Consider the following 57,671-nt stretch of genomic DNA (forward strand, 5'->3'; position numbering starts at 1 on the left):
GTCGGCAGCGGCAGCCAGCGCATCGTCGAGTCGACCCCGCCGAGCCGGATCGTCAACGCGCTGGACTTCGGCGGCACCGAGGCGACGGCGCGCTTCGACCTGCAGGAAGAAGGCGCCGGCACCCGCGTGATCTGGTCGCTGGACAGCCAGCACGGCTACAACCTGGTCTCGCGCTGGTTCGGCCTGGCGATGGATTCGATGGTCGGCAAGGACTACGAGAAGGGCCTGCTGAAGCTCAAGCAGACTCTGGAAGGCGCCCCGCACTGAGCCGCACAGCCTTCGCCGGCGGCGCAAACGCAACGGGCCGCGGTATCCCGCGGCCCGTTGCGTCGTCTGGATGCCGCTGCGCTTACTGCGGCGCGGCGGTCGACTTCTGCGCGTTGCTGCCGCTGGGGTTCTGCGGCGCGCCTTCGGAGGCGTAGAGCAGGGTCTCGTCGAAGCCGTCCACATCGAGCCAGCGTTGCGCCGGCATGCCGATGGCGCGGTCGAGCATGGTCGGCAGCAGGCCGGTCGGCAGCGCGCTTTCGCTGTTCCACAGCACCGCGAAGCCGAGGTCGCGTTCGGGCAGCAGGGCGACCATGCCGCGATAGCCCTGCACCGCGCCGGCATGGAACACCACCCGGTGGCCGGCGTAGTCGAACACGCGCCAGCCCAGCGCGTATCCGGCCGAGCTCAGACGCTGGCGGCGCCAACTGGAGCCGCGGATCTCGCCGGGGGTGTCGACCAGCGGCTGGTGCAGGGTCGCCAACAGCGGCAGGGGCAGCACGTCCGGACGATGCCCGGTCTGGGCGATCAGCCACTGCGCCATGTCGCTGGCGCTGGCGTTGACGCCGGCGGCCGGCGGCAACTGGTAGTAAGTCGGCTTGGGCGTCAGCGAGGCCCAGCCGCCGCGGCCGCGCACGTGCGGCTTGGCCCAGCGCGCGCTGGCGGTGATGCCTTCCAGGCCGAGGCTGGCGTCGTTCATGCCCAGCGGCTTGAACAGGCGGCGCTGCACTTCCTGGCTGTAGAAGTCGCCGGTGGCGGCGAAGACCACATCGCCGATCAGGCTGAAGGCGATGTTCTGGTAGCCGTAGCAGGTGCCCGGCTGGCAGGTCATCGGCGCATAGGCCAGCTTCTGGGTCAGGCTGCGGTAGTCGGCGTAGTTCTCGAGGTCGCGGTCGTAAGTGTTGTGGCTCAGGCCGACCCGGTGGCTGAGCACGTCGGCGACGGTGATGGTGCGCGCGGCGTTGGGATCGACCAACTGGAAGCTGGGCATGTAGTCGACCAGCTTGCTGTCCCAGCGCAGGGTGCCGTCGTTGACCAGCAGGCCGGTCAGGGTGCCGGCGAAGCTCTTCGACAGCGAGGCCAGGCGGAACACGGTGTGGCTGTCGATCGGCTCGGCGTTGCGCACGTCGGTGATGCCGTAGCCGCGGGCGCTGAGGACCTGGCCGTTGTGCACGATCGCCATCGCCATGCCGGGGATGCGCTGGTCGGCGACCATCGCCTGGGCCATCGACTCGAACTGCTGCACGTCGAAGCCGGCGGCCAGCGGCAGGGCGCGGGTATTGCCGACGCTGCGCGCGGCGGCGAACTGGCCAGCACGCGCGGTGCCGTCGATGCCCTGGCTGCGCGCGACGGCGGTGGCCGGATCCTGGCCGCTGCCCCAGCGCAGCGAGGTCTGCGCGCTCGAACCCAGGGTCAGGGTGAGCAGGGCGGCGAGGGTGCCGAGGCGCCAGGGGGTGAATGAGCGTCGTGAGGAGTCGTGTTTCATCGCTCGGCGCCTGCATGGATCGGATGGGCCGATTCTAGCTCCGATCTCAGGGAATTGAACAACAAGCGTGTTCAGGTTTCTGTTTTTTCAGGGATTAATGGCCGGGGCCCGAACCGGCCTACCGGCGTGCGAAAAACGCCGACGAAGGGTCGCGCCGGCGCCGCCGCGAACGCCGCCGGCGCCGGCATGCGGCGCTGCGTCATGGCCGATGCGCGAAACCGCCGCGCAGCGGCCGGCGCGGGGGCCGGGAAGCGGGGCGCCGATCTTTCCGGGCCGGCCGCCGCGGCTCAGAGCCGGCCGCGGATCAGGTCGCTGGCGCGCTCGGCGATCATCATCGTCGGCGCATTGGTATTGCCGCCGATCAGGCTGGGCATGACCGAGGCGTCGATCACCCGCAGGCCCTCGACGCCGCGCACGCGCAGCTGCGGGTCGACCACCGCGGCCTCGTCGTTGCCCATCCGGCAAGTACCGACCGGGTGGTAGACGGTCTCGGCCTTGGCGCGCACGAACTCGACCAGTTCGGCGTCGCTGAGGTCGTTGCGCTTGGGGAAGATCGGCGCGCCGCGATAGGGATCGAAGGCCTTCTGCGCGAACAGCTCGCGCGAGAGCTTGGCGCACTCGACCATCATCTTCAGGTCGAAGCCTTCCGGATCGCTGAGGTAGTTGGCCTGGATCCGCGGCTTGTCGCCGGCGCTGGCGCTGGCCAGCGAGATCGCGCCGCGGCTGCGCGGGCGCAGGAAGCAGGCGTGGGCGGTGTAGCCGTCGCCGGCGAGGCGGCGGCGGCCGTGGTCGTCGAGCATCGCCGGGACGAAATGGAACTGCACGTCGGCGCGCGCGTCCGGGGCCAGCGCCGAGCGGACGAAGCCGCCGGCCTCGGCGATGTTGCTGCTGCCCGGGCCGCGGTGGCCGCGCAGGTAGTAGTCGAAGGCGATGCGCACATCGCTGACCCGGTCGTAGGTGATGCGCTGGGTCGAGTGCTGCAGGGTGCAGACGTCGAGGTGGTCCTGCAGGTTCTGCCCGACCTGCGGCGCGTCGTGCACGACCTCGATGCCGTGCCGGCGCAGCTCGGCGGCCGGGCCGACGCCGGACAGCATCAGCAACTGCGGCGAATTGATCGCCCCGCCGCTGAGCAGCACTTCGCGCGCGGCGCGCTGGTGGTAGGCGCGGCCGCCGGCGCTGTAGACCACGCCGGTGGCGCGGCCGCGCTCGAAGGTGATCCGGCCGACCAGGGCGCCGGTGACGATGTGCAGGTTGCGCCGTTCGCGCGCCGGGTCGAGATAGGCGACCGCGCTGGAGCAGCGCGCGCCGTTCTTCTGGGTGACCTGGTAGAAGCCGAAGCCCTGTTGCTCGGGGCCGTTGAAGTCCTGGTTGCGGGCGTAGCCGGCCTGGACCCCGGCCTCGATGAATACCGACGACAGCGGGTTGGTGTAGCGCAGGTCGGACACGTACAGCGGGCCCAGGCTGCCGTGCAGGGCGTCGTCGCCGCGGCTGTTGCGCTCGCTGCGGCGGAAGAACGGCAGCACGCCGTTCCAGTCCCAGCCGTCGGCGCCGGCCGCGGCCCAGTCGTCGTAATCGCCGGGCACGCCGCGGATGTAGCACATGGCGTTGATCGAACTGGAGCCGCCGAGCACCTTGCCGCGCGGCCACCACAGGCTGCGGCCGTTCAACTGCGGCTCCGGCGCAGTGTCGTAGCTCCAGTTCACGCCCTTCTTGTCGACCAGCTTGGCCAGGCCGGCGGGCATGTGCAGGAACGGGTGGCGATCGCGCGGACCGGCCTCGATCAGCAACACGCGCGCGTCGGGATCTTCGCTGAGGCGGTTGGCGAGCACGCAGCCGGCGGAACCGGCGCCGATGACGATGTAGTCGAACTCTTGGGACACGGTATCCGAAGCCGTTGTGCGCCGAGTGCGGCGCCGTGCGGGGACCGTAAGCGGCAAAACTAGAGCAAATGCTCCCAATGCGCGCTAGGCGCCGCCGCCGCGCTTGCCGCCCGGCGCAGTGGTGGCGGTCCTCGACCCGTTCGGCTACCGTGCCGGCCAATGGAGGACCGGCGGCGACCGGTCCGCCGACGGCGATGCGGTCGGGCCCGGTTTGCGCCGCGCCGACCCGCGCCGAACATCCCCGAAGCGCCGGCTGCGTGCCGGCGCCCTCACGGAGCGACGGAATGTCGGCAGTCCAAGACGCCAGCCTGCGGCCGGGGCGCGTCCACACCGGAGAATGGACCGCGGTCGCGTTCTCGCTGGGGTATTTCTTCTGCGTGCTGACCGCGTACTACGTGATCCGGCCGCTGCGCGATCAGCTCAGCGGCGCGGTCGGCTCGACCCAACTGCCCTGGTTCTACGCCGCGACCCTGGTCGCCACCCTGGCCCTGACCCCGGTGTTCTCCGGCCTGGTCTCGCGCTACCCGCGCCGGGTCGTGGTGCCGCTGGTGTACGGCTTCTTCATCGCCTGCCTGCTCGGCTTCGTGCCGCTGTTCGCCGAGCATGGCCCGCTCAGCCCGCGCGCTCTGGGCACCTTGTTCTTCGTTTGGATCAGCGTGTTCAACCTGTTCGTGGTGTCGGTGTTCTGGAGCTTCATGACCGACATCTGGAACGAGGGCCAGGCGCGGCGGCTGTTCCCGCTGATCGCGGTGGCCGGCACGGTCGGCTCGCTGGCCGGCCCGGCGCTGACCCGGGTGCTGGTGGAACGCATCGGCGTGGCGCCCTTGCTGTTGGTCTCGGCCGGACTGCTGGCCTCGTCGCTGCTGTTCGTCGGCCTGCTCGGGCGCTGGGCGCGCGTGCACGGCGCGCGCCGGCACGAGGCCGCGCACGACGCGGCGATCGGCGGCGGCATGTTCGACGGCCTCAAGCAAGTGTTCGCCAATCCGTTCATGCGCTCGATGGCGATCCTGCTGCTGCTCGGCGACTGGATCGGCACGGTCAACTACGGCCTGGTCGTGGATTACTCCAAGGCCACCTTCGTCGACGCGGTCGCGCGGACCCGCTTCGCCGCCGACCTGGACCTGATGACCAACCTGCTGGCGCTGGCGACCCAGTTGCTGATCACCCCGTGGCTGCTGGCGCGGCGCGGCGCGGCGACGGTGATCGGCGCCTGGTCGCTGGTCACGGTCGCGGCATTGCTGACCGTGGCCCTGGTCGCCGATCCGCACGCGCCGCTGGCGCGCGCGTTGCCGTTGTTCGGCGCCGGCCTGGCCTGGCTGCCGGACGGGGTGGCGGCGACGATCGGCGCGATGCCGGCGGTGGCGCTGGCCCTGATCGTCAGCCGCGGCCTGGCCTACGGCATGGCCAACCCGGCGCGCGAAAGCCTGTTCGCCAGCGCCGCGCGCAGCCTGCGCTACAAGGGCAAGAACGCGGTCGACACCGCCGCCTGGCGCTTCGGCGACGTCGCCGTGGCGACGGCGATGGTGGCCCTGCGCAGCGCCGGGGTCGGCGTCGCCGGCCTGGCCGGCATCAGCGCCACGGTCGCAGCCGGCGCCGGCCTGATCGGCTGGAACCTGGCGCGCTGGGTGCAGCGCGGCGCCGCCGCCGAACCCGAGCCGCGCGCATGAACCGCGCTTGGCGGCCCTGGCCGCGCCAGCCGTGGCTGCAACGTCTGTTCGTCGGCACGGTGCTGATCGCGGTCGGCTGCCTGAGCTGGGGTTTCTTCTGGGAACCGCGGCAGTTGGTCGAACGCGGCTACGAATTGCGCCTGCCGCACTGGAGCCCGCAATGCGAAGGGCTGCGCGTCGACGTGGTCGCCGACATCCATACCGGTTCGCCGCACAACGGCCTGGACCGGCTCGACCGTTTGGTGAACCGGCTGATCGCCAGCGATGCGCGTGCGGTGCTGATGGCCGGCGATTACGTGATCCTCAGCGTGCTCGGCGGCACCTACATCTCCGCCGAGCGGATGGCGCCGCATCTCAAACCGCTGACCGCGCGCAAGCCGGTGTATGCGGTGCTCGGCAACCACGACTGGTGGAAGGACGGGCACAAGGTGCGCGCGGCGCTGGAATCGGCCGGGGTGATCGTGCTCGAGGACGAGGCGCGCGCGACCGAGCTCGGCGGCTGCCGCTTGTGGGTGGTCGGCATCGGCGACAAGTGGGAGACCCGCCACGACGTGGTCCGGGCCTTTTCCGCAGTGAACGACGCCGCGCCGGCGCTGGCCCTGACCCACAACCCGGACATCTTCCCCGACATCCCGCCGCGCGCTTCGCTGACCCTGGCCGGCCACACCCACGGCGGCCAGGTGAAGCTGCCCTGGATCGGCACGCCGGTGCTGCCGGCCGACCAGCGCTACGCCGGCGGCTATCTGATCGAGCGCGGCAAGCACCTGTTCGTCAACACCGGCATCGGCACCAGCATCCTGCCGGTGCGCTTCGGCGTGCCGCCGGAGATTTCCCAGCTGACCTTGCGCGCGGCGGCGCGCGAGCCGGCCGGCGCTGCGAACCGCGCCGACGCCGCTCCCGCCGCGCGCTGACCGCCGCGCGGTCGCCTGCGCCGGCAAAACGAGGTCGCGGTCGCAGCCCCTGCCGAAGGTTGGGATGACCATCCGCAGATGGCCGCGCCCGGGGCCGGCGTTAGCGTGGGCGGCGGCCAACGGGAGAACGGGGAATGCGCGAGGACGCCACGGTGCCGGCATGCGCGGTCGCGCTCGCCGCCGGCCGCGATTCGCCCGGGGCCTGCGCGTGCGCATGAGCGCGTTGGCGCGGCTGCGCGCCGCCGCGACCGCGAGCCCGCCGTTGTGGTGGTCGCTGCTGTACTTCTTTTGCCTGCTGTGCGGCTACTACGTGCTGCGGCCGGTGCGCGACGCGATGGGCGCCGCGGCCGATGCGGCGACGGTGTTCCCGGCGGCGTGGATCGACTGGGCGCAGGCGCATGGATGGGCGCTGAAGGACTTCGTCCTGCAGTTGCTGTTCACCTGCACCTTCGCCGTCATGCTGCTGTTGCAGCCCCTCTACGGCGCCCTGGTGGCGCGCTTTCCGCGCCGGGTGCTGCTGCCGTTGGTGTACCTGTTCTTCATCGTCTGCCTGCTCGGGTTCCACTGGGCCTTCCAGGCCCGGTTGTCCGGGCGCGGCATGCTGTTCTTCGTCTGGATCGCGGTGTTCAACCTGTTTGCGGTGACCGTGTTCTGGAGCTACATGGGCGACGTGTTCGACGAGGCCCAGGCGCGCCGCGTGTACGGCTACATCGGCGCCGGCGGCACCGCGGGGGCGGTGCTCGGTCCGCTGCTGACCCAGGCCCTGGTCGGCCGGATCGGCGTGGCCCAGCTGTTGCTGGTGTCGGCGGCGCTGCTGTCGGTGTGCGTGCTGTGCATCGTGCGCTTGCGCGGCTGGGCGATCCGGCGCGAGCGCCGGCAAGGCCTGGTCAGCGGCGAGGCGGCGATGGGCGGATCGGTCTGGGCCGGCCTGCGCCTGGTCTGGCAGCGGCCGCTGCTGCGGGCGATGGCCATCGCCCTGTTCTTCGCCGTCGGCGCGGCGACCCTGCTGTACAACCAGCAGGCCGCGATCGCGCGCGAGTTCTATCCCGACCCGGCCGCGGCGACCGCGTACTTCGCCCGCATCGACAGCGCGGTCAACCTGCTGGCGATCCTGACCCAACTGCTGCTGACCCGTTGGCTGCTCGGCCGTTTCGGAGTGGCGCCGGCCTTGCTGCTGCCGGCGCTGGTGCTGCTGCTCGGCTTCGGCCTGCTGCTGGCCTCGCCGCTGCCGGCGATGGTTGCGATCGTGCAGGTAGCGCAGCGCGCCGGCGAGTTCGCCCTGGCCAAGCCGGCGCGCGAAACCCTGTACACCCGGGTCGATCGGCCTTCGCGCTATCAGGGCAAGGCGGTGATCGACACCGCGGTGTTCCGCGGCACCGACCTGGCCTTCGTCTGGATCCACAAGGCGGTGGCCGCGGCCGGCACGGCGACGGTATTCGCCGCAGGCGCGGTGGCCGCGGCCGGCATGCTCGGCGGGGTCTGCGCGATCCTGCGCGCGCGCCGCGGCCTCGGCGAAGCGGCGCCTGCGTCCGGTCCGGGCCTGCCTGCTTCGACCCTATCCGCTTCGGTCTTATCAACTCCTGCCCAACCCCTGCGAGGTGAGACATGACTACCAGCCGCCGCGACTTTCTCGCCGCCGGCGCGGCCGGCGCCGGCCTGCTGGCGTTGCCGGCCTTGGCCCAGGCCACGGCCAGGCTCAAGCCCAAGCTCAAGCCGATGACCCTGCTGGTGCTTGGCGGCACCGGTTTTCTCGGCCCGCATTTCGTCGAAGCCGCGCGTCGCCGCGGCCACAAGCTGAGCTTGTTCAACCGCGGCAAGACCGCGCCGGAAAAGTTCGCCGGCGAGGAGTTCAGCGACATCGAGCAATTGCACGGCGACCGCAAGACCGACCTGAAGGCCTTGGAAGGCGAGCGCCGCTGGGATGCGGTGCTGGACACCTCGGCCTACCTGCCGGCCGACGTGACCCGTTCGGCCGGCTTGCTGGCGCCGCGCATCGGCCAGTACCTGCTGGTGTCGACGATCTCGGTCTACGCCCGCAACGACGTGCCGGCCGACGAGAACTCGCCGCTGGCCCAGCTCGCCGATCCGAACGTAACCGAGGTGACCGGCGAAACCTATGGCGGGCTGAAGGCGCTGTGCGAGGCCGCGGCCGAGCGCGAGGCGCCGGGCCGCACCACCATCGTCCGGCCCGGCCTGATCGTCGGCCCGGGCGACCGCACCGACCGCTTCACCTATTGGCCGGCGCGCGCCGACCGCGGCGGCGAGATCCTCGCCCCGGGCAGCGCGCAGGACCCGACCCAGTTCATCGACGTGCGCGACCTGGCCGAGTTCCTGCTGACCGCGATCGAGCGCCGCCACTTCGGCATCTACAACGCCGACGCCGCGCCGGGCGCGCTGAGTATGGGCGCGGTGCTGCGCGAGTCGCAGCGCGCGGCCGGGGCCGAGTCGAGCCTGACCTGGGTACCGGCGGAGTTCCTGGAAGCGCAGAAGGTCTCGCCGTGGCAGGACATGCCGGCGTGGATACCGGCGCGCGGCGAGTACGCCGGCTTCGGCCGCACCTCGGTGGCCAAGGCCCAGGCCGCGGGCCTGCGCCACCGCCCGCTGGGCGAAACCGTGCGCGATACCCTGGCTTATTGGCGGCAACTGCCGGCCGACCGGCGCGCCAAGCCCAAGGCCGGCATCGCGCCCGAGCGCGAGGCGCAGGTGCTGAAGGCCTGGCATGCGCGGGCCCGGTAGGAGATACCGCCAGGCGTCGGGAGCTGGCGGCTAGGAGATAGCGAAGAGCGCAGCGGCGTCGGCGTCCGCCGCTCGGCGGCTTTCGAACCGCCACCTTCTATCTCCCGATCCGCTATCTTCTGTTCCATCGAACACCCGCCCCGGACCGCCGCGCCATGCCCTGGATCGCCATCGCCCTGATCGCCCTGGTCGCGCTGCTGCACCTGTACTTCCTGGTGCTGGAGATGTTCCTGTGGACCAAGCCGCTGGGCATGAAGGTGTTCCGCAACAGCCCTGAAAAAGCCGAGCTGACCCGGGTGCTGGCGGCCAACCAGGGCTTGTACAACGGCTTCCTGGTCGCGGGCCTGGTCTGGGGCCTGGCCGGCGCGCGCACCGACGTGGCGACCTTCTTCCTGGTCTGCGTGACGGTCGCCGGCGCGTACGGCGCGGCGACGGTGAGCCGGCGCATCTTCTACGTGCAGGCGGTGCCGGCGCTGGCCGCGCTGGCGGCGCTGTGGCTGTTGTAGGCGCGTTCGGATCGCCGTCAGCAAGCGATACGACACAGGCGCGTTGCGCCGCCCGGCGGGCGATGGCTCGCGCCGATCGCGTCGGCATAACGGCGCAAGCCTGAGCCAGTCGCCGCGCCGCGACTAGAGCGCATCGCGGGATAAACCTTCCCGGATCGCCGCGATCGCGCTAAGTGCGCGATTCGCAAAGCGCGGCGGCGCTGTTCGCGTCGCGGAACGATGCGGCCGCACGCGGCCGGTTTATCGCCGTGCGCGCGTCGCCTAGATTGGCCGCATGCGCCGCAGCGCGGCGCGGTCTTCCGCGAATCCTCCCCTTTGCTCTCGCCGCGACGGCTGCGCGCCGTCGTCCGGCGTCCCTGCGCCTTTCGGAGCCTCCCGTGCTATTGCCTCTGTTGCTGCTGTCGGCCGCCGGATTCACCGTGCTGACCACCGAATTCATCCTGGTCGGCCTGCTGCCGCCGCTGGCCCGCGACCTCGGCGTCAGCGTGTCCCAGGCCGGCCTGCTGGTGACCCTGTTCGCCTTCGCGGTCGCCGCCAGCGGCCCGTTCCTGACCGCCTACTTCTCGCGTTTCGAACGCAAGCGCTTGTTCATCGTGGTGCTGCTGCTGTTCGCCGGGTCCAACGCGATCGCGGCGATGGCGCCCAATCTCGGGGTGATGGCGCTGGCGCGATTGATTCCGGCGCTGGGCGTGCCGGTGTTCTGGGCCCTGGCCAGCGAGACCGCGGTCGACCTGGCCGGGCAGGAGCGGGCCGGCCGGGCGATCTCGGTGATCTCGTTCGGGGTGATCTGCGCCACCGTGATCGGCGTGCCCACCGGCACCCTGATCGCCGACGCATTCGGCTGGCGCGCGGCCTTCGTCGCCCTGGCGATCGCCTCGCTGGCCAAGGCGGCGATGCTGTTCGCGTTCCTGCCCGACCACCGCAACGACCAGCCGCAGCCGCGCCTGCGCGAACAGTTCCGGGTGCTGCGCGACCCGCGCGTCGGCGGCCACGTGCTGCTGTCGGTGATCCTGTTCACCGGCATGTTCACCGCCTACACCTACCTGGCCGACCTGTTCGAGCGCTTGGCCGGCTTCGACGGCCAGGTGGTGGGCTGGGCGCTGATGGCCTTCGGCGCGGTCGGCCTGATCGGCAACAGCCTCGGCGGCCGCTACGTCGACCGCCACCCGCTGGCGGTGTCGCTGATCTTCAGCGCGCCGATGGCCCTGGGCCTGGTGCTGGTGGTGCCCTCGATCCAGTCTTGGCCGCTGTTCGCCGCGACCCTGGCGCTGTGGGGCGTGACCCAGGCCGCGCTGTTCCCGGTCAGCCATGTGCGGGTGATGAAGTCGGCGCCGCAGGCCCCGGCCTTCGCCGCCTCGCTCAACATCTCCGGCGCCAACCTCGGGATCGGCGTCGGCGCCATCGTCGGCGGCCGGGTCATCGACGCGATCGGGGTCGGCGCGCTGGGCTATGCCGCGGCGGCGATCGTGGGGCTGTCGCTGCTGGTGGGGGTGGGGCTGCTGGCGGCCGGGCCGTCGCCCCAGGCCGAGCCCGTTTGAATAGGCGATGAAACACATTAATTGAATCGCATCACGGACCCTAAACAATTTCGTCACACCCTGGATTAAGACCTGGAGGCCGTTCTCAGCCGGACGGCCCGCAATCCAGGAGTGGCGACGATGGCGGCAGTGATTTCGGGAAATGGTCTGGGCTTGTTCAACAGCTCGGCCGGCCAAGTGGGCTTGGGACTGGGCGGGAACTCCCGCCTCGGCCAGGGCCAGGACCACCAATACGTCAACGTCGCCACCGGCAACCTGCTGCTGCAGACCCAGGACGACCAGGTCCTGTTCCGCGGCATGCAGGTCGGCTTCAACCGCACCTACAACAGCCGCGGCCAAGTCGCCCAGGTCGGCGCCGACGCCTGGACCACCGGCTTCGAGCGCTGGGTCGAACTGGCTTCGGGCAGCCTCAACGTCGCCGGCAGCGTCATGCGCCGGCATACCGGCGACGGCGCATACCAGGACTTCCAGTTCGTCGCCCCGGGCCAGTACGCCTCGGTCGCCGGCGACGGCGCCCACGACAGCCTGAGCTGGGACGCGGGCACGGCGACCTGGCTGTACGTCGAGGGCAGCACCCGCCAGGAGGAGCAGTACGCCGACCACGCCAACGCGACCCTCAAGGGCCGGCTGACCCGGCTGCGCGACCTGCGCACCGATCCGGTCGCGCCGTTGAGCTGGGACGTGACTTACGACGCGAACGGGCGGGTGGCCAAGGTCGCGTCGGTCAGTACGGGCAGCAATTCCAGCCTCGCTTTCGACTATGACGTGGGCGGCCGGCTGAGCCGGGTCACCAGCAGCGTCGGGGCGACGGTGATCGGCCGTACCTGGTATGCCTACGACAGCGCGGGCCGGCTGAGCTCGGTCACCGTCGATCTGACCCCGGGCGCCGTGGCGCCCGGCACCACCAACCCCGACCACGACGAGTGGACCGCCACCGAGGGTTCGAACGACGGCTACCTGTTCAAAACCACCTATACCTACACCGATGCCACCGGCACTTTGATCGCCAAAATCGAACAGAGCGACGGCAGTATCGTCAGCTACACCTATGACGCGCAGAACCGGGTCAAGACGGTCACCCGCGGCGACAGCGATGCCGACGACAGCGACGGCCTGGGCCAGACCCTCAGCTTCAGCTACGACAGCGCCACCGCGACCACCCTGACCGACAGCGCCGGCCGCAGCTGGACCTATCTGTTCGACGCCAACGGCCAGTTGCTCGAAGTGCGCGATCCGGCGGTCGATGGCCTGCGCGACAGTACCTTCTACAGCTACGACAGCGCCGGCAACGTCACCCAGATGCGCCAACAGCGCGGCGGCACGGTACTGGAGCAGGCCGACTATGCCTACGACAGCGCCGGCAACGTGGTCTGGCAATGGCAGCGCACCGGCAGCGACGCGACCTCGCGCGCCGTGCAACGCACCTATACCGGCAACAACCAGCTCGCCAGCGAGACCGTGTTCACCGGGTTGGACGCCGACGGCGCCGCCGGCGGGGCGGCGCCCAGCGGCGGCCTGACCACGCGCTACCTCTACGATGCCCAGGACCGGTTGCGCTATAGCGTCGGCGCCGATGGTGTGGTGCGGGAGCTGGAGTACCACGCGTCCGGCTTGGGGGTGGGGCAGTTGTCCCGCTCCAGGTTGTATCTGGGCGAAGCCTATGCAGGCGAATTCTCCGTGGCTGCCCTGGGAACATGGGCTACGCCTGCGCGGAAGGCCGGCAGCATCCTGACCGACTACAAGTACTACAGCTTCCCTGGTCATGGTGAGCGTACATATGCAAGCGTGGATGCGAATGGCGAAGGTGTTCTGAGCGACGCGGACGTCCTGCAAACCTACCGCTACGATGAGCGCGGGCGAATCATCTTGAAGGGGCACACCAGTGCCGAAAATAGCTTCCAGACGATATACGGATACGATGGCTTGGGGCGCGCGACATGGGAAGTGGTCCGCGCCAATATGGTCGGATCCCAGAAGCGGACGTGGGTTTATACGGATTCCCAGCGCGGAGTTTTTTACGTTACGGAAGGAGGAAAGCTCGGCGATGGAAATCAGGGCAACGATCTCGTTCGTTTCGAGTATCGCAATGCGGCGGGTCAGGTCGTTTATATAAGCAATAATTCGGGGGGAAACAATGTCGCTGCCCTACGCGAGTCGCGCAACTATTACGACAGCACCGGCCGCCTGCGCGCATCCGAAGACAGCAGCGGAGCCCGCAGCTACCTGTTCTACGACGGAGAAGGCCATCTGTCGGCCGAGGTCGACGAGACCGGCGCGGTGGTCGAATACGTCCGCGACGAACTCGGGCGGGTGCGGCAAACCAAGGCCTATGCGACCCGGGTCGATACCAGCGCCTGGCTGGTCGACGCCCGAGTCGTGGCGACCTCGCTGGCCGCGATCCGCCCGGCCGCCACGGCTCAAGATCGCGTCAGCACCGATGTCTACGACGCCGCAGGCCTGCTGCTGACCCACACCGACGGCGAAGGTGCGATCACCCGCTACAACTACGACGGCGCCGGCCGCCTGCTGCAGACCCGCATCACCGACGCCGCCGGTACCGCCGCGACCGCGCGCACCACGCGTTACTTCTACGACGCGCAGGGCCGCGAGCTCGGCCGCCTGGACGCCGAAGGCTACCTGGTCGAGCACAACTACGACCTGGCCGGGCGCCGGGTCCGCACGGTCGCCTATGCCAATGCCACTGCGGCCGCGCAACGGGAGGGAGGCGGCTTGGCCGACCTGCGCCCGGCCGGCCACGGCGACGACCAGGTCAGCCGCTGGTTCTACGATGGCCGCGGCAATATCGTGGCTACGTTGGACGCCGAAGGCTATCTGACCGAATTCGTCCACGACGCCCACCGCCTGCAGGTCGCGACCAAGGCCTACGCGCTCAAGCTCGGCGGGCTGACGGGCAACGAGTCGCTCGCCAGCCTGCGCGGCCAGGCCGCCGCCGGCGCGGTGCGCGAGACCCGCCGCAGCTACGACCAGCTCGGCCGGCTGCTGACCGAGCAGAACGCCGAAGGCACGGTGACGCGCTATAGCTACGACGCCCAGGGCAATCTGATCCGCACCGAGACGGCGGCCGACACCAGCGAAGTGCGCGAAGGCCTGCGCCGTTACAACGTATTCGGCGAACTGATCGGCGAGCTCGACGGCGAGGGCGCCGCGCTGGCTACGCCGGGCATGAGTGAGTCCCAGCTCGACGCGCTGTACGCCCAGCACGGCGTGCGCCATAGCTACAACTCGCTCGGCCAGCGCATCGAAAGCATCGATGCGGCCGGCAACAAGACCTGGTACTTCTACGACGCCGGCGGCCGCCAGACCTTCCTGGTCCGCGGCGTCGCCGATGCCGCCGGCGTACCCAACGCCCAGGGCGAAGTGGTCGAAACCCGCTACAACGCCTTCGGCGAAGCCAGCGACAGCATCGCCTATTCCGGCCGCATCACCGTGGCCACTGCGGGCAGCCGCGACAGTGTCGCCGGCGCGATCGCCACCCTGTCCTATGTCGCCTCGGTCGACAGCAAGCGCAGCTATACCTATACCCGGCGCGGGCAATTGGCGCTGTTCTCCGACGCTCAGTACAAGCATGTCCAGTACAGCTACAACGCGTTCGGGGATCGAACGCAAGAGGAAGTCCTGAGCACTGGCGCGATGTCGACGACGCAAATCGACTACGACCGCCGCGGCTTGGCCACCCAACGCCGCGAGGGCGTCGGCGAGCCAGTCGCGCGGAGCCGAGGCTGGACTTACGACGCCTTCGGCCGCGTGATTCGCGCCACCGACGCGCACGGTGTACCCGTCACCTACACCTACGACCGCCTGGGCCGCCAGCTCAGTGTCGGCCAGACCGTGCTCGGGCGCGTCCAGACCACGGCCACGGCCTATGACGCCTATGGCCGCGTCCTGAGCCTGACCGATGCGCTAGGGCGCGCGACCACCACGGTTTACGACGACCTCAACCGCAAGATCACCACGACCACGCCGGAAGGCGTGACGGTCGCGACCAGCTTCAACCGCCACGGCCAGCAGGTCAACGTGGCCACGCCGCTGCCCGGCGGCGGCATCGCCAACACGGTTTATGTCTACGATCGCGACGGCTTGCTCACGAGCACCACCGACGCGTTGGGCCGGGCCGAAACCAGCGAATACGACGCGCGCGGCCTGCTGACGGCCACGGTCGACCGCAGCGGGCGCCGGGTCGAGTTGCGCTACGACGCCGCCGGCCGGATGCTGCAGCGGATCGAGGATCCGGCCGGGCTGGCGTTGACCACCCGCTTCCGCTACGACGGCCAGGGCCGCAAGATCGAGGTCACCGATGCCAGCGGCCGCCGCAGCGCCTATGCCTACGACGGCGAAGGTCGGCTGATCGAGCTCGTACTGGATCCGGCCGGCCTCAACTTGCGCACGACCTACAGCTACGACCCCCTCGGCCGCCAGGTCCGCGTGGTCGAAGGCGCCGGCACGTCGGCCGCGCGCACGGTCCAGTACGTTTACGATGCGCTCGGCCGCCGCATCGCCGAACGGCTCGATCCGAATGGTCTGAACCTGCAGACCAGCTACGTCTACGACGGCAACGACAATCTGATCCGGCGCACCGACGCCACCGGACAGGTCACGCGCTATCTGTACGACGAAGCCGGCCAGCTGATCTACACCATCGACCCGCTCGGCGTCATGGTGCGCCTGTGGCACGACGTCGCCGGCCGGGTCGTGGCCACGCGCACGTTCATCGACGGCACCGATACGGCCCAGCTGAGCGACACCACGACCGTCGCCCAACTGGACGCAAGGTTGAGCTGGAACCAGTACGACCCGAACGAATTCAGGATCCTGGACAAGGACGGCCGGTTGCGGCTGACGGTGTCGGTCCTGGGCGAGGTCCAGGAGTACGGTTACGACGCCGGCGGCCGGGTGGCCAGCATTCGCCGCTACGCCAAGGCCGTTTCGACCGAAAATTGGCTGGCCAGCGGCTTGCTCGGCAGGATGTACGACGGCTCGGCCGAGGTCGCCGAGTTGGGCCTGGACGCCGTGCGCAACGACGCCGCCGACCAGATCACTTACCAGGTCTACACTGTCCTGGGCGAACTGCGCACCACGGTCGACAACGCCGGCACGGTGGTCTCCTACGTCTACGACGCCGCTGGTCGCCAGGTGGTGCACAAGCGCTACTCGAACAAGGCCCAGCTCAATCCGACCATTCGGGGCAAGCTCGCCGCCGGTACCGCGTCGCCGCAGGACGTCATCGACGTCACCCCGGTGGACAACGCCACCGACCTGGTGACTTACACCAGCTACGACGGCGCCGGCCGGGCCCGCTACGCGCTCAACGGCGCGGGCGGGGTAACGGAAACCCTGTACGACGCGGCCGGCCGGGTCGTGGGCACGCGCGCCTACGCCACGGCGATCACGATCGACGCCACCCTCAAGGCGCAATTGATCGCCGGCGACCCCGCCGCGACCGGCGTGGTCCGCGATCGCCTCGCGGCAGTCGCCAGCGACGCCAGGGACCTGCGCTCCTACCAGGTCTACGACGCCGCCGGCCGCATCGCCGCGACCGTCGACGGCGCAGGCTACGTTTCCACTCGCAGCTACGACGCGGCCGGCCGGCCGGTGCTGGAACGCCGCCAGGCCCAGGCGGCCGCCATCGATGCCGCGCTGTGGGCCAAGCTCGCCGCCGGCACCGCCAGCGCGGGCGAACTGGCCGCGGTCGCGCCGCAAAGCGCCAGCGCCGACGCGATCGTGCGCCACATCTACGACGCCGCCGGCCGTGAGCGCTACACCCTGGTCCAGAACAGCGCCAGCACCTACCTGGTCAGCGAGCGCCGTTATGACGGTGCGGGACGGGTAATCGCCCAGTATCAATACTCCGTGCCGGTCGCGATCGGCCCGGTTGCGACACCGGCGCAGGTCGGCGCCGCGTTGAACGCTGCAGGCGCCTACGCCACCGCTGATCGTTATCGTTCCACCCAATACGTTTTCGATGCCGCCGGTCGCGTGCGTTTCACCGTCGACGATATGGGGGCGGTCAACGAACAGCGTTACGACGGTGCCGGTCGGATCGTGGAAAGCCGCCGCTACGGCGGGTATATCTCCATCGCCACGCCGATGAACGAGGCCGCGGTGTCCGCCGCCGTCGCCGGCATCGCCGATGTGCGCAAGACTACCACTGCCTACGACGCGATGGGGCGGGCGCGCACCGTCACCGATGCACTGAACCAGCAGGAGCAGTACACCTACGACGCCATCGGCCAGGTCACGGCCTACCGCAACAAGAACGGCCACACCTGGACCTACGGCTACGACCTCGCCGGTCGCCGCACCTCCGAAACCAGCCCCGAAGTCGGGTACGCAGCCGTCGACAGCTGGGGCAACCAAAGCTACGCCAACCGCCGGCTGGTGACCCGCACCGAATACGACGCGCTCGGCAACGTGATCAAGCGGTTGGAGGACGCCGACGGCCCGCGGCCGCGCGTCACCCGCTACGAGTACGACAACCGCGGCCACCAGATCCGCACCGTCTTTCCCGACGCGGGCAAGATCGATCCGGCTACCGGCCAACTGGTCGCCAGCGGCAACCAGCCGACCCTGGAGGTCAGCTACGACGCGCTGGGCCGCGCGGTCATGCAGAAGGACGTGCGCGGCTATTACAGCCACAAGGTCTACGACGGCCTGGGCCGGCTGGCCTTTGAGATCGACCAGGAAGGCCATGTCACCAGTTACGGCTACGACGGCTTCGGCCAACAGACCCAACTGCGCCGCCATGCCCAGCGTCTGAATGCCGCCGCGTTGCCCGGCTGGAGCGAAAGCCAGCCGCTGTCGTTGGCCCAGGCCCAGGCCGGCGCCGTGGCCTCGGCCGACGACCGAACCATCACCACCCGCTACGACCAGCGCGGTCTCGCAGTCCAGGTCGAGCAGTCGCAGGTGACCTACTACACCGCGGCCGGCAGCGCCGCGACCGGCACCCCGACCGTGCAGGTCGTCTATAACGCCTACGGCCAGAAGATCAAGGAGTCGGTGTTGCTGGAGGGCACGGCCGGCCAGCCCGACGCGCGCTGGGCCGACAGCTATACCTACTACGACCTCGTCGGCCGCGCCGCTCTGAGCGTCGACGCCGAAGGCTACGTCACCCGCACTCGCTATAACGCCACCGGCGAAGCGCTGGAGCGGATCGAGTACGCCAAGGCTGTGTGGAACGGCGGTTTGAGCGTCGACTCGCCGCCGACCTTGCCGCCCTCGGGCGATGCCCTCAGCGGCTATGACCGCGTCGCTCGCTGGAGCTACGACGCCCTCGGCCGCAAAATCAGCGAAACCCAGGTCCGCCATTTCCAGCGCAGCGACGGCAGCGCCGGCCTGCGCGACGTGACCAGCCAGTTCCGCTACGACGGCGAGGATCGCCTCACCCAGCTGATCGACGACAGCGGCACGACCACGACCGAATACGACTCGCTGGGCCGGGTGTCCGCAATCACCGAACCCGCGCGCCGGGTGGTCAGCGACCAGACCGTGGAATGGATCGCCGGCGGCGCCGACCGCGAACTCGGCACCGACTGGATCTACGCCACCGCCTCGCCGCATACGCGGATGGGTTATGACGCCTTCGGCAACGTGGTGTATACCCGGCGCTACGTCAACGGCCGCGCCGCCGACGGCAGTTTCACCGACCATGCCAAGGATCAAATCGAATACATCCGCTACGACTGGCAAGGGCGAAGCGTCGCGGTCACCGTCGGCAACGGCGACACGCGCTACAGCGAATACGACGCCGCCGACCATGTCGTGCACGACTGGTACAACCTAAGCGCGACCGAGGCCAGCCGCGACGTGCGCGTGCACGGCTGGTACAGCTACGACAAGACCGGCCGCCAGACGGGCATCGGCCAGACCCGCGATCTGATCCAGGGCGGCGGCAGCAGCACCGACCGCTCCGAGGCCGTGGCCTACAACGCCTTCGGCGAGATCGTGCAGAAGACCTACGGCGGCCTGCAGGGCAGCCTGAACTACGTCTACGACCGCGCCGGCCGCCTGGCCAGCTCGAACGAAAGCGTTGTGGTCAAGAACTTCGGCTACGACCTGGCCGGCCACCAGGTGCGCGAAAGCCACTTGGTCAACACCGGCGGCGACCAGCGCGTGGACGCGGTGACCTGGAGCACCGTCGACCGCCTCGGTCGGGTGCTGTCCACCCGCCATCCCTCGCATACCGACGACCCGGCCGCCACCTCGACCTCGCAACAGCGCGTCGACCGCTGGGGCAACGTGGTCGAGCGCATCGACGCGCGGGGCTACCAGACCCTGTACCGCTACAACGAACTCAACCAGGTCACCCGCGACGAGCGGCCGCTGGTCGAGAACGTCAGCGAGAGCGGCGTGCGCACCTGGTTGCGCCCGGTCAACGAATGGTTCTACGACTCGCTCGGCCGCCTGGTCGGCACCCGCGACGCCAACGGCAATACCCGCGCCAACGAGTACGACGCCGCCGGCCGTCTGATCAAGTCCAAGGACGCGCTCGGCCAGGCCACCTTGCACGCCTACGACGCGCTCGGCCAGGAGCGCCTGGTGCAGAACGCGCAGGGCTACCTGACCTACAAGGACTACGACGCGCTCGGCCGCCTGGCCGAGACCGGCGACTACCTGGTCGACGGCAGCGGCGGCCGCACGCGTACCCGCCTGCAGAGCTACTGGCTGAACCAGAACGGCGACCGCTTGATGGTCTTCGACGCGGCCGGCGCCGGCGTGCGTTACGAGTACGACAGTCAGCATCGCCTGATCCGCAGCCAGACCGCGACGGGCGTGCTGACCCGCTATGCCTACGACGTGCTGGGCAACAAAACCCTGGAAAGCTACGCCGGCAGCGGCGCCACCGTGCAGGACTACGACGGCGAAACCGTCCGCCTGGACGAGCTGACCTGGGACTACGACGCCTACGGGCGCCTGATCGACCACAACAACCTCAGCGGCCGCGACTTCGATTACGAATACGACGCGGCCACCGGCCAGTTGAAGACGGAAGTCCAGCGCGGCGGCAACGTCGCCAACGCCGGCACCATCGGCCGCGGCCACGTCTACTACGCCAACGGCCTGCTCAAGGCAGTGTTCGAGAACTCCAGCGATCCGACCTTCTATTACCAGTACGACGCCGCCGGCAACCGCATCGTCGAAGACGTGAACGTCGTCGACGGCGGCGGCCGCTGGGTGCGCATCCAGACCCGCACCTGGTACGACAGCAACAACCGCATCCAGCGCGTGGTCCAGGACGACCTCGCCGCCGGCAAGCGCAGCTTCGACCTACGCTACAGCTACGACGCGGTCGGCAACCGCCGCAACGTCTCGGCCATGGGCGCCTACGGGCCCGATGCGGGTGCGATTCCGTCCACCAATACCCTGCCGGTGGCGGTGCAGACGCCGGCCTCGCGCGCCGTACACAAGGGCGGCACCACCGAGTTCGCCCTGGTCTTCAACGACGTGTTCCGCGACGCGGAGCAGGACGCGCTGAACCTGCAGATCACGCTCAGCGACGGCAGCCCGCTGCCGGCCTGGCTCAGCGCCTGGCGCGACACCTCGACCGGCCTGATCCGGTTCGTCGCCCGGCCGCCGGCGAACGCTCCGGACATGGACCTGAGCATCCGCCTGGTCGCCGCGGAGGCCGCCAACGGCGCCAACGCCGCAGCCACCGCGTTCACGGTCCATGTGCGCACCAACGTCGGTCCGCAGCTGATCTCGACCGAAGCCGCAACGCTGCGGGTCAAGACCGGCCAGGACTGGAGCCGGACGCTAAGCGCCGGCGACTACTTCTACGACGCGGACATCGGCGACCAACTGCGCCTGAGCGTCGACAACGCCGCGTCCTTGCCGGCCTGGTTGAGCCTGGATCCGAGCACGATGCAACTGCGTGTGTCGGCCTCGGCGCCGGCCGGCAGTTTCGCCGTGTTCCTGCGCGCCACCGATTCCAGCGGCGCCGCGGTGGTCAAGACCATCCACGTCGTGGTCGCCGCCAACAGCGCCCCGACCGGGCCGTCGCCGTTGCCGAGCCAGTCGGCGGTGATGAACGAAGGCTTCACCTGGATCGCGCCGCTGTCGCAGGTCTTTGCCGACGTCGATGGCGACGGCTTGACGGTCACCGCCAGCGGCCTGCCGTCGTGGCTGTCGTTCCAGCAGATCGCCAATTCCAACCGTCCCGAGTTGCGCTTGATCGGTCACCCGACCGGCAGCATCCCGGCGGGCACGGTCTATACCGTGACCTTCACCGCCACCGACGGCAACGGCGGCAGCAAGACCGCGACGATGTCGATCGGCATCCGCGGCTACAACCAGGCGCCGGTGGCACCGTCAAGCTTTTCGGTCGCGATGCCGGTGTCCGGCCAGTGGTACAGCCACCAGCTTCCGGCCTTCAGCGATCCGGAAGGCGACGCCATGACCTACGAGTTGAGCGGTCTGCCGGCTGGGCTCAGCTTCGATGCGGCGACGCGCACCATCAGCGGCATGCCCAGCCATACGCAAGCGATCTGGCTGACCTATGCCGCCACCGACCGGTTCGGCGCCAGGACCACGACCGGGTTCTGGTTCCAACGTACTTATGTGAACCATCCGCCGACCGCATCCTCGATCCCGAACCAGAGCGCCGGCGTCGGCAGCGGCTTCGCCTACCAGATTCCGGAGTTCTCCGATCCCGACATGAACGGGATCAGCTACACCGCCACCGGCCTGCCGCCGGGCCTGAGCATGAGCAGCAGCGGCCTGGTCAGTGGCACGCCCAGCACCGGCGGCAGCTACACCGTCACCGTCACCGGCAACGACGGTTACGGCGGCACCGCTTCGACCAGTTTCGTCATCACCGTCAACGCCCTGCCGCCGCCGAACCGGGCGCCGGTGCGCAACCATACGCCGCAGAACGTATCGATGGTGATCTCCGAGAGCAGCGGCTCCGGCGATTGGGCCTACTGGCCGTGGGACGCGTTCGTGGATCCGGACGGCAACCCGCTGAGCTACCAGCTGATCAACTCGCCGGCCTGGGTGTACTACACCTACACCGGCGGCTCTGCCGGCGGCCACCAGTTCGGCCTGTACCCGCCGGGTCAGAACGGCAGCTACACGGTCACCGTGCGCGCCACCGACAACCACGGCGCCTACGTGGACATGAGCTTCCAGGTCTACGTCCAGTACCAGCCGGGCGGCGGCGAGGTGCCGTATTCGCAGCCGGGCTCGCCGGAAGTGGCGAGCATGAGCTTCGACGGCGGCTCCAGTGAGCTGTACGTCGACGACAGCGGCCAGCCGACCACGGCCAGCGCGTCGTCGTCGTCCACGGCACCGGTCGACATCCGGGATTACTGGTTCACCTACGACGCCGAAAACCGGATCCAGATCAACAACGGCCGCCTGGTCAACGGCGCGATCGTGCTGACCGCCGAGGGTGGCGACTCCTACCTGCTGGGCTACGACGCCGGCGGCAACGCGACCAGCCGCACCTTCTACCGCGGCAGCCAGCTGAAGGTGCAGTACAGCGGCTACGACCTGCGCGGCAACCGCACGGTCGAGTACCACGAGCAGTTGTCCGGCGCCGGCGGCTATCTGGGTATTGATCGGACCTTCAGCTACGACGCCAACAGCCGCTTGACCGGCACGCGCCGCTACTTCGCCGCCGGTTCCAGCTGGACCCGGACTTCGCGCCCGGGCGAGATCTACGAGGAATACGAAACCTACGACTTCAGCGGCTGGCTGAGCGAGGCCGAAAACTATGCCTACGACGCCGATGGCCGTCTGATCTACCAGGAGAGCTGGCGCCGCAAGGACAACTACGAAGACTGGGTGCCGCAGGCCTCGCAGAACAACGCCAACGACCGCCAGACCTACGACACCAGCGTGCTCGACACGCTCAAGAGCCGGGTCGAGTACGTCGACGCCGCCGGCAACAGCACCTACGACAGCACCGGCAAGGCGACGGGGTTCCGCACCTACGCCCCGGGCTACATGCACACCTACACCACCACCTACGAGGGCTGGGAGAGCTACAAGGAAAAGACCGTCAGCGGCGTCAGCACGAACAACAACTACAAGCCGACCACCAACACCCTGAGCTACGACCTGGTCGGCCGGCTGACCGCGCAGCAGGAGAGCACGCGCCTGAAGAGCGGAGCGATCGACGACCGCATCCGTTACTACGCCTACAACGGCGACGGCCAGGTCCAGACCCGCCGCGAGGGCACGCTGAGCGACGGCCAGTTCGTCCAGAACGGCACGATCAAGCCGAACTACCTGTACGCCTACGGCGGCGGCCAGCAGCTGGCTCAGATCATGGAAGGCAGCCGGATCGTCAGCCTCAACGGCACCGGCCTGTACGAAGCCGGCGGCAACAAGGTCGTGGCCCTGGCCGGCGAGACCCTGCGCCAGCTGGCCCAGCGCATCTACGGCAACGACCAGCTGTGGTACGTGCTGGCCCAGGCCAACGGCCTGGGCGACCCCGACCAGGAAATCGGCGGCGGCCTGCAGCTGGAAGCCCCGCAGGTCGATGTCAGCCGTAACGACGCCAGCACCTTCAAGCCTTACAACCCAAATGAGGCGATCGGGTCGACGACGCCGTCGTTGCCGTATATTCCGCCGCCGCCGAAGTGCGATGCCTTGGGCGTGGCGCTGATGGTGGTGATTGCGGTGATGGCGTCGGTGGCGACGTGGGGGGCGCTCACCTCCGCGGTGCCAGCGGCCATGGGCGCGATGGGGACGGCGACCACAGTAGCGTACGGAGCATTAGCCGGTGCAGCCGGCGCAGCCGCTGGCCAGGCCATGGGCAGCGTCATGGGGGTCAGTAGCTTCAGCTGGCGCAGCGTCGCCGCTGGTGCAGTCACCGGTGCGGTGACCACTGGCATAGCCGTGCAATGGGGTTCGGTTGGCGAAGCGATGGCTGCCGGCCAGTATGGAAAGTCGGCCGCACTGGCATTAGCGAACGCCGGGGTAGGCCAAGCGTCGGGCAAGCTGATCGGGAATGAGCCCTTCAGTTGGCGGAACATAGCTGCATCGGTGGGTATCCAGTTGGGGATAAGCGCCGTTGCTGTGGCTTCGGCCAAGTACTCCCAAGCAGCAGCGGTACCCAGCGTTGATGGCGCGGAAGAATCTGCCTTGAACCAAGGCGGCTTAAGCTCCGGGAGCCGGGAAGTGAGCGCCAGCTACAAGTTCCACCCAGTAGCGGGCAGCGGCACTGGATATTGGACTGATTCGGCTGGCAATGGCGTCTCTGCGGGCACGGCGCTTGGCGATGTGGCGCGAAGCAATGACATCTACATCGGTCCTTCGACGAATGCTATTCGTCCGACCGCTTTGCCTGCGGATCTGCCGATCCGGGATCTGCCGGTTCTCCCGGTGACGACGGTCAGGGTGGACAATGTCGGCGTGAACATGGCGCCGCTGGCCAACGACATCGCCCGATCCATCCGGTACATGGCCGATGAGCAAGTGCAGTGGGGTAAAACCGCTGCCGGCGTTATTGTCGGCGTTCCTGTCGGAATAGCGAAGGGCGCCTACGGCGCGCTCGAAATGGATCGAATCACGAGAGGCCAAGCGTTCCATCTACTCACCGGCGGACAGGCCTACCTTGCCGAGAGCGAAGAGTTTGCGCAGATGCAAGCCGGGTTGGCGCAGTTCGCACGAAATCCTCTCGCGTCGACGAAGAGTGCGGTCTCGACGTGGTACGACGAGGCCATGGCTGAATACAATCAGGGGAACTACTTTGCCTATGGTATGAAGGCGGCTGATGGCTCGGCGGTCGCTGTTACTACGGTCGAAGGTGGGGTGGGTTTGGCCAAGCTCGGTGCGAGCGGTGCTAAGATCTTCATGCAACGGAATGCGGAGGCAGGGTGGAACACATTTAACCCTTATGGCCGTATCGGAGAGCTGAAAGGTCAAGTAGGGTCGATCGGTTGGAATGTTGATCCAGCGAAGATAGTTCGCGAGAATCTCCATGCCAAGCCTGAAGGCAAAGTGCCGATGGCGGCTGAAGTTTTTGCAAACAGCGAGTCGCAGATTGTTTATCGCGCCCTCACCGCGGCTGATGCGGAAGCCTTGCAGCAGGGTCGTGGGTTAATTGCAAAGGCTCCTGACGGGACATGGACTGCTGCAGAACACGTCGCAAATTCCGGTCCTGGCGCGGGTGGTGCTGCAGCTAATAGCCCATGGATTTCAACTACTCGGGAGCTTGAGATAGCTAAGGCTTACGAGAGTGGGAATGGCGTGATCGCAATCGACCTTAACAAGATAAATTCGCTACAGGTTGAAGTTTGGAGGACTGCGCCACGGGTCAACGGTGTTCAGGGCCTTCCCTATCATCGATCCATTTGGGCTCAGGAAGTTACGGTTCACCAGCGGATACCTTTTAATGCTGTGTTGGGGCCCATTGAATGAGTGAGTTTAGAGTAATTGAGGAACAAATCAGGGAAAGCGTTGGAAGGTTCCTGCTTGACCTTCAAGCGTCGAAGTTTGTCAACGAGCCCGAGTTCGAAAAGCTCGACCGTTTGTCGAGGGAGCTTGCCCGATGTTTAAAATCAGAAGAGCTTGTGTCGAAGTCGGTGCTTAATGAGCTTTACATGTTCGTAAAGATAGCCAGGGCAGAAGCCCCGTACATGAAAGAAAATTCTTCGAGCGTGGAGAAGAAGGCCGACGCAATCGAGATGGCGTTTGATCTGATTTTGCGCGGGGAATCGCATGTCGATAGGCAGTCAGGTATCCCCAGGATCATATAAAGAATTTTGCCTTTGGTGAGCGTATGGAATACGTGCAGTCTTCGCATCCTAGTCAGTGTGTTGAGGTGATTGGCTTCGAAAGGGCGGACGATAGCGCTCACATGATTGAGTGGCTTCGAAAAGGTGCTGATTTTCGTCAGTTCGTGGTGAGTGACGTTGAGGTGGAGTTGTATGCCCAGGATGCCGCTTCCCAGTTGTTGTCGGTGACATGCAACTCGGATTTGGTGTGTCAGACACAAGCTCGCCGTATTGTTGGAAATGAGATGCAGGCAGTGCTGACAGCGATGTCGATTACATTTCCTTTAACGGTTCGAGTCAGGGCCGGCGATGGCGTTGTGTGGCAACTTAATGTTATGCACAACTACCAAGCCAGCAATATGGATCAGAAGGACGAATTTAAGCTCCGCCTAAATTTCACCGTCGTTGGCAGCCGTCCAGACTGATCTAGTCACAGCTGCTAGAAAGCTCGCCCGCCGCCCGGCACAGTTAGGTGGTGTTGTTTTTACGATTGATGTTGGCGAAATGTTGCGCTTCGCTCAGCGGTGCGCTTGTTGCAGCACTGAAAAGCAGGGTCCAGAGTCCTTTTCGATAGAGCCGGGCGGCGAACTCCTATAGCTGAGATCAGACGTCTTAGCTAGGGTTGGGGGTCTCTGCAAAGGAGGCCCTTATGCCCCGTCAGCCCCGCCTCGACCTCGCTGGCGTGCCGCAACATGTCGTACAACGTGGCAACGACCGTCAGCCTTGTTTCTTCAGGCCAGCCGATTACGCTCGCTACCTCGTTGCGTTACGTGAAGCGTCGCTACGGTACGGCGTAGCCGTCCACGCCTATTTGCTCATGACGAATCACGTGCACTGCTGGTCACGCCCGCAGTGCCGGGCGCGTGTCGCATATGATGCAGAGCCTGGGGTGAGGCTGCGTAAGCTATGTGAATGCCAATTGTCGGCGCACCGGTACGCTGTGGGAGGTGCGCTTCAAGTCGTGCCTGGTGGATACGGACATATACTTGGCTCCGTTGTCAGCGCTACATAGAGCTGAATCCGGTGCGTGCCCGAATGGTGGCCAGTCCCGAGGACTGTGTGTGGTCGAGCTATCGCTGTAACGCACACGGCGAGACTGATCTGACATTGCGGCCGCATGCGATCTACTTAGGGCTGGGCGAGCAAATCGAAGAGCGAACAGCCGCATATCGTGAGGTGTTCGAAGACGTTCTGAGTGAGCCGGATATGGACGAGATTCGGACCTATCTGCAGCAGCAGCGGGTGCGGGGCAGCCCGAGATTTCAGCATGCAATAGCGGCGCAGCTCGGCCGCTCTACACAGGTAAAGGCCTGCGCACCGACCAAGAAAGGCCGATTTGTCCGCAACCGTTGAGAAGTAGCTCTGACCCGGTTCTTGACGTGCATAAGCCACATGGTCTGGATTCATCAATTGGCAATCGAAGTGTCTAGGGCTCGGGCAATGCGCTTGAAGCGTCGATCAAGGGGCAGAGATAATATGGGTGCGAAAGGCTGGAAAGGTGTTCCATTAGAGAAAATTGCTGAATGGCAGGTCTCATTCAGTGCAGAGGCAAAGGGGTTCATAGTGCCGGGGTCTTGCCCAATTTGTGGGCGAGATTCATTGCGTCGCTACTATCATCTTGGCCATGTCGAGCTGCGAGAAATCCGGTGGGTCATTTTTCAAGGAACAGGGAGTGTTTGGGAGTGGTGCTCGAATTGCAAAACTTACTCACACTCACAAGCGTATGTTCCGCAAGCTTGGGTCAATGTGCCGCTTGATATTGATCATTCAAAACTCACGGCCGTTCCTGATGTTATAGATGAGCTAATTTCAGACTAGTCGTGCAAAAATCGAATTGGAAAGGCAAAGGGTAAAAGCGGGGGTCGGAGCCCCTTTTTCGCGGTATATATACCATGAAAATATTCATTGAAATTTTTGTGTCTCCAAGTGACGTAGCCTTGCCCCGAATGTATGCATTGAGTGATGGCGGGTCATATGGCGAGGCAATTACTGCGACTCTTTTGGATTTTGTTGCCGAACTCCCTCTCGATGATGTTGATTTCGAGGCTCTTCTGGAAAGAGTTGAAGCCGGCGAATACACGGCTGTAGATCCATTGGATGCGGAGATGCGGATTGGTCAGAGAACGACAAGCTGGTTTGGTTGCTGCCGCCCTATGCCTCTGTTAGTGGTCTGTGTATTTCAAATGAAAATATTGAGAAATATTCTGTCGAGGGTGGTGTTCCTCAGGTCTTTTCAGTAGAGCTGTTTAGAGATGTTCGTCGAAAGTGGCGGGAATTTATTAAAGGCATAGATATGCAAGACAGGGAGCGTTGGCAGGGCGGGAAAATAGAGTTTGATGTCAATTGGCCTTGATCGGTTGCTTGTACAAGATTTTTTTCAAGCTGGATCAGAGGATTTAGCCGGGAAAACGAGGTCAGAGCCCCTTTTCGCGCCCATGAAAATCATCGCAGAGCTTTCCCAGTTGCCGAATGGTCAGAAATACCCTCATCTTACCGCTTGGGGTGATGAGGGAAAGGTTTGTGAGTCAGTCACAATGACGCTCTTGGATTTTGTGGCTGAATTGCACCCGCCAGCGGATAAGTTATTTGAAAACTTGCTCTCAAAGGCGAGGGCGGGTGAATATGTCCCAGATAACCCGGTGCTTGCCGATTTTTCGGTTAACGATAAATTGGTTTGGGTGCGCCCTCCTGAAGCACGGCACGGTTCGTTATGCATCTCTAACGAAAACGTTCCGGAATATTCGGTTGATGCAGGGCATCCACAGTGCTTCTCGGTGGAAATTTTTTACTCTGTTCGGAAGCTTTGGTGCGAGTTTTTGCGCCTAGTGAATGAAGAGGGGGATCAAAAGTGGCTTGGTAGAAAGCTGGAGCTTGAGGTCGAGTAGTTGCAAAGTCACAGCCGAAATGTTCGCTGACAGAGTCTGAAGATGGGGTCGGAATGGGCTGCCTCGTCCTCCAAGGGCGAGGTAGGCAGAAGAATGGGGGGCAGAGGCTCTTTTCGATAGAGTTGAGCGGCGAATTCCTATGGTTAAGGACAGTGCGTCTTAACTAGGGTAAAGGTCTCTACAAAGGAGGCCCTTATGCCCCGCCAGCCACGTCCCGACCTCGCCGGCGTGCCACAAAACGTCGTTCAACGTGGCAACGCTTGTCAGCCTTATTTCTTCAGGTCGGCCGATTACGCACGCTACCTCGTTGCGTTGCGTGAAGCGTCGCTACGGTACGGTGTAGCCGTCCACGCCTATGTGCTCATAACTAATCACGTGCATTCGAACCCACCTGTAGCAGCGAACATGGTGCAGTACGAAGTTTCAGCATGCGATAGTGGTGCGGTTCGATCGATTTGCACAGATGGGGCCTGTGCACCGACCACGAAAGTGCGTTTTATCTGCAGTCGTTGAAAGCAGCTGTGATCCGGTTTTTATTTGGAGGATTTGATGGATTTTTCAGCTGCTAAACAGTTGGCGCTTGAGTCGTTCTTCGCGCTCCACCCAAAAGAGCATCTGCCTGAGTGGGTCGAACGATGCGTAACCGTCGGCGGCCGTAGGGCCTCGGGTTCTTGGCTGATTGAGCTAACGGTGAGCCCGAGAGTTCGCTTGAATGAAGGCGAGTTTTGGGAGATGCGTAATGGGCGAAAAGTACTCGCGAAGATAGATGTCTGTAGCGGCCAGAAGAGAATCATCATTCATCGTTCCGGCGTCTGCCCTATCGTCTTGTTCAGCGTTCTGATCGATTCGAGTACTGCCGTCGTTCGGATCGAGATGGATAGCGATATCGCCGACATGGATGGTGGTCTGTACGAATCTGTAGGGTAGTTGCACCTGGCTTCGGGCGACGTTGCCGCGAGCCATGCTCAGGGCGCGGAGAAGCACTCGGGGTAACGAGATCAGAGCCCTCTTTTTTGATTCTGCCGATCCTGTGGCAGTCAGTCACCGTAAACGGGAGGGGCAAGGCAGTCCGAGCCCGATCCTTCACCAACGGATGCCGACGCGCTCCGATCAATAGAACAAAGGCGCAGCAAAAATCGCCGCCCCCAACACGAACAGCGCCGTCAGCGCATGCACCATCGGCCGGTTGATGCGCAGGAACACGAACTGCTCCACCGTCCGCCCCACCCAGAACAAGGCCATGCCGATCAGCACCGCGCGGCCCAGCGCGGTGTTCTGCAGTTGGTCGGTGTAGAAGAAGCACAGCGCGGCGATGCCGAGCAGGACGTAGATCAGGCGCAGGTTGAGGATCTGCAGGATGGCGCGATCGGCGACGGTGGCGCTCTGCAGGGTTCGGCGCCAGCCGAACAGTTTCCAGAACGCCATGTGGAAGACGGCGAAGGCCAGGCTATGCAGGCCGCCGAGCCAGATCCAGGCGCTTGCGCTCATGACGGGGCTCCGGTGCGGAATGCTGTCGGGCGGGATGCTACGCCTGCAACCCGGCCGCGGGGTGTGCCTGGCGCGCGAATCAGGCGCGCTTGGGCTTGGGCGAGACGCGCATGGCGATGCGGGCGCGGAACACGGTCTCGCCGCCCGGGTCGGTGACGACGACCTCGACCGGCAGGTCGTAAGCGCTGTCGGATTCCACGATGGGCGTGGCCGGGGTGGCGACGGCGCGGACGGTGCCGACCGCTTTCTTGAGGTATTCCACGCTCATGCCGACCGGGATCCAGCGCATCGACGCAGGGATGCTGACGTCGGTCATTACCCCGGCGGTGAGTTCGGCCAGGTTGCACATGGCGATGGCGTGGACGGTGCCGAGGTGGTTGGTGATGGCGCGGCGGTGGCGCATGGTCGCGCTGCAGCGGCCGGGCTCCAGGGATTCGAAGCGCGGCGAGATGCTGGCGAAGTAGGGCGCCTTGAAGCAGACCGCGCGGCTGAACAGCCAGTGGCCGGCGGGGTAGCGGGTGAGCTTGCGGTAGAGGGCGAGGACGTTGGCGCTCATGGTGGCATTCGCGAGATCGGGTCGAATAGAAGGGGCGGCGGAATGGCTTCCGGATGGCAGGTGGGAGCCGTATGCACTATCGGATCGGGTTCTAGGCCGGGGATGCGGCCGACGATCGGGCGGGCTGCCCGGGACGAGGATCCTCTTTCGTCGTGGAGTTTGTGCGCACACTCGCGCGGCGGTTTTCGAGTCGATGTTCCAGGACCGACGACGAGGCTGACGCCGGTCGCCAATTAGTACCGGCGCTGCGGCATGGATCATTCCCGGTTCCCGAAACCCGAGTCCCGAGTCCCGAGTCCCGAGTCCCGAGTCCCGAACCGAAAACGGCGGCCCCAGGCCGCCGTTTTCGGTTCCGCGAGGCTTACGCCGCCGCGCGGGTATCGCCGTGATGGCCGCCGTCGTCGGCGTAGGGCTTGTAGCCGGCCGAACGCAGTTCGGCGGCGTCGAAGTCGTCGACGCTGATGGTGTCGATGGTCATCTCGCGCAGTTCTTCCAGCTGCTTGCGCTCCTCGGCGGTGATCCAGCCTTCGCGCACGCCCTCGTCGAGCTGGCTGGCGAAGTCCAGCGCCTGGATGTCGCTGTTCTTCAGCGCCTTGAGGAACTTGCGCTCGACCGGTTCGGCCAGGATCACCTTCTGCAGGTAGCTGTTGATGCGGCCGGCCGGGTTGTTCGCGCACGGGGTGGTGAACACGCCCTCGGCGAGGCGGTCGCGGGCGTCGTTGGGCGACATCAGCAAGGACGCGGCGCGGTGGCCGAGGCGGTCGCTCGGGGCTTGGGCGCGACGGCCCCAGGGGAAGATCAGCGCCCACAGCAGCCAGCCGACCGGACGGATCGGGAAGTTGCGCAGCGCGCCGGACAGGGCCAGCTCGATCTTGTGCACGGCGTCGTGGAAGGCCCAGGCCAGCAAAGGCTGGTCGCCGGCCGGGCGGCCCTGGTCCTCATAACGCTTGAGCATGCTGCTGGCGATGTACAGCTGGCTCAGCACGTCGCCCAGGCGGCCCGACAGCGACTCCTTGAACTTCAGCTTGCCGCCGAGCAGCAGCATCGAGGTGTCGGCCATCAGCGCCAGGGTCGCCGAGTAGCGGTTGAGCTTGCGGTAGTAGCGGCGGGTGTAGCTGTCGCCCGGGGCGGCGCCGAGCTTGGCGCCGGTGATGCCGAACCACCAGCTGCGCACCGCGTTGGAGATCGCGAAGCCGATGTGGCCGAACAGGTTCTGGTCGAACTCGCGCAGCGCCTGCGCCTTGTCCGGCAGCATCGCCGCCTTCATTTCCTTGAGCACCCACGGGTGGCACAGGATCGCGCCCTGGCCGAAGATCATCAGCGAGCGGGTCATGATGTTGGCGCCTTCGACCGTGATCATGATCGGCAGCGCCTGCCAGTTGCGGCCGGCGTAGTTCTTCGGGCCGAGGATGATGCCCTTGCCGCCGTGGATGTCCATCACGTCGGTGGCGACTTCGCGCGCCATCTCGGTGCAGTGGTACTTGGCGATGGTCGAGGGCACGGCCGGGTTTTCGCCGCGCGCGACCGCGGCCGCGGTGGCCTGCGACAGCGCGCTGATCGCATAGGCCTTGCCGGCGATGCGCGCCAGCGCTTCCTCGACGCCTTCGAAACGGCCGACCGACAGGCCGAACTGCTTGCGGATGCGGGCATAGGCGCCGGTCACGACCGCGCCCATCTTGGCGCCGCCGCTGCCGGAGGAGGGCAGGGTGATCGAGCGGCCGATCGACAGGCATTCGACCAGCATCTGCCAGCCCTTGCCGGCATAGGCTTCGCCGCCGATCAGCTGGCTCAGCGGGATGAACACTTCCTTGCCGTGAATCGGACCGTTCTGGAAGGTGCAGTTGAGCGGGAAGTGGCGGCGGCCGACTTCGACCCCGGGGGTGTCGCGCGGCAGCAGGGCCAGGGTGATGCCGATGTCGCGCTTGTCGCCGATCAGGCCGTCCGGGTCGTACATGCGGAAGGCCAGGCCGATCAGGGTCGCGACCGGGGCCAGGGTGATGTAGCGCTTGTCGAAGGTCAGCTTGACGCCGACCACGCGGGCGCCGTTCCACTCGCCCGTGGTGACGATGCCGTAGTCCGGGATCGAGGTGGCGTCGGAGCCGGCCCAGGGCCCGGTCAGGCCGAAGCAGGGCACTTCGCGGCCGTCGGCCAGGCGCGGCAGGTAATGCTCCTTCTGCTCCTTGGTGCCGTAGTGCATCAGCAGCTCGGCCGGACCCAGCGAGTTGGGCACGCCGACGGTGGAGCTGACCACGCTCGACACCGAGGCCAGCTTCTGGATCACCTTGTGGTTGGCCAGCGCCGAGAAGCCCAGGCCGCCGTATTCCTTCGGGATGTTGAGGCCGAAGAACTTGTTCTTCTTGACGAAGTCCCACAGCGCCGGCGACAGGTCCGCGTCGATGTGCGTGATCTGCCAGTCGTTGGTCATCTTGCACAGCTCTTCGGTCGGGCCGTCGAGGAAGGCCTGCTCCTCGGCGGTCAGCTCCGGCTTGGGCTGGGACAGCAACTGCTGCCAGTCCGGCTTGCCCGAGAACAGTTCGCCTTCGAAGCCGACCGTGCCGGCCTCCAGCGCGGTGCGTTCGGTTTCCGACAGCGGCGGCAGGATCTTGGTGTAGAAGCCCAGCAGCGGCTTGGTGATCAGCGGCAGGCGGATCTGCGGGATCAGCAGCGGCACCGCGATCAGCGCGACCAGCACCGCGGCGACGACGGTTGCGGTCGGGTTGGCGCCGAGCAGGTAGCAGCCGACCAGCACGGTAGCGGTCAGCGCGGCCCAGACCGGCAGGCGGAGGCGGTGGTACGCGGCGATGGCGCCGACGAGAAGGAAGGCAAGGAAGGGGATCGCGATACTCATGGCGGCGCTCCGGAGGATGCGGCTAAGACTCAAGCTAGTCGGATGCGCGTGACGCCGGCGGCGATGGCGGGCCCGGCCTCCCTGCGGCGCCCCGGCATTCAAACGCTGGCATCAAACGCGTAACATACGGCCGAGTATGGAATCGCGTTTCCGAGCTGTCAACCGGCGGCGGGGATCGGGAATGGGGAACGGGGAATCGGCGTTGCGGGGGGAGGGCGGCGCGGGATTTCTGAATGGGGACCAGGGGAATTGCTTGAACGAATCCCGAATCGCAAATCCCCACGGCCGTCGCTTTTGCTGCACTGCGTACTGTTCCCGACCATGCCGTATGGTTAAACTTGTCATCCATGAGCCAGCCCGCCCCGACCAAGCCCGAGCACAAGCTCGACACGACCGCCGCGACCGAGTCCAAGGCCGAAGCGAAGCCCGAGCGCAGCGGACGATTGAGCGCCGACGACTGGGCGCAGGCCGCGCTGGATCTGATCGCCGAACAAGGCGTCGCCGCGGTCGCGGTGGAGCCGCTGGCGCGCCGGCTCGGCGTCACCAAGGGCAGCTTCTACTGGCATTTCCCCTCGCGCGATGCGCTGCTGGTCGCCGCGCTCGAGCGCTGGGAAAAGGTCGAGCAGGAAACCGTGTTCGGCCAGCTCGAACCGATTCCCGATCCGCGCCAGCGCCTGCGCTCGCTGTTCCACCTCGTCGCCCACGAGGTCAAGTCGCACATCATCTATTCCGAGTTGCTCAAGGCGCTGGATCATCCCGCCGTGCAGCCGGTGATCGGCCGCGTCTCCGAACGCCGCCTGGATTACCTCACCGCCTCTTTCCGCCAGGCCGGCCTCAGCCGCACCGATGCGCAGCATCGCGCCCGCCTGCTCTACGCCGCCTACGTCGGCTTCCTGCAGCTGAACCTGCAGTTGCACCAGACCCGCATGCAACACGACGAATTCGAGGCCTATGTCGAGCACATGATGGCCACGCTCATTCCTTCGTCGTAAACAAGTTACCCATCGTTTCCCCGGCTGGAGAGCAATGCCGTGAATGCCAATTTGAAAGATCCCGCCCCCGCGACTGCCGTGCCGGGGAGCGCGGGCAGTTCGTTGCCGGCCCTCAATCACTGGGTGGCGCAGGTCGCCGCGCTGACCCGGCCGGACAAGATCCACTGGTGCGACGGCAGCGATGCCGAGAACCAAGCGCTGATCGCGCAGATGCTCGCCGACGGCACCCTGGAAACGCTGAACCAGGACACCCATCCGGGCAGCTACCTGCACCGCTCGCATCCCGACGACGTCGCCCGCGTCGAGCACCTGACCTTCGTCTGCACCCGCGAACCCGACGACGCCGGCCCGAACAACCACTGGATGGCGCCGCATGAAGCGCACGCCAAGATGGACGCGCTGTTCGACGGCTGCATGCAGGGCCGCACCCTGTACGTGATTCCGTACTGCATGGGCCCGATCGACTCGCCGCTGGCGCGTTGCGGCGTGGAAATCACCGATTCGCCGTACGTGGTCGCCAACATGCGGGTGATGACCCGGATGGGCGCGGCGGCGCTCGCGCGCATCGAACGCGGCGATTCGTTCGTGCGCGGCCTGCACTCGATCGGCGAGCTCGATCCGGAACGCCGCTTCATCATGCATTTCCCCGACGAACTGACCATCAAGTCGTTCGGTTCGGGCTATGGCGGCAACGCCCTGCTCGGCAAGAAGTGCCACGCGCTGCGCATCGCCTCGCACCAGGCGCGCCAGGAAGGCTGGCTGGCCGAGCACATGCTGATCGTCGGCATCGAGAATCCGCAGGGCGAGACCCATTACGTCGCGGCGGCGTTCCCGTCGGCCTGCGGCAAGACCAACCTGGCCATGCTGATTCCGCCGGAAGGCTACCGCCGCGACGGCTGGAAGGTGTGGACGGTCGGCGACGACATCTGCTGGATGCGCCCGGGCGCCGACGGCCGCCTGTACGCGATCAACCCGGAAGCCGGCTATTTCGGCGTCGCCCCGGGCACTTCGGCCAAATCCAACCCGAACGCGCTCGAGTCGATCCAGAGCAACACCATCTTCACCAACGTCGGCGTCACCGCCGACGGCCAGCCGTGGTGGGAAGGCCTGGACAACGGCCAGACCCCGGCCACCGACTGGCGCGGCAACGCCTACGACGCCGCCAAGGGCCCGGCCGCGCATCCGAACGCGCGCTTCACCGTTTCGGCCAAGCAGTGCCCGAGCTACTCGCCGGAAGCCGAGAACCCGGCCGGCGTGCCGATCTCGGCGATCGTGTTCGGCGGCCGCCGCGCCTCGCTGGTGCCGCTGGTGTTCGAGGCCCGCGACTGGACCCACGGCGTGCTGGTCGGCGCCGCGATGGGCTCGGAAACCACCGCCGCCGCGACCGGTGCGGTCGGGGTGATGCGCCGCGACCCGATGGCGATGAAGCCGTTCTGCGGCTACAACTTCGCCGACTACTTCGGCCACTGGCTGTCGTTCGACCAGGCCGGCGCCAAGCTGCCGAAGGTCTTCCACGTCAACTGGTTCCGCAAGGGCGACGACGGCAAGTTCCTGTGGCCGGGCTTCGGCGACAACCTGCGCGTGATCGAGTGGATGATCGGCCGGGTCAAGGGCGAAGCCGGCGCCAGCGAAACGCCGATCGGCCATCTGCCGCAGGCCGGCGACCTCAACCTCGACGGCGTCAGCCTGAGCGAGGAAGCCCAGGCCAAGCTGTTCGGCTTCGACCGTGCCGGCTGGAGCGCCGAGTTCGACAGCATCGGCGAGTACCTGCGCGAGTACGGCCCGCGCATGCCGCAGGCCCTGCATGACGAGCAGCAGCGCATCGCGGCGGCGCTGAAGGGCTAAAAGCCAGGCGTGAGCGGAGAGGAGTGAGGAGCGAGCGGGTCGCGGGGCGGCCGGCTCGGGTCTCGCTCCTCTTTCTTCTGCTCCGGCGCGATCGGCTCTACCGTCCGGACCGGCCTGCGCCCCACCTGCGCCCGGCGACGTGCTGGCCGGACCGACGCCCCCCCCTCGTTCCTCATTCCTCTCCACTCGTCCTGGCCCACTGACCGGACCGACACGCCCCCCTCGTTTCTCACTCCTCTCCACTCGTTCCTGGCCCTTAAACCCTGAGCCCCGGCCCCGCATCGGACTCAGTATGCTGACCGCCGTGACCGACTCCGTTCCCGATTTCGCCGCCCCGGCCGAGGCCGACGACGACCGCGCGCTGGTCGCCGCGGCCGCCTCCGGCGGCGTGGCCGCCTTCGAGGCCCTGTACCGGCGCCATGCCGGCCGCGTCCATGGCGTGATCGCGCGCCTGGTCGGCCATGCCGGCGCCCGCGCCGAGGACCTGACCCAGGAGGCCTTCGTCCGCGCCTGGCAGGCGCTGCCGAACTTCCGCTTCGAGTCGGCCTTCGGCACCTGGCTGCACCGGCTGGCGGTCAACACCGCGCTGATGGAGCTGCGCGGGCGCCGCAGCCGGCCGCTGGAAGACAACGACGAAGACGCCTTCGACGGGATCGGCAGCGCCGATTCCGCCGGCCATGTCACCGCCCTGTCGATGGACCTGGAGCGCGCGGTCGCGACCCTGCCGCCGCGGGCCCGCGCGGTGCTGGTGCTGTACGACGTGGAAGGCTGGAAACACGAGGAGATCGCTGCCGAACTGGGCATGGCGGTCGGCAGTTCCAAGGCGCAATTGCACCGCGCGCGCAATCTGCTGCGCGCGCGGCTCGGAGAACAGGCATGAACGAGCGCGAGCTTCCCCCCAACGATGTCCCGTCGCGCGAAAGCGAGCTGCCCGACGCGCTGCGCTGGCAGCTGCGCGCGATGCGCCGCGACCAGCCGCCGGCCGCCGATCTGTGGCCGGGCATCGCCGCCCGGCTGGGCCCGCAACAGGCTTCGGGCACCGTCCCCGCCGCCGAGGCCCCCGCGCAAGCGCATCCCGCCGGCGTCGTCGCGCTGCCGCGCCGCGAGCGCGACGCGCGTTCGCGCTGGATGGCGCCGGTCGCGCTCGCCGCGGGCGTGGCCGCGCTGGCGATCGGCATCGCCGCGCACTTCCGCGCGCCCGATTCCGGGCCCGCGGCGGAGCGTATGACGGCCCAGGCCGGCGCGCCGGCCAGCCTGGTCCAGCGCGAGGCCGCCGGCATGACCCGCCAATACCAGGCGGCGCTGCAGGAGGTCGCCCCGGCCGCCGGCCAGCACCGCGAACTGCAGCCGGCCTTCGACGAGCTCGACCGCAACGCGGCGCTGATTCTCGATGCGCTCGCCCACGACCCCGATTCGCGGCTGCTGCTGGACCAACTGCGCCGCACCTACGCACGACGCCTCGCGCTGGCTCAGCGCGTGGCCTACACCTGACCAGGAGGACGCCCATGTCTCATGTCCACTCTTCGTTCCGCCGCGTTCTCCGCGCACCCGCCGCGCTCGGCCTGCTGAGCCTGGCGCTGGCCGCGGCCCTGCCGGCCCTGGCGGCGACGCCGATCAACCAGACCCGGCCGCTGGATCCGCTGGGCAGCGTCGAGATCGACAACGTCAAAGGGCTGATCCAGGTGCGGGTCTGGGACCGCCCCGAGGTCAAGATCGAAGGCAGCCTCGGCGAAGGCGTCGAGAAGCTGGAGATCGAGGGCGATCGGCAGCGCCTGTCGATCAAGGTGCGCTATCCCAACCGCGGCAGCGGCATCGGTTTCCTGGTCGGCGGCGGCGACAGCGGCGAGCCCACCGAACTGCGGGTGACCCTGCCGTTGCAGGCCGCGCTGGAGATCGATGCGGTCTCGGCCACGGTCGACGTCAATGGCGTGGCCTCGCGCGAACTCAGCATCGACAGCGTCAGCGGCGACGTCACCGTCGCCGGCGCGCCGCGCGAAGCCGAGATCGACAGCGTCAGCGGCGACCTGCGCCTGACCCTCAACAGCCGCAAAGTGTCGGCGCAGACGGTCAGCGGCGACCTCAGCCTGCGCGGCCGGCTCGGCGGCGAAGTCGACCTGGAAACCGTGTCGGGCAAGATCGACCTGGCCACCCATCAGTCGCAACTGACCAAGCTGTCGGGCAATTCGGTGTCCGGCGACCTGCGCGCCAACGTCGGCCTGGCCGCGGGCGGCGAGATCTCGCTGGAAACGGTCAGCGGCGATGTGCGCCTGACCCTGCCGCGCAACCTGTCGGCGACCGTGCGCGGGCAGAGCTTCAGCGGCGACCTGGAAGCCCCCGACGCGCAGATCCAGCGGCCCAAGCACGGCCCGGGTTCGAGCTTCGAACACCGCTACGGCAGCGGCAGCGGCAAGGTCCGGATCGAGACCTTCTCCGGCGACGCGAGGCTGGACCTGAATTGAGCCGGCCCGCCTGGCGGCAGGCCAGGCGGCGTGCGGCGGGTGACAGGCCGGCTGGCGATGGACCTGAAGCGATAGGCGTGTAGCGATAGGCAGGTAACGACGGGCAGGGGCGGGCCGCTCCTGCCCGTTCGCTTTGCGCGACCACAGCGCGCGCCGGGCGCGGTATCGTGCGCCGGTATTCCCACGAGGCGGAGCCCGCTTGAGCCAACAGATCGATCAACTGGTCCAGGCCGCGGGCCTGGCTTCGCGCGCGGGGCGTTGGCAGGAGGCCGAGCGGCTGTGGCAGCAGGTGCGCGCGTTGGCGCCGCAGCATCCGCAGGCGCTGTACAGCCTCGGCATCCACGCCCTGCAGCGCGGCGACGCCGGCGCCGCGGTCGGGTTGCTGCAGGCCGCGCACCAGGCCGCGCCGAACGATCCGATGATCCTGCTCTCGCTGGGCATGGTGCAGCGAGAGCGCGGCGACGCCGACGCGGAGTGGCAGGCGATCAACGCCGCCCTGGCGCTGGACCCGTACTTCCTCGCCGGCTTGCTGGCCAAGGCCAACCATCTGGAACGGCACGGGCGCGCGCGCCTGGCCGCGCAGGCGTACAAGAACGCGCTGACCGTGGCGCCGCCGGAGCCGCATTGGCCGGACATGCTGCGCCAGCAATTGGCGCACGCCCAGGCGCGGGTCGGCCAGTACCAGGACGAGTTCGCCGAGTTCCTCGCCCACCACGTCGGCGGACCGCGCGCGGCGCTGGAAGCGGGAGTGCGCGGACGCTGGGACGAGGCCGCCTCGATCATGGTCGGGCGCAGCAAGCCTTACCATTCCGATTGCAATCAGCTGTGCGTGCCGCGGCTGCCGGCGATCCCGTTCTACGATCGCGCGCAGTTTTCCTGGGTGCCCGAACTTGAGGCGCGCACCTACGAGATCCAGCGCGAAATGCGCGAGGCGCTGCGCAACGAACAGGCCGAGTTCACGCCGTACATCGAGTACCAGCCCGGCGACCCGGTCAACCAGTGGCAGGAGCTCAATCACTCGCGCCGCTGGAGCACCTACAAGCTGTGGAGCTACGCCCAGCCGGTGCACGAGCACCTGCAGCGCTGTCCGCAGACCCGCGCCGCGCTGGAAGCGGTGGAAATGGCCCAGATCGCCGACGTCTGCCCGAACGCGATGTTCTCGGCGCTGGCCCCGCACACCCACATCCCGCCGCACCACGGCGAGACCAACGCGCGCCTGGTCGTGCACCTGCCGCTGATCGTGCCGGAGGGCTGCAGCTACCGGGTCGGCTACGAACGCCGCGGCTGGAACGTCGGCGAAGTGCTGATCTTCGACGACTCGATCGAGCACGAGGCGCGCAACGACAGCGACGAATTGCGGGTGGTGCTGATCTTCGACGTCTGGAATCCGCTGCTGTCGCTGGCCGAACGCGAGATGGTCGACGCGATGATGCGCGCGCACCGCGAGTTCTTGGCGGGCTGACGGGCGCCAGCGAGGACGTGGGCGCCGGGTTGGCGCTTGCCCGGTCGGCGCGCTCGCGGTCACAGCATGCGATGTTCTTGCAGGGGGGGGGATTCGATGTCTCCTCCTTCAAGCAAGGGCAAACTAGCAAGGGCAAAGCTTCCGTCCGCTGGCGCGGCCGGGCTACTTTCTTTTGCTGAGCCCAAAAGAAAGGGTAACCAAAGAAAAGGGCTTTCCTTGACAAGGCTCCCCTGCCAGTTCGCAGCGCGCGCCGGGATTTTTCGATAGGACATCCTTGTCCTATCGAAAAACGGCGCACGTCCTGTGCGCCGCCCTCCGGGTCTGCAGGCGACCTCGCCAGTTCGGTGCTGCGCCAAGCTCATCGGGCAACTGCAACTGCAACTGCAACTGCAACTGCACTGCAACGGCACATCTGCGCCGCTTTGCCACCGGCCAGAAAAAAAGGCGGGCCGAAGCCCGCCTTCAATTCGACTCGGATTGCCGGTTTTTCTTATTAGAAGCGCATCGTCAGGCCGAGGGTGTAGTAGCGGCCCAGGGTGTCGTAGTACTGCGGGAAGGTGTTGCCGCTATTGAAGCCGGTGCTGCCGATGTTGCTGCCCACGATCGGCGGCTTCTTGTCGGCGATGTTGTTCACGGTGAAGTTGATGCGGGCGTTCCACGGCAGTTCGTAGGCCATGGTCAGATCGAAGTAGTCGTACGCATCGATCGAGGTGTAGGCCGGGAACCATTCGATCGGGCCCGGCTCGACGTCCACCGAGCTCAGGTGACGCCAGTTCATGCCCAGCTCGAAGTCCTTGATCGACCACACCGCGCGGAAGTTCGACTTGTAGTCGTACACGATGCCGGCGATGACGTTACACGAGACGCCGTACACGCCGAGGCAGTCGTGCTTGGCCACGGCCGGGTCGCCCTGGTAGTCGTACTTGTCGGTCTTGGTCAGATCCAGCGAGAAGTCCAGGCGGCCCCACTCGTTGGCCAGCGGGAGGCCGTAGCGCACGCCCAGATCCCAGCCGCTGGTGGTGATGCGGCCCTTGTTCGAGCGGTCCAGGAACGGACCGCGCGCTTCGCCGTTGAGCGAGCCGTCCTGCGATTCGCGCGCGCCGATCATCAGCTGGCACATCGGGTGGCTGACGCTGAGGGTCGGATTGAACTCCTGGCTGTAGCAGCCGAACAGCGCGTCGCCGAGCACCGGACGGGTGATCGCGTCCTTGATGTCGATCTTCCAGTAGTCCAGGGTGATCGACAGATCCTGCACCGGCTGCCACACCAGGCCCAGGGTCTGGGTGTCGGCCTTTTCCGGACCCAGGATCGGGTTGCCGCCGACGAAGGCGTTGGCCTGGCCGGCGCTCGGCTCTTCCACGCCGCCCTGCGAGTTGAGGATCGCCTGCGGCACGCCGGTGGCCACGCAGAGCTGGCCGACGGGGCCGTTGATGCCGCCGTGCTTGGCCAGCTCGGACGCCTGGCAGGGGTCGACCGCGGTGTTGTCCAGGCCGGTCACGACCGGCTGGAACAGCTCGTTGACGTTCGGGGCGCGGGTCGCGCGCTGGAACATGCCGCGGAAGCGCAGCTGTTCGATCGGCGCCCACTCCAGGCCGTACTTGTAGCTGCCGTAGTCGGTGTCGGTCTGGCCGGACTTGAACTGGCTATGACGATAGCCGGCTTCGAAGTTCAGCGACTGCGCGCCGGTCTTGCCGCTGATGATCGGGATGATGGTTTCGACGTAGGCTTCGCGCAGGGTGAAGCTGCCGTCGACGTCCGGGTTGGCGCCGCCGGAACCCTGCACTTCGTTCTGGTCGCGCGAGGCCGCGTCGGCCTTGTTCATGGCCTCGACCTTACGGCCTTCCAAGCCGAACGCGACGCCGATCGGGTAATCGGCCCACGGGCTCTTGAAGCTGTCGCCGAGGTCGCCGTTGACCGAGCCGGACCACACTTCCTGCTCGACGCGCTGGGTGGCGAAGGTCAGCACTTCGAGGAACTTCTTCGAGTCCTTGCTGATCGTGCCTTCCAGGCCCCACAGGTTCAGCGGCACGCAGCCGCCGCTCGGATCGACGCAGTTGATGCCGTCGGTCGACAGCAGCGCCTGCTGGGTGCGGGCCTTGGACAGGAAGCCGGCCGACACGGTCAGCTGATCGGCTTCGCCGTGCGACCAGTAGGCGTCGTAGCGCCAGTTGTCGTTGATGTCGCCGCGCAGACCGATGGTGGCTTGGAAGACCTTGTTCTGGAAGTCGGTCGAACGGGTGCCCAGCTCGGTGGTGCGGCGGTTGAGCGTGGTGCTGACCACGCCGGCGCTGCCGACCGAGCACGGACCGCCGGTCACGCCGAAGGTCGAGCACAGCTGCTGACGGGCCGGTTCCGGGATCAGCGGGTTGCCGATGCCGACATTGAAGCGGCCGCCGAACAGGCCGCCCGGGGCGATCTGCGAGAACACGTTGGAGCGGGTGTAAAGCAGCTGGGTGTAAGCCTCGGCGTGCTCGTTGATCTCGTAGCGGCCGAGCGCGGTGGCCTGCCAGCGGTCCAGCGCGGTCTGGTTGAAGTTGTACGGGTTGTAGTTGAACGGCACCGTCTGGCCGGTGAAGCGGCCGGTGGCGGGATCGATCTGGCCGAGGACGCCGGCGCGGGTCGGAATGCCGGTGCCGGAACCGCCCTCCGAGCCGTCGGTGGAGTCGAGGTTGAACTCGGAGAAGCCGCGCGAACCCTGCAGCAACGGGTCGTTGTCGGTCTTGCCCAGGCTCAGCACGAAGTTGCCGCGGCCGTCGTCGAGGTTCATGCCCATCGTGACGGTGGTGTTGCGGCGGTCGGCGTCCTGCTTGCTCGACTGGCCGTAGCTCGAGTTGACCTCGATGCCTTCGAAGTTGCGCTTGAGCACGAAGTTGACCACGCCGGCGACCGCGTCGGCGCCGTACACGGCCGAGGCGCCGCCGGTGACCAGATCGACGCTGTCGATCAGCGCGACCGGGATGACGTTGGTGTCGACCACGCCGAACAGGTTGAACGGCACCACGCGGCGGCCGTCCATCAGCACCACGGTGCGGTTGTCGCCGAGGCCGCGCAGGTTGATGGTCGCGCCGCCGTTGGAGCCGTTATTGGTGCCCGGGCCGATCGAGGGCACGGCGCCGGGCACGACGCGCAGGAAGTCTTCCGCGGCCACCGGCTGGTTGCGGGCGATTTCCTCGCGATCGACGGTCATGACCGGGCTGTTGGTGGTCAGGCCCGGAATCGAAATGCGGCTGCCGGTGACCTGGATGCGGTCGAGGGTGGTGGCGTCTTCGGACGCCGCCGGCGCCGGGGCCGGGGTGTCCTGGGCGGAAGCCAGGCCGGTGCCGGCGAGGCTGGTGGCGCCCACGCACAACGCGAAAACGATCGCGTCGCGCAGCTTGGTGGTCTTCAGGGTCATCTCTCTCTCCAAGTGTCCTGAACGAACGGATCCCGTATGGGGGCTGGCCAAGGGGCGTGAAAAAACAGGCCTAAGTTGGCAAAGCCGCGTCGATAGTAGACGGCTTGGCGGATTAATTAAAGTGTTGTTAAGTGCGAATTTCTGTCGCTTGTCGTTCTGCGACGCAGTTCCGTAGGCACAAAAAAACACGGCCCCGAGGGGCCGTGTTCATGTTGCGATGCCGCAGTGTTGCTTAGAAGCGCTGCTGGTACTTGAAGTACACGAAACGGCCGATGTCGAAGCCGCCGTAGTACGCGTAACCCGAGTTCGGGTTGTCGTAGTTCGGGGCAGCGTAGTGCTCGAACACGTTGTTGGCGCCGACCGCGATGGTGGCGTTCCACGGCGCATTGAAGCGGACCTGCATGTCGTGGAAGGTGTTGGAGCCCAGCTCGTTCATCGGCGTGTTGGCGCCGTTGTATTCCGGAGCGGTGTAGTCCGGCAGCGAGCAACGGTCGTCGAAGCTGCAGTTTTCCTTCACGCCGGAGTAGTAACGCATGCCCCAGGTGAAGCCCCACGGGCCCTTGTCCCAGCTCAGGTTGAGGTTCGAACGCAGGCGGAAGAAGCCACCGAAGCCGTTCTGCTGCGACGGCTCGGCTTCGCCGATGACGTCGGTCTGCAGTTCGTTCTTGGTCGTGTAGCTGTTCAACCAGGCGAAGCCGAAACGGCCCCACTCCGTGTCGAGACGGTAGTTGACATCGAAGTCGAAGCCTTCGACTTCGTTGTAGCCCACGTTGATCGGCGCGAAGATGAAGCTGGTGATGGCGCCGGTGACCGGATCACGGGTGAAGCGCGAGCGGGCCGGATCCTGTTCGGTATTGCAGCGGAAGCTGATGCCGCGGGTGTAGCAGTCGGCCAGCACCTGGGTCGGGCTGTCGGCGGTGATCGCATCTTCGATCTTGATGTTCCACCAGTCCAGCGACAGGTTCAGGTTCTCGACGAAGCCCGGGCTCCAGACGATGCCCAAGGTCTTCGAGGTCGAGGTTTCCGGAACCAGCTGGTCGTTCGAACCCGAGAGGAACGGGGTGTTCGTCTGGGTGTTCGGACGCGGCGCCAGACCGTTGGCGGTGTTGGCGCGCTGACGGAAGTTTGCCGGCACGCGCAGGCTGGCAGTGGGGTTGCCGACGCACACGGGGGCGCCGCCGGAGTTGCCGAACAGCGTGTCGCAGGGGTCGGTGTAGAACGAGAAGCTCTGGCTCTGGCCGCCGTACAGGTCGCCGATGGTCGGGGCGCGGAAGCCTTCCGACCAGGTGCCGCGGACCAGCAGCGAATCGATCGGCTTCCACTTGAAGCCGAACTTGCTGTTGGTGGTGTTGCCGAAGGTGTCGTAGTCGGAGTAGCGGGTCGCGACGTTGAAGGTCAGTTCCTTCGCGCCGGTGACGTCGGCCAGGACCGGAATCTGCAACTCGGCGTAGAACTCGTCGAGCTCGTAGCCACCGCCGGTCGGGCCGCTGGCCAGATCGGTGGAGCCGCCGCTCTGCGACAGGCCGTCCGGCGAGAAGAAGCCGCTTTCCTTACGGTGCTCGTAACCGACCGCCAGGCCCAGATCGCCGGCCGGCAGGGTGGCGATGGCGCCGCTGAGGTTGACGAAGTAGTTCTTGGTCTCGGTCTCCGAGACGGCCTGGCCCGGCTGGTACAGGTAGGCCTGCACATTCGGATCGTTGAGACCGTTCTGGCCGGCATAGCCGAACGGCAGCAGCGGGTTCCACGGGGTGCACTGGCCGGCCTTGTTGCCGAGCGGAATCGGCGCGCCCGGGGTGCCGCACTGGACCACGCCCTGAGCGTTGAGGAACGACGGACCGACCGCAGCGCGCACGTTGGCGACGTTGAGGTTGCCGGTGCTGATCTGCACGCCCTTGTTCTGGTTGTACAGGTAGCCAGCGTCCCAATCCCAGATCTTCTCGCCGACTTCGAACGAGCCGCTGAAGGTGCCGGTGAAGCGATAGGTGGTCAGGCTGTTGCGGACTTCACGCGGCACTTCCCAGCCGCGGCGCACGAACTGCACGGCGGTCTTGGGGGCGACGCGGCCGTTCGGAGCCACGTAGTTCGGCGCCTGATTGCCGAACGGGTTGAAGTAGCTGTCGATCGAGAGCGGGGTGTTGAAGCCCGGCGACAGCGTGGTCGACTGGTACGGATAACCGGCGTTCTGGGCGAACGACTCGCGGTCGCTGTACAGCATGTCGGTTTCGAAGCGCAGCCAATCGGTGATGTCGTAGCTGGCGTTGACGAAGAGCGACTTGCGCTCGATGCCGCTGTAGACGGTCGACTGCGACGACGGCAGCGAGACGTCCGAGCCGTTGCGGGCGCGGAAGTTGTTCGGATTGCGCGGGTCCAGGCCGGGGGTTTCGCGCGCCAGGAAGCGCGGAGCGCTGATCGGCAGGCTGTTGTTCGGGTTGGTCGCGGTGCTGACCGGCAGGCCGGTCCACGGATCGATACCGCCGGTGCCGCCCGGGCCCGGAGCGATCGGAACCAGCAGCGCACCCCACTGGGTGGTGCCGGAGAACACGAAGTCGCGCGGCTCGCTCTTCGGGCCGGTCGGAGCGCCGGCCTGCGAGAACCAGCGGTCGCGGGCCCACACCGGATCTTCCTTCGAGTACTCGGCGCCGACGGTGATCGAACCGCGGTCGCCGGTGAAGCCGATCAGGAAGTCGTAGTTCTGGCGGGTGCCGTCGCCTTCGCCGTACTGGCCCATGTAGGCGTTGACTTCGGCGCCTTCGAAGTTCTTGCGGGTGATGATGTTGATCACGCCCGCGATGGCGTCGGAACCGTAGATGGTGGATGCGCCGTCCTTCAGCACTTCGATGCGCTCGACCATGGCGGCCGGAATCGAAGCCACGTCCTGCAGACCGTCGTTGGTCGCGCCGAGGCGCTTGCCGTTGACCAGCACCAGGGTGCGGTTGGCGCCGAGGTTGCGCAGGTCGATGTAGTAGCCGCCGACCGCTTCGCCCGAGCTCAGCGGCGCGGTGCGGCTGATCGCCGGCGAACCAGCCGAGGTGATGTTCTGCAGGATGTCGGCGACCGACTTGAAGCCCTGCTTCTCGATCTCGGCGCGGCTGATCTGCAGCACCGGCGCGGCGGTTTCGATGTCGACCTGGCGGATGCGCGAACCGGTCACTTCGACGCGATCGAGCGTGGTGGCTTCCTTGCTCTCGGTTTCCTGCGCGAAAGCCACGCCGGTGCCGACCAGGGCGGTGCTACCCACCGCGAGCGCGAATGCAATCGCGTCGCGGAGCTGGGTGGTCTTGAAGGTCATTTCTCTCTCTCCGAGTCTGTTTTGTGTTACCCGTGGACCCGCTGGGTGGGGCAAATAGGCACACCAAATCCAGCAAGCTCGCCGGATCGTAACTGCACACTTCGGAAAATTAAAGTGTTGTTAAGCGTCGCCAATTGTCGATTTGTGGCATCTGTGTGAGCAGGTGCAGCAAAGTGAATCGGCAAACAGGCCGGTAGATAAATTATGAATAGGGGATTAGGGTGGCAAAAATCGTGTTCAGACCCAGAAATGGGGCCTGAATGCAACCGATTCTCGTTGGGCGCCGATCTTTGCTGAATTGGGCGATCCGTCGGCTGGGGCCGGCGCTGCGGGGCCGTTTGGGGTAAGCGGCGCGCCCACCCGGCGTCGATGCCGCAGGCCTGACGCGCGGGTCGCGGTTGCTGTGACCTCCGCCGCGGGGGCCGGCCGAGGTGTCGGCGCGGCGGCGCGTTTTTCGGCAATGTGCCGAGTGCGAGCGGCCACGGGATGGGGCCCGCGGCGTGTGCATCGAAGAGGGGCTCGGGAATCATCGGCGACGATGACCGTCGCTTCCGGTCGGCGGCCGCGCGGGCCGGAGCCGCGGTCGCGGTCGGGCAAGGCGCGCGAGCGCCGCAGGCGTCGGCCTGCCGCTATCTATATATAGAGAGAAAGCGCCCGATAAAGAAGCGGCGCTCGGTGCGCCGGGACGGCGCCGTACTTACAGGTCTTGTTCGTAGCGGACGTAGGGCACGGTGCCCTCGTCCTTGTTGCCGTTGCTCGGCGCGAACGGGTTCTTGCCGCGGGTCACGACGTTCTCGGCGCCCACGGTGAGCTGGCCGCTCCACGGCGTGCGCCAGGTCAGGCCGACGCCCAGCGCTTCCCACTGGCCGGGCGCGGGCGTGTTGACCACCCGGCCGACGATGTTGGCGGCGAAGTTGCCGATCCCGGCGCCGATGCTGAAGCTCTTGCTGCTCCAGCGGTCGGCCACGTTCGGCACTTCGCCGGCCGGGATCAGGCGCGCGCGGGCCTTGGTGCCGCCGATCGAGACCATGGCCTCGTCGCCGATCTTCTTCTGCACGTAGACGGTCAGGGTGTTCTGATCGACCCGGCTGGTGCGGCTGTTCGGGCTGAGCCAGGCGGGCAAGGTGTCGCGGCCGCTGCCGAGGGTCACGCCGACCCGCCCGCCCGGGCGGTTGAGGCTGGCGCCGGCGGAGATCTGGCGGCTGTCGTCGCCGTCGTCGTCCAGGGCGGCGAGCAGGCAGTGATTGGCGAGGTTGCCGATCGCGCCGGCCAGGCCGGTCTTGCGGTCGCAGACCAGGCCCAGGCCGTCGCCGGCATCCAGCCCGAGGGTGGCGTCGACGGAGCTGTCGCCGAGTTTCCAGCGGGTGGCGGCCTGCTGATTGGCCGGCTCCAGCTGCAACAGGTATTCGAGCTTGCCGTTGTGGTTCCAGACCGGCAAGTAAGTGGTGTCCGCGCGCTTGCCCGGCATGACCTGCGCGTGCGCGCCCGTCGCCACGCCGAAGGCGAGCGTCAGGGCGAGCGACAATGGGCGCAGGAGCTTGAGCATGGATCTCGCAGTGCGTGGACCGACCGTTATGACCGGATGAAGCCGGCCGAAGTTCCCCGTTAGGCGACTCCGACTATAGTCGGTTTATGTTTATTTAACAATCGGATATGGATCCCAAATCTCGGATCCGCGAGACCGTTCGTCGCGGATCCGGCCGCTCATTGCAGGCGCGGCGGCGCCTCGACTTCGGCCGCGGCGGCGGCGAACAGGCCGGCGATCTGGTCCTGGTCGAAGCGGTAGCTCTGGCCGCAGAACTCGCAGCGGACCCGGGCCTCGCCGTCGGCCGCGGCGGCGTCGGCCTCCTCGCGACCGAGCGAGACCAGCATCGCCTCGACCCGCTCGCGCGAGCAGGAGCAGGCGAAGCCCAGCGGCTTGCCGCCGAGCAATTGGACCCCGTCCTCATGGAACAGGCGGGTCAGCAGGGTCTGGGTGGGCAGTTCCAGCAGCTCGCCGGCGCGCAGGGTGTCGAACAGCGCTCCGACCCGGGCCCAGCCGTCGTCGTCGCCCTGATCGCCGGGCAGTTTCTGCAGCATCAGCCCGGCGGCCTGGCGCTCGTCGGCGGCCAGCAGCAGCCGGGTCGGCAGCTGTTCGGACTGGCGGAAATAGCCCTCGAAGGCGCCGGCGAGGGAGTCCGACTCCAGCGCCACCAGGCCCTGGTAGCGGACCGGCTCGCGGCCGTGCAGGCCGGGGTTCTCGATGGTGATCGCCAGCATCGCCTCGGGGCCGAGTTCGCGCAGGTCGCGCGAGACCGTGCCGCCGTCCTCGGCGAGCTGGGCGATCCCGCGCAGGGTGCCCGCGGAGGTGCATTCGGCGAACAGGGTGCGCAGGGCGCCGTCGCCGCGCAGCTGCACCGACAGCCGCCCGTCGACCTTGGCGTGGCCGGTGAACAGGGCCGCCGCAGCGGCGGCCTCGCCCAGCAGTTCGGCCGCCGCGGCCGGGTACTCGGCGCGTTCGCGGATCTGCCGCCAGGTGTCGTGCAGGTGGACGCGCACGCCGCGGACCCCGGCGCCCTCGATCAGGAAGCGGGTCAGACGGTCGTGGTCGGCGGCGGGGGCGGGGGCGGTCTGGGAATCGGTCATCTTGGCGGTCTCGAACGCGCGAGCGGCCCCGGCTGCGAATGCGGGCGCGGCTTCGCGGATAATGCGCGCGTTCCTGTAAGCGTTCTGGTGAAAGGGGGAGTAGGCATGCCGACGCGATCGGTACCGAGGGCAGCGATGCGGGCGCGCGGCGTCGCCTCCACAGTGGGGTCGGAGGGGCGTCGGTGCAAGACTTGACCCCCCGCCCGGACGCCGCCGCGACCGCGGCGGCCGCCGTTTCCGCGCCGCGGCCGCGCCGGCTGCGGCGCTGGCTGCGCTGGCTGATGGCGCTGCCGCTGCTGTTCGTGCTGGCCTCGATCCTGCAGGTCGCGACCCTGCGCTTCGTCGACCCGCCGCTGTCGGCGTTCATGCTGATCCGCCAGTTCGAGGCCTGGGGCCAGGGCGAGTTCGGCTTCCGCATCGCCTACGACTGGCGCGACCTGGACCAGATCTCGCCTCACCTGCCGGTGGCCCTGGTCGCCTCGGAGGACCAGAACTTCGCCGAGCACTTCGGCTTCGACCTCAAGGCGATCGAGAAGGCGCGCAAGAACAACGCCCGCGGCCGCAAGGTGCGCGGCGGCAGCACGATCAGCCAGCAGACCGCCAAGAACCTGTTCCTGTGGAGCGGGCGCAGTTGGGTGCGCAAGGGCATCGAGGCCTGGTACACCCTGCTGATCGAGACCCTGTGGCCGAAGCGCCGGATCATCGAGGTCTACGCCAACATCGCCGAGTTCGGCGACGGCGTGTACGGCGCCCAGGCGGCGGCGCGCACCTACTACCGCAAGGACGCTGCGCGGCTGGCGCCGGCCGAGGCCGCGCGCATGGCCGCGGTGCTGCCCAACCCCAAGCGTTACAGCATCGCCCGCCCCGGTCCCTACGTGCAGCGCCGGGCCGGCGCGATCCAGCGCCAGATGCGCTACATCGGCGGCGACGGCTACCTCAAGCGGATCGAATGAGGGCGGCGGCCGAGGCCGTCATGGCGGGGCTCGCCGCGGCCGGCGCGATCACGTTCCGCAGCGCCGCGGCGCGGCTACTATGCGCGGCATGAATCGCGAACGCGTCACCGTCGTCCTGGCCGCCTTCGAGGAAGAGCAGAGCCTGCCGCTGCTGCAGCCGCGCATCGCCGCGGCGCTGGACGCGCTGGCCGCGGACGGCGTCGAGGGACGCGTGCTGTACGTCGACGACGGCAGCCGCGATCGCACCTGGGAGATCCTGCAGGCGTTCGCCGCGCACGACCCGCGCGTCGCCCTGCTGCGGCTGTCGCGCAACTTCGGCAAGGAAGCGGCGCTGACCGCCGGCCTGGACCGGGTCGAGCAGGGCGCGGCGCTGATCCTGGACGCCGACGGCCAGGACCCGCCGGAGCTGATCCCGCAGTTCGTGGCGTTGTGGCGGCAGGGCTACGACGACGTCTACGGCACGCGCATGGAGCGCGAAGGCGAGGGCTGGCTTAAGCGCGGCACCGCGCACGCCTTCTACCGGATCATCGGCCGCCTCTCGCGCACCCCGATTCCGGCCGACACCGGCGATTTCCGCCTGCTCTCGCCGCGCGCTCTCGATGCGCTGCGCCAGTTGCGCGAGCGGCACCGTTTCATGAAGGGCCTGTTCGGCTGGGTCGGCTACAACCGCGTCGCCCTGCCGTACCACCGCGAGGCGCGGGTGGCCGGGGCCAGCAAGTTCAACCTGTGGCGGCTGTGGAACCTGGCCCTGGAGGGCATCACCAGTTTCTCGACCGCGCCGCTGCGCCTGGCCACCTACCTGGGCCTGGCCACGGCGCTGGTGGCGTTCGCGTTCGCGATCAAGGTGGTGCTCAAGGCGTTGCTGTTCGGCGACCCGGTGCAGGGCTGGCCGACGATGATGGCGGTGATCCTGTTCCTGGGCGGGGTGCAGTTGATCGCGCTCGGCCTGATCGGCGAGTACCTGGGCCGGCTGTACGAGGAGTCCAAACAGCGGCCCCTGTACCTGATCGACACCTGGCAGCCCGCGCCAGGAGTATGCTCGGAGCCGAAGCGGTTTCCCCAGCTTGCGGAAGGAGACGGCCATGCGCACGGTACGACAGTTGTTGGAGGCGAAAGCGCCTGAGATCCACGCGATCGGGCCCGATGCGCCGGTGATCGACGCGATCCGGCTGATGGCCGAGAAACGCATCGGCGCGGTGCTGGTGATGGAGGGGCCGCGACTGGCCGGGATCCTCTCCGAGCGCGACTACGCGCGCAAGATCGTGCTGCAGGGCCGCTCGTCGGCGGACACGCCGGTGCACGCGATCATGACCGCCGAGGTGGTGGTGGTCGGGCTCGGCGACAGCGCCGACCGCTGCATGCAGATCGTCACCGAGCGCCGAATCCGCCACCTGCCGGTGGTCGACGCCGGCCGGGTGGTCGGAGTGGTGTCGATCGGCGACCTGGTCAAGGCGGTGATCGAAGACCAGCAGCTCGAACTCGACCAACTGCAGCGTTACATCGCCAGCTGAGCGCGACCGCGGTGCGGCGGCGCAGCCTTGCCGCACGAGGCGCGCATTCGACTATGCTGCGCGGCGGCGACGCTTCGTCGCATGCCCGAGTGAAGGATCACCATGCGTTCTGGTCGTTTCTTAGTGCTGCGCCCATCGTTGGCCGCCCTGGCCGTCGCCGCCCTGGCCGCTTGCTCGTCGTCGCAGTCGCAACCGGCCGCCGCCGCGGTCGAGCCGGCCGCCGCGGCGGCGCCCGCCAAGCCGCCGGCGCGCCCGGCCCAGGCGACGGTCGCCGCCGACGGCCAGCGCGTCGACGTGGTCACGGCGATCCGCCAGTTCCCGATCGAGATCGCCGACGCGTTCGACGGCCGGGTGCGCAAGATCGACCGGGTGACGATCCTGGGCCAGGAGGACAAGGGCGAGCGTTTCGACCTGCTGCTGCGCATCGAGGGCGCCAGCGATCCCAAGGCCGAGGGCGGCCGCTGCCGCGACGGCCGCGAGGTGGTGCTGCGTACCCTGGCGTTCGACGGCAACGACAACCAGGTCAGCGGCAGCCACGATCTGGAATCCTGCCTCAAGCGTACCCGCCTGGTCGCCGAGCGCCGGCAGGGCGATCGGGTCGAGTACGACCTCGAACACACTTATGCCGAAGGCGATACCTGGCCGGTTTACCTGGTGTACGACCTGCGCCATCCGGGCGCCGACATCACCATGTAGATCGCACGGCGCCGCCGCGCCGCCCTCGCCGGTCCGGCGGTTCCGGTCCGATCGGATCGCTTCATAGGCGACGGTCTGCGGCGCACACCCCCAAGCCGAATGCCTCCGCCGCGCCTCGCGAATCCACGCGCCCGGGCCGAAGCGTTCCTGCCTGTCTGACGAAGAAACTGCATGAATCGATACCGCTTCGCTGCGCGCTGGGCCAGCGCGATCCTGATCGTCGTCGTCGCGCTGGGCTGCACTCCGGCGGCCGGGCCGCCTGCCGCGGACAAGGCCGCCGAGCGCAGGCGCGCGCCACCGGGTGCGCCGGACGACGCGGCACGGCGGACTCGGCAGGACCAGGGCGAGCGTCCGAAGCCGCCGCCGCCGCGGCGGGAACCGCAACGCCCGGCCCAGGTCGATGTTGCCGGCGATGGGCAAAGCCTGCGGCTGGCGAGCGCGGTGCGCACGTTCGCGCTGCCGCTGGATCAGATCTTCGCCGACCCGGTGCGACGGATCGAACGCGTCGCGATCCTGGGCCAGGAAGATCGCGGCGAACGTTTCGACCTGTTGCTGCGGGTGGAAGCGTCGAGCGATCCGCAGGTCGACAACGGACGCTGCCGCAAGGGCCGCGAGACGACGTTGCTGAACCTGGCGTTCGACGCCGCGGGCGGCTCGGTCAGCGACACCTCGGCGATCGCCTCCTGCCTGAATCGGATTCGCCTGGTCGGCGAGCGCCGCCTGGGCGACGGACGTACCGAATACACGCTCAGGCAGAAGCTGGACGACGGCAGCGACATGCAGGCGAACCTGGTCTACGACCTGGCCCATCCCGGCCGGGACATCGAACTGCAGCCGTAGCCGCGCAGGCGCTCACTTCGCCGCGTGCCCAGCGCAGCTCGCGTCCTTGCCCGGGCCCAGTTCCAGCGTCGCCAGCAAGGCCGCCGGCGGGGCGATGCTGCCCAGGGCCAGCGCGGCCGCGCCGCGCAGTCCCAGGCGGCCGAAGTCCGGGCGCGCGCTGGGCTGCTTGAAGCTGCCGCCGACGTACAGCGGCGTGCGCAGGGCCAGCAGGCTGCGGTCCTTGGGCCGGGCGCGGATGGTCAGGTCGAGTTTTTCCTGCGCCAGGTCGATCGTGCCCTTGCCGACCAGCAAGGTGTCGCTGGTGTCGAAGGCCAGCGCGCGCGCGGTCATCACCCCGTCGGCGACGGCGAAATCGCCGAACGCGCAGCGGATCGGGATCTTGCGATCGCGGGTGAGCTTGAACTTGAGGATCTCGGCCAGGTCGAGGCCGGTGAATTCCATCAGCAGGTTGCTGATCTGGCCTGGGCCCATGCCGACCGCGACCTCGCCGTCGCTGCTGCCGAGCATGCGCGCGATCGAGTTGCCCTGGCCGTTGAGGGCGATCCGGCCGCCGACCTTGCCGACCGCGTCGTTGGCCAGTTTGACCTTGGGCAACAGCTTGGCCAGGGTCAGGCCGCGCGCGTCGATGTCGGCGCGGGTGCGGATCGGCGCCTGGCGCGCGTCCATGACGATGCTCGAGCGGATCTCGCCGTCGGCGACGCCGAAGTTCAGCGGCGCCAAGCGCAGCAGGCCGTTCTCCAGCAGCAGGCGCGCCTGCATGTCGTCCAACGGCCAGCCCGGCGCGTTGATGCGGTTGGCGCGCAGGCGCACGTCGGCGTCCATCGCGCGCAGCTTGTCGAGGCGGTACGGCGTATCCGGCAGCAGCTTGGGGCTGGCCTGCAGGCGCGCGTTCTCGGCGGCGAGTTCGGGGTTGATGCTTTCGCCGCGTCCGGTTTGCGGCGGCGCGCCGACGAAGCCGGCCAGGTCGTCGAAGTCCAGCCGCCTGGAGACCAGGTCGGCGCGCAGGTACGGACGCGGCCCGCCGGTGGCGACGCTGGCGTCGCCGGACAAGTCGCTGTCGCCGACCCGGCCGCTGAAACGCCGATAGCGCCAGTTCGCGCCTTCGCGGCTCAGGCGGCCGTCGAGCGCATAAGGCGGCGTGTCGGGAATGGCCAGGCCGAGCAGCGGATACAGGTCGGCCAGGTTCTTGCCGGCCAGGGCCAGTCGCAGCTCGAAGTCGCGCAGGTGGAAGGGGTCGACCACCTCGCCGCGTGCGTGAGCGCGGGTCGCGCCGGCGCTGGCGCGCAGGTCGAGCCGGTACGGTCGTTGCGCGTGCTGCAGTTCCAGCGGCGATTCGGCGCGGCCCTGCAGCTTGAACGGATTGCCCCTCCAGCGACCGCTGCCCTCGACCTGCACCGGCGGCGCGGCATCGGCGCGTTGCCCGGCGCGGCTGGCGACGCTCAGGTTCAGATCGGTCTTGCCGGCCGGATCGAGGAATTCCATCCGGCCGTCGTCGATCCAGATCCGCCGGAACACCGGCAACTCGCCGTCGCCGCCGCGTTCGAACTTCCAGTTGCCGCCGTGCTTGGCGTCGCTTTGCAGGTTCAGACGCGGCTGGCGCAGGCGGATTTCGGGAATGCGGACCTCGCCCTTGAGCAAAGGCCACAGCTCGATCGCCAACTCCAGGCGCTGCGCGCTGGCCATCAGCGGCCGCCGCGCCCACGGCGCATTGGCGAAGCTCAGGCCGTCGGCGCGGATCACCGGCACCCGGCCCAGGTCGACGTCGAGGTTGCCGGCGATTTCCAGCCGGCGCCCGGTGCGCGCCTCGACCTGGCGTTCGATCGGGCCTTTGAACCAGTTCCAGTCCCACAGCAGGATCAGCGCCAGCACGGCGAGCGCGAGCAGGCCGAAGCCGGTGCGCAGCGGGTGGCGGCGCAGTCGCGCGCGCCAGGACGGCGCGGCGTCGTCGGTGGACTGCGGAGTCCGCGGATGGGACTCGCTTATCGGGAGCTGGCTTGTCGGGAGCTGGCTCATCGCGGGCTGGCGCCGGCCGATCGTGCCGGAGGCGCTTCGGCGCACTCCATTCGGCCCGCGCGTGGGGACCTGTTCGCTACGATGGGCCCACCATCGCCAGACTCCGGTAAAGCGGAAGTGAACGCGCCGTGGACGGGCGCCGCGGCGTTCAGGCCGGCGACGGCACCACTTGCGACAGCACCGCGATGTAGTGGCAGACGCTGCCGGCGACGACGAACAGATGCCAGATCGCGTGCGAGTAGCGCAGCGAGGGCCGGTGATAGAACACCGTGCCGAGGGTGTAGCACAGGCCGCCGGCGAGCAGCCATGCCAGGGTCCACGGCTCCAGCGCCTGCACCAGCGGCTTGATCGCCACCAGCACCAGCCAGCCCATGGCGATGTAGATCAGGGTCGACAACAGCTTGAAGCGGCCGGTGTAGAACAGCTTGAACACGATCCCGGCCAGGGCCAGGCCCCAGATCGCCGCGAACAGGCCCCAGCCCCAGGGGCCGCGCAGGCCGATCAGGGTGAACGGGGTGTAGGTGCCGGCGATCAGCAGGTAGATCGCGCAATGGTCGAAGACCTTGAGCCGGCCCTTGACGATGGGATGCTGGATCGCGTGGTACAGGGTCGAGGCCAGGTACAGCAGCAACAGGCTGATCCCGAACACGATCGAGCTGCCGAGCTGCCAGGCGTCGCCGTACAGGGCGGCCAGGGTGATCATCACCGAGCCGCCGGCGAGCGCGGCGGTGGCGCCGAGGCCGTGGGTCAGGGCATTGGCGATCTCTTCGCGGATCGAATGGTCGCCGTGAGCGGGGGCATGGGCGATAGGCATGGTCCCAGCATCCTAGCGCGGTCTGGAGCAAATGCTCGGCCCCGGCGCGAACCGACCGACGCGGTAAGGCGACGGCGGTCCGGTTTCGCCAAGCGCATCACGCCGGCGCTGCGGCGCGCGTCGTCCGCGGAATCCCAGGCAGGACTCCGCGGACCGGGCCGATGCGCTCAGCCCGCCGGCGCCGCCGCGTACTGCGACATCGACGGCATGCCGACCAGGATCAGCACGATGCCGACCACATAGATCGCCAGCGGGATCTTGTTGGCGGCGAAATTCATGATCGCGAACACCAGCGCCACGAACGGTATCAACAGCGAACCCAGTCCCCACCAGATGCTTTTGCGGAACGCGTTGACCACGATCCACAGACCGCCGATCAGACACAGCGCGATGCCCAGGTAGTACATGACCCCCTCCCGTATGGACGCCGGCCGGCTCGGCCGACCGGACGATGCTAGTCGATGCTGCCGCGCAGCATCGGAGCGGGGGGGGTTACTCGAGTTCGTTCAGACGGCGGATCCGGCGCAGCCGGCGCTGGATCTTGGCCGGACGGGCGAAGCGGTACTCCTCGACTTCGACCGGCAGTGCGCACTCCTCGCCGAAGGCCTGGCGCATCGCATACAGGCGGCCGTTGCCTTCGAAGGCCAGCCAGCGCGCGCCGTCGCGGACGACCTTGATCTGCGAGACCGAGGGAATGATCTCGCTCAGCGCGGCCAGATCGAGCTTGCCGCGCGCCAGCAGTTCGTCGCGGCGCGCGAGCAGCGCCTGGGCGCGCGCCGCGGTGGCCTGCTGCGCCGATTCGCGGTCGATGCGGTGGATCGGGTGCAGCTCGCGCAGCGGCACCAGCGCCTGCGCCTTGTCGGCGCGCAGGCGGTGGATGTCCATGATCACCTTGGCCATGTAGGCGTCCTTGTAGTCGAGCGCGGCGACTTCGCTGCGCTTGCTCAACAAGTACAACCACCATTGGCGCAGCGGCGACATCAGTCGACGGCCACCGCGTGGGCGTGTTCGCGGGTGGCCAGGAACTCGACGCCGGGGGCGCGCTCCTGAGCCAGCTGCAGGTTGACCCGGGTCGGCGCCAGATAGACCAGCTGGCCGGCGGCGTCGACGGCCAGGTTGAGCGCGTTCTTGTCGCGGAACTCTTCCAGCTTCTTGGCGTCGCTGCAGCGGATCCAGCGCGCGGTCGCGACCGAGACCTGCTCGAAGCTGGCGTCGACGCCGTACTCGTCCTTGAGCCGGTAGGCGACCACGTCGAACTGCAGCACGCCGACCGCG

39 protein-coding genes (2 of these 39 cut by a window edge) are annotated in these 57,671 nt (G+C 67.5%); 25 read left to right on the forward strand and 14 right to left on the reverse strand.

The features are described from left to right. A protein-coding gene (locus tag AC3A57_RS16580) for an SRPBCC family protein (protein ID WP_487579932.1) crosses the window boundary here: on the forward strand, positions 1–267 show its 3' portion. 267 nt of this gene lie to the left of the window's left edge; only the last 267 of its 534 coding nucleotides appear in the window; its start codon lies off the left edge, out of view; the stop codon is at positions 265–267. An 82-nt stretch (positions 268–349) separates the two neighbouring features. Here the strand turns inward: AC3A57_RS16580 and AC3A57_RS16585 are convergent, their stop codons facing one another. Beyond that, complete coding sequence (locus AC3A57_RS16585; RefSeq protein ID WP_487579933.1) at positions 350–1,750, reverse strand: serine hydrolase domain-containing protein; 1,401 nt, start codon at positions 1,748–1,750, stop codon at positions 350–352. Between the two features lie 287 nt (positions 1,751–2,037). After that, positions 2,038–3,630, reverse strand: coding sequence for a GMC family oxidoreductase (locus AC3A57_RS16590; protein WP_487579934.1), 1,593 nt, complete (start codon positions 3,628–3,630; stop codon positions 2,038–2,040). Between the two features lie 284 nt (positions 3,631–3,914). On the opposite strand from AC3A57_RS16590, the gene AC3A57_RS16595 reads away from it, so the two are divergent. The 13 genes from AC3A57_RS16595 (at position 3,915) to AC3A57_RS16655 (ending at position 29,538) form a co-directional block, all read left to right on the forward strand. Then, the gene (locus AC3A57_RS16595; RefSeq protein WP_487579935.1) at positions 3,915–5,297 is read left to right on the forward strand and encodes an NTP/NDP exchange transporter; all 1,383 of its coding nucleotides are present in this window, start codon (positions 3,915–3,917) and stop codon (positions 5,295–5,297) included. After that, positions 5,294–6,208 carry a metallophosphoesterase gene (locus AC3A57_RS16600; RefSeq protein ID WP_487579936.1) on the forward strand — a complete coding sequence of 305 codons (915 nt, stop codon included), beginning with the start codon at positions 5,294–5,296 and terminating at the stop codon, positions 6,206–6,208. The genes AC3A57_RS16595 and AC3A57_RS16600 overlap by 4 nt, the downstream gene beginning before the upstream one ends. Positions 6,209–6,422: 214 nt before the next feature. After that, entirely contained in the window at positions 6,423–7,817 is a 1,395-nt protein-coding gene (locus AC3A57_RS16605) for an NTP/NDP exchange transporter (RefSeq protein WP_487579937.1), read from the forward strand. After that, positions 7,814–8,944, forward strand: coding sequence for an NAD-dependent epimerase/dehydratase family protein (locus tag AC3A57_RS16610; protein ID WP_487579938.1), 1,131 nt, complete (start codon positions 7,814–7,816; stop codon positions 8,942–8,944). The genes AC3A57_RS16605 and AC3A57_RS16610 overlap by 4 nt, the downstream gene beginning before the upstream one ends. Positions 8,945–9,099: 155 nt before the next feature. Further along, positions 9,100–9,450 carry a DUF1304 domain-containing protein gene (locus AC3A57_RS16615; protein WP_487579939.1) on the forward strand — a complete coding sequence of 117 codons (351 nt, stop codon included), beginning with the start codon at positions 9,100–9,102 and terminating at the stop codon, positions 9,448–9,450. 377 nt (positions 9,451–9,827) lie between these two features. Next, the gene (locus tag AC3A57_RS16620; RefSeq protein ID WP_487579940.1) at positions 9,828–10,988 is read left to right on the forward strand and encodes an MFS transporter; all 1,161 of its coding nucleotides are present in this window, start codon (positions 9,828–9,830) and stop codon (positions 10,986–10,988) included. 120 nt (positions 10,989–11,108) lie between these two features. Beyond that, positions 11,109–25,370 (forward strand): putative Ig domain-containing protein, encoded by a 14,262-nt coding sequence (locus tag AC3A57_RS16625; RefSeq protein WP_487579941.1) that lies wholly within the window; start codon positions 11,109–11,111, stop codon positions 25,368–25,370. Then, positions 25,367–25,708: a hypothetical protein gene (locus AC3A57_RS16630; RefSeq protein WP_487579942.1), complete on the forward strand. Its 342-nt coding sequence runs from the start codon at positions 25,367–25,369 to the stop codon at positions 25,706–25,708. Before AC3A57_RS16625 ends, AC3A57_RS16630 begins: the two co-directional genes overlap by 4 nt. A gap of 101 nt (positions 25,709–25,809) precedes the next feature. Next, complete coding sequence (locus AC3A57_RS16635) at positions 25,810–26,151, forward strand: hypothetical protein (RefSeq protein WP_487579943.1); 342 nt, start codon at positions 25,810–25,812, stop codon at positions 26,149–26,151. A 610-nt stretch (positions 26,152–26,761) separates the two neighbouring features. Then, entirely contained in the window at positions 26,762–27,079 is a 318-nt protein-coding gene (locus AC3A57_RS16640; protein ID WP_487579944.1) for a hypothetical protein, read from the forward strand. A gap of 539 nt (positions 27,080–27,618) precedes the next feature. Next, positions 27,619–27,966 carry a hypothetical protein gene (locus tag AC3A57_RS16645; RefSeq protein ID WP_487579945.1) on the forward strand — a complete coding sequence of 116 codons (348 nt, stop codon included), beginning with the start codon at positions 27,619–27,621 and terminating at the stop codon, positions 27,964–27,966. 195 nt (positions 27,967–28,161) lie between these two features. After that, entirely contained in the window at positions 28,162–28,611 is a 450-nt protein-coding gene (locus AC3A57_RS16650) for a hypothetical protein (protein ID WP_487579946.1), read from the forward strand. Between the two features lie 549 nt (positions 28,612–29,160). Next, positions 29,161–29,538, forward strand: coding sequence for a hypothetical protein (locus tag AC3A57_RS16655; protein ID WP_487579947.1), 378 nt, complete (start codon positions 29,161–29,163; stop codon positions 29,536–29,538). 183 nt (positions 29,539–29,721) lie between these two features. Here AC3A57_RS16655 and AC3A57_RS16660 read toward each other — a convergent pair whose 3' ends face one another. The 3 genes from AC3A57_RS16660 to AC3A57_RS16670 all read right to left on the reverse strand — a co-directional run bounded on the left by AC3A57_RS16660 (position 29,722) and on the right by AC3A57_RS16670 (position 33,503). Beyond that, complete coding sequence (locus AC3A57_RS16660) at positions 29,722–30,099, reverse strand: hypothetical protein (RefSeq protein ID WP_487579948.1); 378 nt, start codon at positions 30,097–30,099, stop codon at positions 29,722–29,724. Positions 30,100–30,178: 79 nt separating this feature from the next. Beyond that, a complete protein-coding gene (locus AC3A57_RS16665) occupies positions 30,179–30,655 on the reverse strand; it encodes a hotdog fold domain-containing protein (RefSeq protein WP_487579949.1) in 477 nt (158 codons plus the stop codon). Positions 30,656–31,016: 361 nt separating this feature from the next. After that, positions 31,017–33,503, reverse strand: a complete 2,487-nt coding sequence (locus AC3A57_RS16670) for an acyl-CoA dehydrogenase (protein ID WP_487579950.1) — start codon at positions 33,501–33,503, stop codon at positions 31,017–31,019. Between the two features lie 347 nt (positions 33,504–33,850). Between AC3A57_RS16670 and AC3A57_RS16675 the strand changes: the two genes are divergently transcribed. The 6 genes from AC3A57_RS16675 to AC3A57_RS16700 all read left to right on the forward strand — a co-directional run bounded on the left by AC3A57_RS16675 (position 33,851) and on the right by AC3A57_RS16700 (position 40,261). Continuing rightward, a complete protein-coding gene (locus AC3A57_RS16675) occupies positions 33,851–34,495 on the forward strand; it encodes a TetR/AcrR family transcriptional regulator (RefSeq protein ID WP_221669597.1) in 645 nt (214 codons plus the stop codon). A gap of 102 nt (positions 34,496–34,597) precedes the next feature. Beyond that, positions 34,598–36,340: a phosphoenolpyruvate carboxykinase (GTP) gene (locus tag AC3A57_RS16680; RefSeq protein WP_487579951.1), complete on the forward strand. Its 1,743-nt coding sequence runs from the start codon at positions 34,598–34,600 to the stop codon at positions 36,338–36,340. Between the two features lie 292 nt (positions 36,341–36,632). Further along, a complete protein-coding gene (locus AC3A57_RS16685) occupies positions 36,633–37,220 on the forward strand; it encodes an RNA polymerase sigma factor (protein ID WP_221669595.1) in 588 nt (195 codons plus the stop codon). Beyond that, entirely contained in the window at positions 37,217–37,831 is a 615-nt protein-coding gene (locus AC3A57_RS16690; protein WP_487579952.1) for a hypothetical protein, read from the forward strand. The genes AC3A57_RS16685 and AC3A57_RS16690 overlap by 4 nt, the downstream gene beginning before the upstream one ends. Before the next feature lie 14 nt (positions 37,832–37,845). After that, positions 37,846–38,799 (forward strand): DUF4097 family beta strand repeat-containing protein, encoded by a 954-nt coding sequence (locus AC3A57_RS16695; RefSeq protein ID WP_487579953.1) that lies wholly within the window; start codon positions 37,846–37,848, stop codon positions 38,797–38,799. A gap of 199 nt (positions 38,800–38,998) precedes the next feature. Next, complete coding sequence (locus AC3A57_RS16700; RefSeq protein ID WP_487579954.1) at positions 38,999–40,261, forward strand: aspartyl/asparaginyl beta-hydroxylase domain-containing protein; 1,263 nt, start codon at positions 38,999–39,001, stop codon at positions 40,259–40,261. 493 nt (positions 40,262–40,754) lie between these two features. Here AC3A57_RS16700 and AC3A57_RS16705 read toward each other — a convergent pair whose 3' ends face one another. The 4 genes from AC3A57_RS16705 to hslO form a co-directional block, all read right to left on the reverse strand. Further along, the gene (locus tag AC3A57_RS16705) at positions 40,755–43,655 is read right to left on the reverse strand and encodes a TonB-dependent receptor plug domain-containing protein (RefSeq protein WP_487579955.1); all 2,901 of its coding nucleotides are present in this window, start codon (positions 43,653–43,655) and stop codon (positions 40,755–40,757) included. A 232-nt stretch (positions 43,656–43,887) separates the two neighbouring features. Continuing rightward, positions 43,888–46,944, reverse strand: coding sequence for a TonB-dependent receptor plug domain-containing protein (locus AC3A57_RS16710; protein WP_487579956.1), 3,057 nt, complete (start codon positions 46,942–46,944; stop codon positions 43,888–43,890). A 697-nt stretch (positions 46,945–47,641) separates the two neighbouring features. Then, positions 47,642–48,490: an XOO1806 family protein gene (locus tag AC3A57_RS16715; protein ID WP_487579957.1), complete on the reverse strand. Its 849-nt coding sequence runs from the start codon at positions 48,488–48,490 to the stop codon at positions 47,642–47,644. Between the two features lie 158 nt (positions 48,491–48,648). Then, positions 48,649–49,569 (reverse strand): Hsp33 family molecular chaperone HslO, encoded by a 921-nt coding sequence (gene hslO, locus AC3A57_RS16720; RefSeq protein ID WP_487579958.1) that lies wholly within the window; start codon positions 49,567–49,569, stop codon positions 48,649–48,651. A gap of 191 nt (positions 49,570–49,760) precedes the next feature. On the opposite strand from hslO, the gene mtgA reads away from it, so the two are divergent. The 5 genes from mtgA to AC3A57_RS16745 all read left to right on the forward strand — a co-directional run bounded on the left by mtgA (position 49,761) and on the right by AC3A57_RS16745 (position 53,569). Further along, positions 49,761–50,522: a monofunctional biosynthetic peptidoglycan transglycosylase gene (gene mtgA, locus AC3A57_RS16725; protein ID WP_487579959.1), complete on the forward strand. Its 762-nt coding sequence runs from the start codon at positions 49,761–49,763 to the stop codon at positions 50,520–50,522. Between the two features lie 88 nt (positions 50,523–50,610). Continuing rightward, positions 50,611–51,645 carry a glycosyltransferase family 2 protein gene (locus AC3A57_RS16730; RefSeq protein WP_487579960.1) on the forward strand — a complete coding sequence of 345 codons (1,035 nt, stop codon included), beginning with the start codon at positions 50,611–50,613 and terminating at the stop codon, positions 51,643–51,645. Then, positions 51,605–52,033, forward strand: coding sequence for a CBS domain-containing protein (locus AC3A57_RS16735; protein ID WP_221669586.1), 429 nt, complete (start codon positions 51,605–51,607; stop codon positions 52,031–52,033). Before AC3A57_RS16730 ends, AC3A57_RS16735 begins: the two co-directional genes overlap by 41 nt. Before the next feature lie 102 nt (positions 52,034–52,135). Beyond that, entirely contained in the window at positions 52,136–52,729 is a 594-nt protein-coding gene (locus AC3A57_RS16740) for a hypothetical protein (RefSeq protein ID WP_487579961.1), read from the forward strand. A 171-nt stretch (positions 52,730–52,900) separates the two neighbouring features. Continuing rightward, positions 52,901–53,569, forward strand: coding sequence for a hypothetical protein (locus tag AC3A57_RS16745; protein WP_487579962.1), 669 nt, complete (start codon positions 52,901–52,903; stop codon positions 53,567–53,569). A 12-nt stretch (positions 53,570–53,581) separates the two neighbouring features. Here AC3A57_RS16745 and AC3A57_RS16750 read toward each other — a convergent pair whose 3' ends face one another. From AC3A57_RS16750 to AC3A57_RS16770, 5 genes are all read right to left on the reverse strand, one after another. Next, positions 53,582–55,582 carry an AsmA family protein gene (locus tag AC3A57_RS16750; RefSeq protein WP_487579963.1) on the reverse strand — a complete coding sequence of 667 codons (2,001 nt, stop codon included), beginning with the start codon at positions 55,580–55,582 and terminating at the stop codon, positions 53,582–53,584. 148 nt (positions 55,583–55,730) lie between these two features. Beyond that, positions 55,731–56,396 carry a PAQR family membrane homeostasis protein TrhA gene (trhA, locus tag AC3A57_RS16755; protein ID WP_487579964.1) on the reverse strand — a complete coding sequence of 222 codons (666 nt, stop codon included), beginning with the start codon at positions 56,394–56,396 and terminating at the stop codon, positions 55,731–55,733. Positions 56,397–56,563: 167 nt separating this feature from the next. Then, the gene (locus AC3A57_RS16760; RefSeq protein ID WP_487579965.1) at positions 56,564–56,803 is read right to left on the reverse strand and encodes a hypothetical protein; all 240 of its coding nucleotides are present in this window, start codon (positions 56,801–56,803) and stop codon (positions 56,564–56,566) included. An 85-nt stretch (positions 56,804–56,888) separates the two neighbouring features. After that, entirely contained in the window at positions 56,889–57,377 is a 489-nt protein-coding gene (locus AC3A57_RS16765) for a hypothetical protein (protein ID WP_487579966.1), read from the reverse strand. Beyond that, positions 57,377–57,671 carry the 3' end of a peptide chain release factor 3 gene (locus tag AC3A57_RS16770; protein ID WP_487579967.1) on the reverse strand. Its footprint extends 1,310 nt past the window's final position, so only the last 295 of its 1,605 coding nucleotides appear in the window; its start codon lies beyond the right edge, outside the window; the stop codon is at positions 57,377–57,379. Before AC3A57_RS16770 ends, AC3A57_RS16765 begins: the two co-directional genes overlap by 1 nt.

Source organism: Lysobacter sp. Soil_C_15 (assembly GCF_057657315.1).

What these genes read in the sequence shown, in the direction of transcription:
- AC3A57_RS16735 (WP_221669586.1), top strand. Translation starts at nt 51,605, where the DNA reads ATGCGCACGGTACGACAGTTGTTGGAGGCGAAAGCGCCTGAGATCCAC.
- AC3A57_RS16615 (WP_487579939.1), top strand. Translation starts at nt 9,100, where the DNA reads ATGCCCTGGATCGCCATCGCCCTGATCGCCCTGGTCGCGCTGCTGCAC.
- AC3A57_RS16665 (WP_487579949.1), bottom strand. Translation starts at nt 30,655, where the DNA reads ATGAGCGCCAACGTCCTCGCCCTCTACCGCAAGCTCACCCGCTACCCC.
- AC3A57_RS16645 (WP_487579945.1), top strand. Translation starts at nt 27,619, where the DNA reads ATGAAAATATTCATTGAAATTTTTGTGTCTCCAAGTGACGTAGCCTTG.
- AC3A57_RS16595 (WP_487579935.1), top strand. Translation starts at nt 3,915, where the DNA reads ATGTCGGCAGTCCAAGACGCCAGCCTGCGGCCGGGGCGCGTCCACACC.
- AC3A57_RS16675 (WP_221669597.1), top strand. Translation starts at nt 33,851, where the DNA reads ATGAGCCAGCCCGCCCCGACCAAGCCCGAGCACAAGCTCGACACGACC.
- AC3A57_RS16605 (WP_487579937.1), top strand. Translation starts at nt 6,423, where the DNA reads ATGAGCGCGTTGGCGCGGCTGCGCGCCGCCGCGACCGCGAGCCCGCCG.
- AC3A57_RS16685 (WP_221669595.1), top strand. Translation starts at nt 36,633, where the DNA reads ATGCTGACCGCCGTGACCGACTCCGTTCCCGATTTCGCCGCCCCGGCC.
- AC3A57_RS16740 (WP_487579961.1), top strand. Translation starts at nt 52,136, where the DNA reads ATGCGTTCTGGTCGTTTCTTAGTGCTGCGCCCATCGTTGGCCGCCCTG.
- AC3A57_RS16650 (WP_487579946.1), top strand. Translation starts at nt 28,162, where the DNA reads ATGAAAATCATCGCAGAGCTTTCCCAGTTGCCGAATGGTCAGAAATAC.
- AC3A57_RS16715 (WP_487579957.1), bottom strand. Translation starts at nt 48,490, where the DNA reads ATGCTCAAGCTCCTGCGCCCATTGTCGCTCGCCCTGACGCTCGCCTTC.
- AC3A57_RS16585 (WP_487579933.1), bottom strand. Translation starts at nt 1,750, where the DNA reads ATGAAACACGACTCCTCACGACGCTCATTCACCCCCTGGCGCCTCGGC.
- AC3A57_RS16610 (WP_487579938.1), top strand. Translation starts at nt 7,814, where the DNA reads ATGACTACCAGCCGCCGCGACTTTCTCGCCGCCGGCGCGGCCGGCGCC.
- AC3A57_RS16745 (WP_487579962.1), top strand. Translation starts at nt 52,901, where the DNA reads ATGAATCGATACCGCTTCGCTGCGCGCTGGGCCAGCGCGATCCTGATC.
- AC3A57_RS16760 (WP_487579965.1), bottom strand. Translation starts at nt 56,803, where the DNA reads ATGTACTACCTGGGCATCGCGCTGTGTCTGATCGGCGGTCTGTGGATC.
- AC3A57_RS16695 (WP_487579953.1), top strand. Translation starts at nt 37,846, where the DNA reads ATGTCTCATGTCCACTCTTCGTTCCGCCGCGTTCTCCGCGCACCCGCC.
- AC3A57_RS16690 (WP_487579952.1), top strand. Translation starts at nt 37,217, where the DNA reads ATGAACGAGCGCGAGCTTCCCCCCAACGATGTCCCGTCGCGCGAAAGC.
- AC3A57_RS16600 (WP_487579936.1), top strand. Translation starts at nt 5,294, where the DNA reads ATGAACCGCGCTTGGCGGCCCTGGCCGCGCCAGCCGTGGCTGCAACGT.
- AC3A57_RS16630 (WP_487579942.1), top strand. Translation starts at nt 25,367, where the DNA reads ATGAGTGAGTTTAGAGTAATTGAGGAACAAATCAGGGAAAGCGTTGGA.
- AC3A57_RS16640 (WP_487579944.1), top strand. Translation starts at nt 26,762, where the DNA reads ATGGTGGCCAGTCCCGAGGACTGTGTGTGGTCGAGCTATCGCTGTAAC.
- AC3A57_RS16730 (WP_487579960.1), top strand. Translation starts at nt 50,611, where the DNA reads ATGAATCGCGAACGCGTCACCGTCGTCCTGGCCGCCTTCGAGGAAGAG.
- AC3A57_RS16660 (WP_487579948.1), bottom strand. Translation starts at nt 30,099, where the DNA reads ATGAGCGCAAGCGCCTGGATCTGGCTCGGCGGCCTGCATAGCCTGGCC.
- AC3A57_RS16655 (WP_487579947.1), top strand. Translation starts at nt 29,161, where the DNA reads ATGGATTTTTCAGCTGCTAAACAGTTGGCGCTTGAGTCGTTCTTCGCG.
- AC3A57_RS16635 (WP_487579943.1), top strand. Translation starts at nt 25,810, where the DNA reads ATGATTGAGTGGCTTCGAAAAGGTGCTGATTTTCGTCAGTTCGTGGTG.
- AC3A57_RS16765 (WP_487579966.1), bottom strand. Translation starts at nt 57,377, where the DNA reads ATGTCGCCGCTGCGCCAATGGTGGTTGTACTTGTTGAGCAAGCGCAGC.
- AC3A57_RS16710 (WP_487579956.1), bottom strand. Translation starts at nt 46,944, where the DNA reads ATGACCTTCAAGACCACCCAGCTCCGCGACGCGATTGCATTCGCGCTC.
- AC3A57_RS16750 (WP_487579963.1), bottom strand. Translation starts at nt 55,582, where the DNA reads ATGAGCCAGCTCCCGACAAGCCAGCTCCCGATAAGCGAGTCCCATCCG.
- AC3A57_RS16625 (WP_487579941.1), top strand. Translation starts at nt 11,109, where the DNA reads ATGGCGGCAGTGATTTCGGGAAATGGTCTGGGCTTGTTCAACAGCTCG.
- trhA (WP_487579964.1), bottom strand. Translation starts at nt 56,396, where the DNA reads ATGCCTATCGCCCATGCCCCCGCTCACGGCGACCATTCGATCCGCGAA.
- hslO (WP_487579958.1), bottom strand. Translation starts at nt 49,569, where the DNA reads ATGACCGATTCCCAGACCGCCCCCGCCCCCGCCGCCGACCACGACCGT.
- AC3A57_RS16670 (WP_487579950.1), bottom strand. Translation starts at nt 33,503, where the DNA reads ATGAGTATCGCGATCCCCTTCCTTGCCTTCCTTCTCGTCGGCGCCATC.
- AC3A57_RS16705 (WP_487579955.1), bottom strand. Translation starts at nt 43,655, where the DNA reads ATGACCCTGAAGACCACCAAGCTGCGCGACGCGATCGTTTTCGCGTTG.